Raw genomic sequence first — 55888 nt, forward strand, 5'->3', positions numbered from 1 at the left:
ATCCGAGGGCCCGCAAATGATCGACTGGCTTCTCGACGATAGCCCCGCCTCGCGCCTGCAGGCCAATCTTGGCCGCGCCTGGCGTGTCTTTGCAGCGCTCCTGCGCAATCCGCTTGCCGTGGTGGGCGGCTTCATCATCCTGGTCCTGATCGTGATGGCGATCTTCGCTCCGCTGATCGCCCCTTATTCTCCCATCGGCCAGGATCTCGCAAACCGCCTGATGCCGCCGTCCGCGGCCCACTGGATGGGAACCGACGAGCTTGGCCGGGACATCTACTCCCGCGTTGTCTACGGTGCGCGCATCACGCTGATGATCGTTACCATGGTGGCCGTCATCGCCGCTCCAATCGGCCTCATCGTCGGTGCAGTCTCCGGATATTTCGGCGGCTGGACCGATCGGGTGCTGATGGGCGTGACGGATATCTTCCTGTCCATGCCGAAGCTGATCCTCGCGCTTGCCTTTGTGGCGGCCCTCGGTCCCGGCATCGAGAACGCCATCATCGCCATTGCGATCACCGCCTGGCCCGCCTATGCGCGTATCGCCCGTGCGGAAACGATTACCTTCCGCGATGCCGAGTTTATCGCGGCAGTGCGCCTGCAGGGTGCGTCTTCCACCCGCGTTATTCTCCGTCACGTTCTGCCGCTTTGCGCTTCTTCCACGATCATTCGCGTGACGCTGGATATGGCCGGCATCATCCTGACGGCCGCCGGTCTCGGCTTTCTCGGTCTCGGCGCCCAGCCGCCTCTGCCGGAATGGGGGGCGATGATCTCGCGTGGACGAAATTTCATCCTCGACCAGTGGTGGGTCGCCACCATGCCGGGCTTTGCCATCATCCTGGTGAGCCTCGGTTTCTGTTTCCTCGGTGACGGCCTGCGCGACGTGCTCGATCCCAAGCAGGGAGACAAGCAATGAGCGCCCCGCTTCTTCTCGAGGTTGACGGCCTCACCGTCACCTTCCCGACGGCCCGTGGCCCGGTCGATGTCGTCAAGGGTATTTCGTTCACGCTTGGGCGGGAACGGCTCGGAATTGTCGGCGAATCCGGTTCCGGCAAATCCATGACCGGCCGGTCGATTCTGCGCCTGATCCGGAAACCCGGCAAGGTCACCGCCCGGCGCATGGCCTTTGACGGCATAGACCTCCTCAGCCGAAGTGAACGCCAGATGCGCGATCTGCGCGGCGCCCGCATTTCCATGGTCATGCAGGACCCCAAATTCTCGCTCAACCCGGTGATGACCGTAGGCGAGCAGATTGCCGAAGCCCTCGTCACCCACAAGAAGCTGCCACGCCGGGAACTGAAGGAACGGGTGCTTGCCATGCTGGAAGCTGTGCGCATCAACGATCCGGCACGGGTTGCGGGTCTTTATCCTCACGAGGTTTCCGGCGGCATGGGCCAGCGTATCATGATCGCCATGATGCTGATCCCGGAACCTGATCTCCTGATCGCAGACGAACCAACCTCCGCGCTTGATGTTTCCGTGCAGGCACAGGTTCTGGACATTATCGACGATCTGGTCACCGGCAAGGGCATGGGTCTGATCCTGATCAGTCATGACCTCAATCTGGTGTCCCGCTATTGCGACCGCATCCTGGTGATGAATAGCGGCGAGATCGTTGAGCAGTGCAAGGCGAGCGATCTGCACAACGCGCAGCATCCCTACACCCGTGGCCTGATTGCCGCGATGCCGCGCATGAATGAAGACCGTGATGAGCTGCCCGTTCTCGACCGCAGTACCTGGACCACGGGAGCCGGAACATGACCGACGCCGCCATCCATCTTGAAAACCTCACCATCAGCTATGGCGACACGGCTGTCGTTCACGACGTCACCTTCGATGTTGCTGAAGGGGAAAGTTTTGCGCTCGTCGGGGAATCCGGCTCCGGCAAATCGACAATCCTGAAGGCAATCTCCGGACTGGCGCCGGACTGGACCGGCACCATCGCCGTTGAAGGAAAGCCTCGCGGACATTCACCGGACAGGACCTTTGCGGAAACCTGCCAGATGGTGTTTCAGGACCCTTACGGCTCGCTTCACCCACGCAAGACCATCGATACCTGCCTTGCAGAGCCGCTCGCCATTCATGGTATTGGCGGTCGGGACGGCCGCGTGAAAGACATGCTTGCCGCCGTCGGTCTGGACCAGCGATTCCGCTTCCGCTTTCCGCATCAGCTTTCCGGTGGTCAGCGCCAGAGGGTCGCGATCGCCCGCGCGTTGATGCTGGAACCGCGCGTTCTACTGCTGGACGAGCCAACGTCCGCACTGGACGTTTCGGTACAGGCGGAAATCCTGAACCTTCTGAAAAAGCTGCGGCGGGAACAGGGGCTGACCTATCTGATGGTCACACATAACCTTCCGGTTGTCTCCTTCCTATGCGAGCGCCTGGCCGTCATGCGCTATGGCCGCGTGGTTGAAATTGCCGGTGTCGACGCTCTCAAGTCGGGCCAGCTCTCAGATCCTTATTCCCGCGAACTCTATGCCGCCAGCGGCGGCATCTTGCACCCTGCCTAACGTCAACCAGAATTGCTCGAGATTTCGATACATGACCGATTTCACCGGCCCTTTGGCCACGTTTGACCTTGCCCTTTCCACCGCGACCACACCGGATGCGCCTTTTGATGCCCTTCTGAAGCTGACGCAGGAAACCATTGGCGTGAAGCTGTTCACCTTCATGACAGCCGACATGAAAACCGAGCTTGCGCAGCGCTCCTACACTTCGCATCCGGAAGACTACCCGGTCTCCGGAACCAAACCGATCACTTTTGACCGCTGGTTTGAAACCGTACACAAGGACCGGAAAAGCTTTATCGCAAACACGCTTGCCGATATTGCGACCGTCTTTCCCGATTACGAGCTGATAGGCCGGCTTGGCTGCGGCTCAGTCATCAACCTGCCCGTTGTTCTCGGCGATACGCTGGTTGGTACCGTCAACATGCTTCACGAAGAACATCACTACACGCCGGAACGCGTCGCTCAGGCGCAGGCCTGGCTTTCGGTTCCGGCCAAGGCCGCCTATCTGGCAAGCCAGTCACTGTCGACCGCCCTCTAGGACGGAATAGCACACGCAGTCTCTCGTAACCCCGCCGCTCTGGCGGGGTTTGTTTTTGCCTGACATGTCAGTCCTCCCTCACGGTATCGACAGAAGGAGCTACATCGATCGTTTCCGTGGCAAGATCCAGAAGCCAGGCAATGCGTGTCTGGTATCTGACGACCACCTTGTAATCCTCTCCCAGAACTTCACGGGCGGCCTCTCTGAACGGATGTTCCTTCATGGCGACCGGCAGAAAATCGTCGAGTGAGCCGATCTTGTACTGCGCGTCCGATGGCAGATCGAGAAGTACCCAGATTTCCGCAATCCTGGTGCGGGCGTGAACGTCGACCCTTATGATCTCGACAGGCGTGTCGCCCGCCCACTCCTTGGTGCGCTGTGCCAGAACGGCCTCTGTCCCGGTTTCTATGTAGCGCAGGTAGGTTGCCGCCAGAAGCTGGACCAGAACGACCGACAGGAAGGCAAGCGTGACCGTCATGCCGAGCGTGAACTTGACGCCCCGATGCGCTTTGCGGAAGAGCCGCTCCCGTGGGCCCAGGATGATGTAGACCAGGCTTGCAGAGAAGATGATCGCCCCGAAATTGGTGGCAAAGAGCAATGTGGCCTCATAAGCCGCCTCCTGTTCTCCGAAGTACAACAGGATCCCTGCTGCCGCGAGCGGCGGAACCAGGGACACGCCGATGGCTGCTCCAGGCAAAAGGCTGATTTCCGATTTCCTGATCTGCACATAGGCACCGGCAATGCCCGCGGCGAGCGCAACGACCATATCTTCCGCCCCGGGATTGCTCCGGCTGAGGACTTCATCCGGCAGCAGCAGCGTTGAAGGCGCATCCGCTATCCAGACAATCAGCCACGAGATCACGATGCTGCAGCCGGCGGCGATCCAGACAGTCAGCATCAGGACGAGCGCTCTTCCAACCCACCCCATGACGATCGATGAGGCGATGCCCAGGATGGGGGTCATAAGCGGGGCCACCAGCATGGCCGCAATCACGACAGCACCCGAGTTTCGCAGCAGGCCCATCGTCGCGATGATCACGGCAAGCGACAGCAGCAAAGCGAACTTGCGCCAATAGGCAGCCTTGTCGGCGCCCTCGAACCTCAGAATTTCCTTGGTGGTGGAGAACTGACTGATGGACATGATACAGCTGCTCCGGACGTTATATCGTCCGAGTATGCTTCACCTCGCGGCGTTCGTCATCTCAATTGCAACGACTTGGCTCACAATCGTCGATAGGCACGACACCAAATTCCAGGGAAACATTTCTTCCGCCAGAAATGACGTAATCCAGTCAAAAGCTTACCGTCAGGCCGCAGCCTTTTTCGCGCGCTCGATCTTGCCGATGAACTCGGAAAGCCAGGCAATTTCCTTCAGGTAGACTTCCATGGAGAGCGAGGCAAGTTCCATGAGGAGGGCTTGCGGATTGGGGTTGTCCAAGCCCGTCTCCCGCAAGAAGGTCCGGTACTCGTCACTGAAAGCCTTTGGCACACGCATTTCGGCCTCACGCACTCACGGTTCTGCTGGTCTGTGCAAGCAGGCCTCCCAGCCCGCGTTTAGGAATTGTTAAGATTTCCAAACCTCTGCCGATATCGTCAGAAATGTCATTTCCTCACAATCCCCAAGAGCTGAAGGCCTGGCTTGGGATAACTCGCCCAAACACGTCAAAAATGGCCCATAGCTCCCGCTTTTCGCTTGCACTTGGCCAGCCAAATCTTCGACCCTGCCAAGAATCACAATTCTACCCCATCCAACCCGACCTCAAGAGCCCTTCATGAGCCCGTCCACAGACCTTTCCTTCGCGCCTTTGTCCGATGCCTTTGCACAAGACCCCTACCCGTTCTACGCCGCACTGCGTGAACGCAAGGGTCTGACTTACTTCGAGGATTTCGATATCTGGCTGGCAGCGAAGTTCGATGACGTTTCGGAAATCGTGCAGAACGGCAAGATGGTGCGATCCATGGACCACATCGCGAGCGCGGAAGAAATCGCGGACATGAAACGTGCCCAGAACTGGCACGACATGCCGCATCATTCCCGGTTCGTGCAGTTCTCGCTGCTGGACAGCGACGGGGACATTCACGACCGGCTGCGCAAGCAGGTGTTCAGACTGTTCACGCCGGTGATGGTCGGCAAGCTGCGCGATGACATACAGGCCTATGTCGACCGCCTTTTCGACAGTCTGTCAGACCGCACCGAAATCGACTTTATCGAAGATCTGGCCGCCCATGTTCCAGGTCACATCATCGGCCGCGTTCTCGGCGTTCCCGATGAGGACTGCCCGCAGCTGCGCATCTGGTCGGAAAACGTTGTTCAGTACTTCGACATCGACCGGACGGATGAGCGCAAGGAACTGGCCGAACGCAACACGACCGAATTCTATCACTATCTGCAAACGCTGAAGGCAGAGCGCGAACGCGCACCACAGGACGACCTTCTGTCGCTCATGATCGAAGCTGAACGGGCCGGCCAGATGAACGAGGACGAATTCATCTCGACCGCCATGCTGATCCTGATGGCCGGTCACGGTTCAACCATCGACGTTCTCGGCAGCGGCATGCATGCGCTGCTGAAGTTTCCGAAAGAGCTGCAGCGTCTGCGTGAAGATCCGTCGCTGATGAAAACGGCCGTGCAGGAAATGTTCCGCTATGAATCTCCCTTGCCGTTCTTCCACCGCTATTCCACCGAGGACATGACGGTTTGCGGCGACACGTATCCGCGCGGGACGAAGTTCGGCGTCCTCTATGGAGCAGCCAACCGCGACCCGGGCCAATTCCCCGACGCTGACCGCTTCGATGTTGGCCGAACGCCGAATTGGCACATTGCCTTTGGCCGGGGCGCACATTTCTGCCTGGGCAATCATCTTGCACGTCTGGACATGGACATCATCTTTTCAACACTGCTGAAAAGGTTCAGCACGATTGAGCTGGTTGACGACAACGTCACCTACAAGCGTGGCCTGTCCGTGAGAGGCCCGGAAGCACTCAGACTTGCCTGGCAACCTGCCTAGTTGCAGCTATTGCACTTGCTCCCGGCATGCGTGCCGCTAATTATTGCCCTTCTTGCCACGAAAGCCATTGGATACCTCATGCACCTCAAACAAGTTGTTCTTTGCCTGACCGGGCTGTGTGCCGTCTTGCCTGCACAAGCAGGCACTGTCGAGCTTGGGCCCCGCCCCGCCTACCTTGTGTCCCAGATGGTTGACGGCCAGCTGAAGGAGACCTTGGAAGCCTGCATCGGCAAGCCGGCAAAACGCACCCTGTTTTCCATCAGCCATCGTGGTGCCCCCTTGCAGTTTCCAGAGCACACGGAGGAAGGCTACCGGGCCGCGGCACTCATGGGAGCGGGCATCCTGGAATGCGACGTCACCTTTACCAAGGACAAGGAACTGGTATGCCGGCATTCCCAGAACGATCTGCACACGACCACGAACATTCTGACGACCGATCTCGCCGACAAATGCACCACGGGCTTCACTCCGGCCTCGGGTGAGACCCCGGCTGCGGCCGAATGCCGGACGAGTGATCTGACCCTGGCTGAGTTCTCGTCCTTGCAGGGCAAGATGGACAGTGCAGACAAAACGGCAACAACGCCTGAAGCTTACCAGAATGGAACCGCGCCCTGGCGCACGGATCTTTACGCGGGCACGGGAACGCTGCTGACACACGACGCCTCGATCCGCCTCTTCAAGGACCTCGGCGTGAAATTCACTCCGGAGTTGAAGGCCCCTGAAGTCGAAATGCCTTTTGATGGCTTTACCCAGGCCGACTACGCCCAGAAACTGATTGACGAATACAAGGCGGCAGGCATTCCGGCAGAAGACGTGTACCCGCAATCCTTCAACCTTGATGACGTTCTCTACTGGATCGAAAACGAACCGGACTTCGGCAAGCAGGCAGTCTTCCTTGAAAGCCGCCGCGATGTTGATCCCATGGATCCGGAAACATTCTCCCCTTCCATGACCGAACTGAAGGACATGGGCGTCAACTACCTCGCACCGCCGCTGTTTGTCCTTCTTGCTGAGGAAGACGGCAAGATCGTTCCCTCAGCTTATGCGGTTGCAGCAAAGGAAGCCGGTATCGAACTGATTGCCTGGACGCTTGAAAGGTCGGGACCGCTGTCGTCCGGCGGCGGCTGGTACTATCAGACCGTCAACGATGCCATCGACGGCGACGGCAAGCTTTATGAGGTTGTGGATGTTCTGGCGCGCCAGGTTGGCGTCAAGGGCATCTTTTCGGACTGGCCGGCAACCACGAGCTTTTACGCCTCCTGCCTCGGACTGGAGTGACGTGCAGGAGCCGGTTTGGCAACCAAGGTGAGAGGCGATAAGGCCTTTTTCACCAAAGTTGCCTAACCTCCCGCATCATTCCGCAAATCAGGTGTGGTCTTACCGTTGAAAACGCATCCGCTTCCAAGCGTCGATTCCCAGATCCTCTACAAGCGCTATCAGCCGCTTGACGGAGACGCGATCATGGCTGTCATTGTAGCTGTTGTGGAAAAGGCGGGCGTTCCGCGCAGCGCCTGCCAGCTGTTGAACACGTCCGACGAGATCAACAAGCGTTTTCTGTGCGGCAAGTTCCATGTTCTTGTCACACAATCAGGCCTCTTCGAACACACGCCATTGATAGATGCTGCGCTTGAAACGATCTATGCCCGGACCGCTTTTCCGGAAGCGGCCGACCTTTTGAACGAGATTGCGGCCTGCACGCAGATTTCAGTCAGAAAAAGCCTCATCCCCACGGATTCGCTGCCAGAGAACCTTAAGACACTTTCCGGAGTGGAAAGTCTGGCTTTCTGCGAGGCTGAGGAAACCTTGCAAGCCATGGAGATCGCAAGGTTGATCACGGCGATCATCGTGGAAAGATCCCAGCCGGACGCCGTCTTTTGGGCTCCAAGCAGCTTCCTGCTGAAGCCGGATGCCTTCTCGGCGCTGGCTCGCGCCTCAAACCACGACGACCTGTACCTCTTGCCCAATCCTTACGGACAACAGGATCCCGAAACCGGCGAGCAATTGATCGGCATGATGGGTATCGGCTCCCAGTGGCTAACCGGGTACAGGGTGGAAGTGCTGCCCTGCAGGTTGCCGCTAGAGTACCTTGCCGAGATCCTCGTCGCGTTTTCAAAGTTCATGAACGAGAGTAATCGCCTGATCGATGATGGAGACGTTTTTGGCCGTGATGAAAACGAAAAGATCCAGGTGATCTACCATGAGGAAGACGATGACGGGTTGGGTACGATTGAACTCAAGGTCGTCCACAATCCCAAATTCGGCATCCTCCGTGAAGATGTGCCGACAAAATACGTTCGCTACGATGAAGACCTGAATGAATCCGGGAGCTATACAGACGGGAGCGAGGACACAGAACTGGACCCGCACGACCCCGTGGACGCAGCCATCCTGGAACGTTTACAGGAGCTGAAAGGCGAGCCTTCCTCTCAAGAGCCTTCAGACGTTCGGAGCGAGGAGGCATTCGAGCAGGAGATGTCGGCACTGGACCGGCCAGACCAGCCAGTTAAACCAGCTTACCCTGAAACTGCTAAACCCGTTTCACCGCCAACCGCATCGCAAGTTCATCAGACGATCGCCACCGCAGCCGGGCAGCTGGATGACACCCGCATTGCTGGAAAGACTTCCCCGTCATCAAAAAGGATGTCGGTTGCCGAATTGCGAGACTTCGTCAAGCAGGCTCAGGTTTCGAACGAAACTTCGGAAAAGGCCGGCAAAAAACCTGGCTTCCTGGCGAAACTTTTCAAACGCAAGGCAGACCAGTAAGGCGAGGTATGAAGGTCAGCGCGCCTGATCCAGCGTTCGCTTGCATTCCAGCAACTCAAAGAGGGTTGCCTGCAGGCGGCGGATATCCTCCTTCGTCACAGACGAATGGGACCCTGTGCCCTGAGCCGGTTTCTCACCGCGCAGGCGACCAAGAATACTGAAATGCCCGTGACCCTGGGCTGGTGCCGGTTCCGGTGCATTGTCCGCCAGAACGCCGCTTGGCAACGGGCCGTTATGGATTTCATGCTGGCCATTTTGGGAAATCATCGCAGGGGCAGGCGCAGGCTCCGCCTGTGCAGGTTCTGCAGTGGCAACGGCCTGCAGGGCCGACATGTCTTCATGCCGGATCTGCATGACGAAGCGTGGCCCCTGCTCTTTCAGGATCCGCTGTACACCCTTGATCGTGTAGCCTTCACCGTAGAGCAGATGACGGATGCCCTTCAGAAGCTCGACATCGTCCGGTCGGTAGTACCGGCGGCCTCCCCCACGCTTCAGCGGCTTGATCTGCGAGAAGCGTGTTTCCCAGAACCGCAGCACGTGCTGCGGCAGGTCAAGATCTTCTGCGACTTCGCTGATAGTACGAAAGGCGTCGGGGCTTTTTTCCTGCGAGCTCATCCGGTCTTATAATTTTCTGGCTATTTGCTGGCCTGTCCTGTCAGCGCATCATTGATCCGCTGTTTCAATACGTTAGACGGTTTGAACACCATCACCCGGCGCGGTGAAATAGGTACTTCCTCGCCGGTCTTCGGATTGCGGCCGATGCGCTCCCCCTTGGAGCGGACCACGAAAGACCCGAAGCTTGATAATTTTACTGATTCTCCGGTCACAAGACAGTCGGAAATTTCAGAAAGTACGCGTTCGACCAATTCAGAAGACTCGGTCCGGGACAGACCAACTTTCTGATAAACGGCCTCACACAGATCAGCGCGGGTAATAGTCCGATTGCCCATAACCCCTCCTCAACGACGCCATCATCTGGCTGATTTTGCACAAGAACTCCGATGCAAGGCCATACGGTACGGCCTTGCGGCGAGCCGGTCAACCGGAACTCTTGGTGGAAATCAGATTTGTCGTAGGAAGTTAGACAGGACTTACCAGCGCAGCAGAACGGAGCCCCAGGTGAATCCGCCGCCCATTGCTTCCAGCATCACGAGATCGTTCTTTTTGACACGTCCGTCCCTGACGGCCGTATCCAGCGCAAGCGGAATGGACGCGGCAGAGGTGTTGCCGTGATGCTGGACCGTGGTCACGACCTTCTCAGGTGCGATACCGAGTTTCTTGGCGCTGGCATCGATGATGCGCTTGTTGGCCTGATGCGGAATGAACCAGTCGAGATCTTCCGATGTGGTGCCCGTTGCCTTGTAGGCATCTTCAATCACGTCGGTGATCATGCCGACCGCATGCTTGTAGACTTCACGGCCTTCCATCCGGAGATGCCCAACGGTCCCGGTCGAGGACGGTCCACCGTCGACGAAGAGCTTTTCCTTGTGTCGGCCGTCGGAGCGAAGGTGCGATGTAAGGACACCCCGGTCGGCCGTCGTGCCTTCGCCTTCCGCTGCTTCCACCACGACAGCACCAGCGCCGTCGCCGAAGAGAACGCAGGTCGTCCGGTCGGTCCAGTCCAGAATGCGTGAGAACGTCTCTGCACCGATAACCAGGCAACGCTTCGCCAAGCCTGCCCGAATATAGGCATCGGCCGTCGTAAGGGCATAGACAAAGCCCGAGCAAACGGCGTGCACATCGAATGCGGCACCGTGATAGATGCCCAGGTTGGCCTGGACGGTGACAGCCGTTGCCGGAAAGGTGTTGTCCGGTGTGGCGGTTGCCAGAATGATTGTGTCGATCTCCTGAGCATCCCGGCCGGCGCTTTGCAGCGCCCGCTTGGCAGCTTCCAGAGCAAGATCCGAGGTCATCTGGCCTTCGGCAGCAACATGGCGCTGCTGGATGCCGGTGCGCTGAACGATCCATTCGTCAGACGTGTCGACCATCTTGGAGAGATCGTCGTTGGTCAGGATTTTTTCCGGCAGGAAACTTCCGCAGCCGGTTACGGTCGAACGGATTACGCTCACAAATCACCTTCCGATGTCGGCGCGGCTTCAGCGAAGCGGCCACGATGATAATGCACAAGATCCTGGGCGATCTTGTGTGTCAGTTCGTTTTTGACCATGTCGTAGGCAAGGTCGACCGCCGAGGCATAACCCTCGGCATCCGTCCCGCCGTGACTTTTGATCACAATGCCATTCAGTCCCAGGAACACGCCGCCGTTGACCTTGCGCGGATCCATTTTCTCGCGCAGCAGATCAAAGGCGCCTTTGGCGAAGAGATAGCCGATTTTGGACATAAAGGTCCGATTCATGGCCGAACGCAAGTAACTGCCGATCTGCTTGGCTGTGCCTTCCGCGGTTTTGAGCGCGATGTTACCGGCAAAGCCTTCGGTCACGACGACATCGACAGTGCCTTTTCCAAGGTCGTCACCCTCGACGAAACCGGCGTAATGCAGCGAGCGCAGCGGCGTTTCGCGCAGAAGCCGGCCGGCGGTGCGAACCTCTTCCAGTCCCTTGACCTCTTCCACGCCGATGTTCAGCAGGCCGACGCTCGGCTTCTGGACACCGAACAGGGCCCGCGCCATGGCGCCACCGAGAATGGCGAAATCGATAAGCTGCTGTGCGTCGGCGCCAATCGTTGCACCGACATCAAGCACCACGGACTCGCCGCGCATGGTCGGCCAGATGGCCGCGATCGCCGGACGTTCGATATTGGCCATTGTCCGCAGGCAGAACTTGGACATGGCCATGAGCGCGCCCGTGTTGCCGGCAGAGACCGCAACGGATGCATCGCCTGTCTTTACCGCCTCGATGGACCGCCACATGGACGAGCGCCAGCGACCCTGACGCAGGGCCTGACTGGGCTTGGTGTCCATCGCAATGGAGACGTCGCAATGATGGAACGTCGAAGCATCGCGAACCCTTGGATACTTTTCCAGGAGTGGCAGCACGACCTTTTCATTGCCGAACAGCAGGAAACGGATGTCAGGATGGCGGACAAGCGCAATTTCCGCCCCGGGAATGACGACGTCAGCCCCATGATCGCCGCCCATGGCATCCAGAGAAATCGGAATAGTTTTCGCCATCTAGAAGGTCTTTTGACGTTTCGCTACCAAGAACAGCACCGAGTGGTGCTTCCAGACAAAGTCCTGCAGGTCCGGCAAGGGCCTAGAACGGGCGCGAACATAACGGTTTTGGCAAGACTGACAACCGTTTTCCTGATCGCGGAGAGTTCTGACGTTGAAAACCTGCATGAAGACCCAGTCCAAATCGTTCCGGCACCTGTGAATACAATGGATATCAGTTATCCGGCTGTTCCTTGAGTGCCTTCAAGGCGGCGAAGGGGGACGGTTTAGCCTCAGGCTCTTCATCGGCGCTGTCGTCGTCGCCATCGCCACCCTCGAACTCCACTCCCGGCTTGCGGGGGAACGGGTCGAGCGTAAGTGCAAGTTCCTCGCAGATCACGGCACCAAGGTCGAGAACACCGTCCAGAATGACATCGGGCGGGTCGAGCGTTTCCAGGTCGATTTCAATCTCGCCGTCCTCATTGAGATCGCTGACCTTGCGCGGCCGGCTGGACTGGGGCTCGAAGGTGCGATCGACATCGATCTTCAGCTGGCTTTCGAATGGTTCCAGTGAAACCACACAGGTCTGTTCCAGCGTTGCCGTCAGCGGACCGACCACGCGCAGTCCCGCCTTGCGATACGGTTTCAGAAGGAAATCCGCCTTGAGGTCGCGAATGCCATCGAGCTCATAGGTCTTGGCTATGGCCTTGAGCGCGGCTTCGTCCGGACTGACAGTGACGCGTTCGTCCTTGTCGACAACGCGGGCGGCGTTGAACTTGTACGAATAGGGGAAAGTTTCTTTTGTCATTTTTGTTTTTACCTTGGCACCTTTGTCGCGGTCTCTTGCACCGCCGGCTTGGCTCTCAGACCGGCAATGCCTTGAATTTTTCAGGGTCGGACCAGACGATGCTCCCGTTCATCAGTGCTTCCACCGTCTGCCCCTCGAGGCTTTCGGCAACTTCCAGCATATAGTACGCCAAACGCTTCTGTGCGACCGGCTCCGGTGCATCCGGATAGATGTTGCGGCCGAGCGCCTCTGCCAGCTCCTCAACGTTTTTTGTTTCAATCGCCGGAATATAGGCATCGGCACGACCATAAAAGGCTTCGCCCATGACTTTCACCTTCTTGGGCACGCGCGTGTCGCTGACACCCATTTCACGCAGCGATGCATCCATGTCCAGAAAGAACAGGTCAAAGACGTTCTGCGTAAACTCCGAGACCGACTTCCCCTCCCCGCGCATTCGGCGGAAATACAGCACTGCATGGGCCACGATCATGTCAAAACGGCCGTCGACACTATCGGGCACGTGAAAGTCGGTGTAAAAGACTGGCTGCCGTGCTTGAGCCACGATTTCACAATAGACCTTGTGCTCGGCATCGCGGGTCCGACGGCGGAACAGGCCAAACAGCATGGCATCTCCTTTTAAGTCAGGTGTTGCCTTGTGCCCTATCCCACGATAGTGACTTTGCCAAGCAACGAAATTCAAGAGCAGCCAGACCGGTCTGGCGAAACGGGAATTCTTAGATGAACTTCAAGGCAAGCGCCCTGATCCTTCCGCTTCTGGTCACCTTACCGCTCGGCGGCTGTTTTACCTCCACCTATACGCACGGGCACGTGATCACCAGCGACATGCTGAACCAGGTTCAGGTCGGCTCCAGCCGCGAACAGGTTGAGCTGGTCCTGGGAACCCCGTCGACAACGTCCAGCCTCAACGGCGATGCCTACTATTACATTTCGCAGAAAACCGCCACGACCGCCTTCATGGCTCCGGATATCGTCGAGCAGCGCGTCGTCGCGGTTTACTTCGATAAGGACGGCTACGTCCAGGACCTCGGCAACTACTCGCTTGAAGACGGCAAAATCGTCGACATCGTCACCCGCAAGACCCGTACGGGCGGTGCCGACTATGGCTTCCTGACGCAGATCCTGCGCGGTGCGACCAACCCGAGCCTTGGTCTCTGAGGCAAAAGTCTCAACCCTATGCAAAAAGCCCCGGCCATCGGCCGGGGCTTTCTTTTTCCGGGGCGTCAGTGCGCCAGGATCGCCAACAGCAGCAAGGCCACGATGTTGGTGATCTTGATCATCGGGTTCACGGCCGGACCGGCGGTATCCTTGTAGGGATCTCCAACCGTATCGCCTGTCACCGAGGCCTTGTGCGCCTCGCTGCCTTTCTGGTGGGTCACACCGTCCTTGTCGGTGAAACCGTCCTCGAAGGACTTCTTGGCGTTATCCCAGGCACCGCCACCGGCGGTCATGGAAATGGCCACGAAGAGCCCAGTCACGATCACGCCCAGCAGCATCGCACCAAGCGCTGCGAAGGCGTCGGCCGGAGTTGCCACGGCCTTGACCAGAAAGAACACCACGATGGGCGACAGCACCGGCAGCAGCGAGGGGATGATCATCTCCCGGATCGCCGCCTTTGTTAGCATGTCCACCGCACGGCCGTAATCCGGCCGTTCCGTGCCCTGCATGATGCCCGGCTTTTCCTTGAACTGGCGGCGGACTTCCTCCACCACCGCACCGGCAGCCCTGCCGACGGCGGTCATTGAAATGCCGCCGAAGAGATAGGGCAACAGACCGCCGAACAGGAGACCTGCAACCACATAGGGATTGGACAATGTGAACAGGGTGCCGACGTCGATGCCATAGAAGATCGACCCTTCCGCAGCATTGCTGGAGAAGAACTTCAGGTCTTCCGTATAGGCAGCAAAGAGCACCAGCGCACCTAGCCCTGCGGAGCCGATGGCATAGCCCTTGGTGACCGCCTTGGTGGTGTTCCCCACCGCATCGAGGGCGTCCGTCGTGGTACGCACTTCCGCCGGAAGATCCGCCATTTCGGCAATCCCCCCGGCGTTATCGGTCACCGGACCAAAGGCGTCGAGCGCTACCACCATGCCTGCGAGCGCCAGCATGGTCGTTACGGCAATCGCAATCCCGAAGAGGCCCGCGAAAGCGTAGGTGACCAGAATGCCCGCGATGATGATCAGCGCCGGCAGGGCCGTTGCTTCCAGTGACACGGCCAGACCCTGGATCACGTTGGTGCCATGACCGGTCACCGACGCCTGGGCGATGGATCTCACCGGACGATACTCCGTGCCGGTGTAATATTCGGTCACCCAGATGATCAGCCCGGTCACCACGAGACCTACGAGACCACAGACGAACAGATCGAACCCGGTAAAGGTCGTGCCGCCCGATGTAGTGAACTCGGTGCCGGCACCGATCCAGCCGAAGATGATGATCGCGAGGGCAACCGCGGACAGAACTGCCGTGGCAATGAAGCCCTTGTAGAGCGCCCCCATGATCGAGTTGTTGCTGCCGAGCTTGACGAAGAACGTGCCGATGATGGACGTCACCACGCAGCTAGCTCCGATCAGCAACGGCAGGTGCATCAGGTCGATGGCCTGGCTGCTCGTGAAGAAGATCGAGGCCAGAACCATCGTGGCAACGACCGTCACCGCGTAGGTTTCGAACAAATCGGCCGCCATGCCCGCACAGTCGCCGACATTGTCGCCGACGTTGTCGGCGATAGTCGCCGGGTTGCGTGGATCATCCTCCGGAATTCCGGCTTCAACCTTGCCGACCAGATCACCGCCGACGTCAGCCCCCTTGGTGAAGATACCGCCGCCGAGACGGGCGAAGATAGATATCAGGGAGGCACCGAAGCCGAGCGCGACCAGCGCGTCGATCACTGTACGGTCCGTCGGGTCGTACCCCATCATTCCGGTGAGGATGGCGAAATAGACTGCCACGCCAAGCAACGCGAGCCCGGCAACCAAAAGGCCGGTGACGGCACCGGCCTTGAACGCGATTTCCAGCCCTGCCCCGAGGCTTTGGCTGGCCGCCTGGGCGGTGCGCACATTGGCCCGGACGGAAACCATCATGCCGATGTAACCGGCAGCTCCCGAGAGGACGGCGCCGATGGCAAATCCGATTGCCGCGGTGCCGGAAAGCAATAGCCAGGCGAGCACGAAAACAACGGCCCCCACAATGGCAATAGTCGTATATTGACGATTGAGATAAGCGCTAGCCCCTTCCTGGATCGCCTCGGCGATCTCCTGCATGCGCGCGTTCCCTGCATCCGCTGCCATAACGGACTGGATGGCCCACGCCCCATAGGCAATGGACAAGAGGCCACAAATGATGACGACAAGCTCGATCATACTTCCTCCCAAAGCTGCGGCGGACTGATTTTCTTGTCGTTTTTTGCCGCCTGACGGCCCTTCACATCAATTCCTCGACGTGAGGGAGGGTAACGATAGCAGCAAAGCGGCGCGCCTCGTCAAGCTCTCACATTGTTTAATTCAAAACTTCCGTTACGGTATTGTTTGATGCAGCGCAGTAATTATGCTGCGCTGACGAAATGGAATTTCGAAGGTACTTTAAGCGGTTGTATCCGCTCTTCTTTCCGCAACTGCAAGCCAGATAAGCAAGCCGATGCAGAGCACCACAAACGGAAACACCAGAAGGGTGACCGTGTTCCAGCCGTAGACATTCAGCAAAGCACCGGACGAGAACGATGCGGCAGCAACAAAGCCGAACACCAGGAAATCGTTGACCGCCTGCACCAGGTTCCGTTCTTCGGGCCGGTAGGTATCCGTCAGCATGGCGGTGGCTCCGATGAAGCCGAAGTTCCAGCCAAGGCCGAGCAGGATCAGCGCGATCCAGAAGTTGGCAAGGTCGACCCCCATCAACGCGACCACGGAACATCCGGCCAGCAGCAGCAGGCCAATCGAGACGATCCGCTCCTTGCCGAAGCGACCGATGAGATTACCCGTGAAGAAACTCGGACCGAACATGGCAAGCACATGCCACTGAATGCCAAGCGTGGCGTCATTCTGCGACAGGCCGCAGCCGATCATGGCCAGCGGCGTGGCCGTCATCACCATGCTCATGAGTGCATAGGAGCAGATACCGCAGGCTGCCGCGACGATGAAACGGCGTTGCGACATGATCTGGCGCAGTGGACGTCCACCCGCCTGGGTATGGCTGTGCCGCTGCGGCTTTGGAATTCGGAGAAAAGCCACGAGGAAAAAGGCAATCAGGGACAAGCCCGCCTGCGCCAGATAGGTTCCGGCGAACAGGATTGGCGAGAACAGGTCCTTGGTGGCGATAACCGTTTGCGGACCAACCACCCCTGCCAGAACACCACCGGCAAGCACCCATGAGATGGCCTTCGGCTTAAAGGCGTCACTTGCCGTGTCTGCTGCAGCAAAGCGATATTGCTGCACGAATGCGCCTGCAAAACCGCTGATGCAGCACCCGAGGGCAAACATCAGAAACTCGTCCTGGAAAACCGCGAATGCCGCCAGCAGCCCGGCGATGGCCCCAAGCAAAGCTGCCCCCATGAAACCGGTCCTGCGGCCGTATCGGCGCATGATCATGCCGGCGGGAATGGTCCCGAAAGCTGTTCCCAGGACCATCGCCGACACGGGCAAGGTCGCCAGAGACTTGTCCGTATCCAGCATCGAATACCCGACCAGCGGCGCCGTTGCGATCACGATCGACGCCGAAGCCCCACCAATTGCCTGAGCCAGAGCCAATAGCAGCGCGTTTCGTTTTGCCAGACTGTCGTCGACAAAGCTATCGGGGGTCGTCACGGTCATTTGGATACTTTCAGGAAGGCAGAAGTTTGCATGGCACATAACACGCCAACAGCCGACCGCGAAAGACCAGAAGTTTCATTTGCAACTGGAGACCAGCCGAGAGCTGTAACGTGCGACACGTCACGGCCAAGCGGCAAGAAAGCGCAACACCATCGGAGGCGGGCATTCGGGCGATGGATCCGGCCTGGTAAAATTCCGGCACCTGCCCTTTGCGACAGCTAGAAGTGACTGAAGCCCGCAAAGCGACCGTAGTCGACAGGTTGCCCGGCTTCCTCAAGCCGAATTCGGCCCTCACCTGCCCGGGCATGACCGATTTGCGTGACGGCACAGCCGGCAAGATGAGCAACCCGGCAGAAGGTACCAGAAACGTCTTCCGGCACCGCCATCAGGATTTCGTAATCGTCGCCACCGTTCAGGCACCGGGCAAAGTCCTCTGGTGACTTGATCTTGAGATGGGCGAGCGCCTGTGAAAGCGGCACCTGATCCAGGTCAATCGTGAGGTCCAACGCCGAAGCGCTGGCCATATGCGCGCAGTCGGCAAACAGGCCATCTGACACGTCCATGGCAGCCGAAGCATAATCGGTCACTGCCCCGGCAAGCCTCGTGCGCGGCCTCGGCAGCAGGTAACGGTCGAGAATATGGGCTTCTTCGCTCTCTGTCAGATCATGATCGCGGCAGAAGTCGGGATTGAGGCGCGCCTGAAGACCGGCAGCGGCGTCGCCAATGGTTCCGGTAACAAACAGAAGATCGCCCGGCCGTGCCCCGGACCGCCGAACTGCGCTGCCGGTTTCAACCTCGCCTATTGCCGTAATCGACACCTGCAGACCATTGCCGGAACGAACCGTGTCACCGCCCAGAAGATGGAAATCATAGGCCGCTTGGTCAGCCGCCAGGCCGTTGCAGAACCGCTCAAGCCAGTCGACCGTCCAGTCGGACGGCAACGACAGGCCCATCAGATAGCCACGCGGACGTGCGCCCTTCGCCGCAAGGTCGGAGAGGTTGACCCTCAGTGCCTTGGCGGCTATCGCTTCCGGTGCATCTTCAGCAAAGAAATGTATATCGGCCGCCAGCACGTCCTTGGTCAGAACGAGGTCATGGCCTTCCCGTGGTGTCAGCACCGCGGCATCGTCGGTCAGACCGAGGCTGCCCGGGTCTTTTGCCAAAGGGGCAAAGAAACGCCGGATCAGCTCGAATTCGCCTGGCCGGTCAGCGCCCATGATCAGGAGGCGCCGTCCGTTTTCTTTTCCTCGAGTTCGCCGCTGCGCAGTTCATGCGCAAGACGGTCGAGCACGCCGTTGACAAGGCCGGGCTCATCATCATCGAAGAAGGCCTTGGTGACGTCGATATACTCGGAAATGATCACCTTGGCCGGAACATCCTTGCGGCGCAGCAGCTCATAGGAGCCGGAGCGGAGGATAGCCCGCAGCAGGCTGTCGATACGCTTCAGGGGCCAGTCTTCGGCCAACGCAGTGTGAATGTAGGGATCCAGAAACTTCTGGTCCTCCACAACGCCGGCAAGGATCTGCTTGAACCATTGTTCGTCGGCTTCGCGGTACTGCGCACCGTCGATTTCCTTGCCGAGGCGAAAGGCAGTGAATTCGCTGACGACACTGGTCAGCGGCGCACCGCCGACGTCCATCTGATAAAGGGCCTGAACAGCAGCAAGGCGAGCCACGCCGCGTTTGTTTGCAGGGCGCACAGTTTTTCCAGCCGGTTTTTCCGGGTCGGCCTTTCCGGTCATTCTTCTTATACTCCAAGCCGCTCGCGCAGGGCGATCATGTCGAGGGCAGCACGGGCAGCCGCGCCGCCTTTGTCCTTGTCGTCCACCTTCGCGCGGGCCCATGCCTGCTCACCGTTTTCAACGGTCAGGATACCATTTCCGACAGCCAGATCCGCATCGACGATCAAATCCATGATCACCCGGTTCGATTCATTGGCAACAATATCGTAATGGGTGGTCTCGCCGCGAATGACGACACCCAGCAGAACGAAGCCGTCGTAAAGCTCGCCGTCGTTTTCCATTGCCGTCAGAGCCATGGACAGGGCAGCCGGAATTTCCAGGACACCCGGAACAGCGATCCGGTCATAGCTTGCGCCGGCAGCCTCAATGGTCTTGATCGCGCCTTCTGCGAGAGCATCGGCCAGATCTTCGTAGAAACGGGCTTCGATGATCAGAAGTTTCGGTGCAGCGCTCATGGGTTTTCGTTCCTATGTAAGGCCGCGACAGGAACCACGTCTGCCCCGGTTTGTCCAGTCTCATTCGTAAAGGACCACGATATCCCGGTGACGAGTTCGTCCCGTGGTTAAGGCGGTAAATGATATTAGCTCTTTTCGAAGGTGTTGGGACCGTCCCCTACCCGGTCTTGGAGAATTCCGCAAGACGGGCGGCGTAGCGGGCCATCATATCCACTTCCAGGTTGATCTTGTCACCGACCTGCCGATCAGACCAGGTCGTGACTTCGAGCGTATGCGGGATCAGGAAGACGGAGAAGAGCAACCCGTCGACCTCGTTCACCGTCAGGGACGTGCCATCGAGCGCAACCGAACCTTTCTTGGCAATAAAGGGGGCTGCTTCCGCCGGTGCTTCGAACTGGAAATAGACCGAATCCGGATGGTCTTCACGCTTTGTCACCGTTGCAAGTCCATCGACATGGCCAAGCACCAGGTGCCCGCCCAGCTCCGCACCCATCGTCAGCGAGCGTTCCAGATTGAGTTTCTGCCCCACTTTCCAGGATGCGACGTTGGTCAGCGCCAGGGTTTCGGCGGCCGATTCCACTTCAAACCAGTTGCCATTGGAGCCGTTGTCCTTGGCTGTCACCGTGTGGCAGACGCCAGAACAGGAAATCGAAGCCCCGATGTCGAAGCCATTCGTATCGTAGGCGGTGCGGATCCGCGTCCGCATTCCGGCAGGGATCTTGTCGATAGCGAGGATCTCGCCGAGGTCGGTCACAATTCCGGTGAACATGTCAGGCTCCGCGCCGTCTGAGATAAACAAAACTGTCCGGACCGAAACGGCCCGCATCGACCCGCTCGAATTTGGGGTCTTTGAGAACATCTGCAAGGTCAAGACCGTGCAGAGCAGGTATGCCGCCTTCGCCGATTACGATATCCCCGGTAACGACACAAAGATCATCCACAAGGTCCGCCGCCAGGAAAGACGACGCCAGACGGGAACCACCTTCAACCATCACCCGCGTTATGCCGCGTGTTGCCAGCGCACTCAGGATGACAGAGGGCTTGATGCCGGTTTCTTCAGCGGGCACCCGGATGACATTGACACCAGCAGCCGCCAGGTCCGCCAGCTTGTCAGCATCCGCCGCATTGCCACACACAAGCCAGACAGGCACGTCAACGCAGGTTTGCACCAGTTTGGAAGTCAATGGCAGCCGGGCACACCGGTCGATGATGACCCGCACAGGAGAGCGACCAGCGAGGCCTGGAAGTCTGCAGGTCAGTTGCGGGTCATCGGCAAGCGCCGTACCTGAACCGACCAGGATGGCGTCGCATTCGGCGCGAAACCCATGGACCTTGCGCATCGACAGGGCACCGGAGATCTTGACCTGACCTTCGCCTACCCGGCCGATAAATCCATCCCTGGAAACAGCTAGCTTCAGGAACACCACCGGACGCTGTTTCAGTTGCCTGTAGGTGAACCCTCGGTACAGCGCATGCATGGCCTTTTCGCGCACACCCACTTCCACCTCGATGCCCGCATCGCGCAGCATGGCGACACCACGACCAGCGACACGCGGGTTCGGGTCCAGCATGCCGACGACCACGCGTTTCACGCCCGCCTCGATCAGAGCCTTGGCGCAAGGCGGGGTTCGGCCGTAGTGAGAACATGGCTCCAGGGTGACGTAACAGGTCGCCCCTTTCGCCCTGTCCCCTGCCTGGTTCAAGGCATTGACTTCCGCATGCGCCATGCCGGGACGGGACGTGACGCCTCTGCCCACGAGAACAGCGGCACCTGCGTCGAAACGGACGATGAGCGCAGCCACGGAAGGATTGGGCCACACACGGCCGAGACCACGACGGGCAAGGCGTTCGGCGGCCGCCATGAAACGGGCATCAAGATTGGAAAGCTCGGACATCAAGAACCGGATACTGCAGGTCAGGAGTTTTTGAGCGGCTGTCCGTCCGGATCGCTCAGCTCATCCAGAAGGGCTTCGAAATCCTTTGCCTCGCGGAAGTTCTTGTAAACGGAGGCAAAGCGGACATAGGCAACGTCATCGATGCCCTTCAGGCCTTCCATGACGTGGTTGCCGATGGTTTCCGCGGTGATTTCGGTTTCGCCCGAACTTTCGAGCTGGCGAACGATGCCGGAGACCATGCGTTCGATCTTGTCAGGATCCACGGGACGCTTGCGCACCGCGATCTGCACGGACCGCATCAGTTTTTCCCTGTCGAAGGGAACGCGGCGCCCGGAGCGTTTGAGCACCAGGAGTTCGCGAAGCTGCACGCGCTCGAAGGTGGTGAACCGGCCGCCGCAGGTATTGCAGATCCTGCGGCGGCGGATGGCTGTATTGTCCTCGGTCGGGCGGGAATCCTTGACCTGGGTTTCCTCACCCCCGCAAAACGGACATCTCATGTCTTAAAGCTCCTGAGCGAGCCCGCGATTAGCCCCCGTAGATCGGGAACCGGGCCGTCAGTGCTTCTACCTTGGCTTTGACCGCCGCTTCAACTGCCGCGTTGCCCTCTTCACTGTTTGCGGCCTTCAAACCGTCCAACACTTCCGTGATCAGCAGACCGACTTCGCGGAATTCCGCAACACCGAAGCCGCGTGTGGTCGCTGCCGGGGTGCCGAGACGAACGCCAGACGTGACAAACGGCTTTTCCGGGTCGAACGGGATACCGTTCTTGTTGCAGGTGATGTTGGCGCGGCCGAGAGATTTTTCAGCCACCTTGCCGGTGGCGTTTTTCGGACGCAGATCCACCAGCATCAGGTGGTTGTCGGTGCCGCCGGAAACGATATCCAGACCCTGCTCCTTCAGGACTTCAGCCAGAACCTTGGCATTTTCCTGAACGGCGCGGGCATAAGCCTTGAATTCCGGCTGCAGTGCTTCCTTGAAGGCAACGGCCTTGGCAGCAATGACGTGCATCAGCGGGCCACCCTGAAGACCCGGGAAGACGGCCGAATTGATCTTCTTGGCGATCGCTTCGTCGTTGCTCAGGATCATGCCGCCGCGCGGACCGCGCAGGGACTTGTGGGTGGTGGTGGTGACGACATGGGCGTGCGGAACCGGCGACGGGTGGACCCCACCTGCAACCAGACCGGCGATATGCGCCATGTCGACCATGAGATAGGCACCAATGCTGTCGGCGATTTCGCGGAACCGCTTCCAGTCCCAGATACGGGAATAGGCGGTGCCGCCGGCCAGGATCAGCTTGGGCTTGTGTTCGTTGGCAAGGCGCTCGACCTCATCCATGTCGAGAAGATGGTCGTCCTCACGCACGCCATAGGAGACGACGTTGAACCACTTGCCGGACATGTTCACCGGAGAACCGTGGGTCAGGTGACCACCGGAGTTGAGATCCAGGCCCATGAAGGTGTCACCAGGCTGCAGAAGAGCCAGGAACACTGCCTGGTTCATCTGGCTGCCGGAGTTCGGCTGAACGTTGGCAAACTGGCAGCCGAACAGTTCCTTCGCGCGCTCGATTGCCAGCGTTTCGGCAATGTCGGCGAACTCACAACCGCCATAGTAGCGCTTGCCCGGATAACCTTCGGCATATTTGTTGGTGAAGATCGAGCCCTGTGCTTCCAGCACTGCGCGGGAAACGATGTTTTCCGAAGCAATCAGCTCGATTTCATGCTGCTGACGGCCGAGTTCCTTGCCGATCGTGTCGAAGATATCCGGATCGGCTTCAGCAAGGCTGCGGGTGAAGAAACCGGACTGCAGGGACTGATCGGAGCTTTCCATCAAAGACATAGCGCCATCCTTGTGTTCTTTTGATAGATCAGGAGCATCGGCGGCCAATGTCCGGAAGGACGCTTTCGACCGTCATGCCTGTGTGAGGCGAGGAATTAACACACCCCCCGACCAGAACCAAGGGGCATACCGACGCGTCCAGTTTGGAAAACGACACAGCTGCCAAATCTTGAACGAAACAAGTTTTCGCAACCTTGGGCCAAATCTAAACTGACAACCCAACAAGTTACACTTGCAACAGATCCGACCTTCAGCGCCGATCATTTGACCGGCACCAAAACAATACCCGGGCACAATTCAAATCTGCTCTCGCAAACCGATCTGGTGCGCCGTTCTTCTCAAAACGATTTAAATTGCTTGTTGTTTTATCGAAACCTGTTGCGGAAGCAGAGACTTAAGACAAACCATCAATAAAGGGTCGGGTCAGGTCTGTTCTGCGCAGCCAAGCCTTCCTGTTCAAGGCGGCGGCGAAGTTTTCGAACGGCAATCCGCTTCAGATCTTCCTGAGCTGCAGAAGCTGGCCCGAAGACCGACACTTCAAAACCGGTCGCCGCGTCAATGGCAGTGACCTTGACCTGCTGACCGATCGGCCGAAACTCAAGATAAATTTCACCAGGCCGCTCTTCGCGACTCATTGCCGTTCTCCTGATCCAGCACCCCGTTGTCGAACAAGCATGCGAATGGAGCTAGAATCCATGAAACGCCGGCCTGATCAAGGCCGACGTTTCTGGACAGGAAACAATTGTTTGACGCTTGGCGACACCTACAGGCGTGCTTGCTCACCCGTTCCGTAGAGATCGTCGCGGTCGTAGATATCATCGCGGAAATGCACCACACCGTCGGCATTTGCCCAGGCGGTGATGTAGGTGAGATAAAGCGGAATCTGCGACTTCAGTTTCACGTCTTCACGATCACCGGTGCGGATGACACCATCGACGCGCCCCCGATCCCAGTCAGGAGTTGTCGACTGCAACAGCCAGGTCACCAGCTCTCGCACATTCTGTACGCGCACGCAGCCCGAAGAATGGAACCGGTTGGCTTCGCCAAACAGGGTCTTGGACGGCGTATCGTGCAGATAGACCTGGTGTTTGTTGTGGAAGTTGATGCGCACCGACCCGAGCGAGTTTTCCGAGCCCGGATCCTGGGTGAAGCGATACTGGGTCGCCTCATCCGTGTTCCAGTCGATCTGTTGCCAGTTCAGCTCGTTGTTGCTCCAGTCGAAGATGCGGATATTGTTTTTCGCAAGATACTGCGGATCCTCTTTCATCTTCGGGATCAGGTCCTTGCGGATGATCGACTTCGGCACCGTCCAGTACGGATTGAAGTTCAACTCGTAGATCTTGCTGTTGAGAATCGGCGTCTGGCGGTCGATCTTGCCCACAACGGCCGTGTGGCGCGAACGGACCATGCCGTTTTCAACAGCCTCGATCTCTGCTGCCGGAATGTTGACCATCACATAGCGGTCGCCTAGGAAACCGGACATGGACCGCATACGGATCATGTTGGTTTCGAGCTGGCGCAGACGTACGTCGGCCGAAATGTTCAGCGCAGTCACGGTGCCGTCGCCCATCACACCGTCCGGAATAAGACCGTGACGAAGCTGAAAACGACGCAGACCTGCATCCACGTAAGAATCGAAGGTGTCGGAGAGGCCTGCCTGCTGTTCAAGATCGCCGGAAACGATCAAGCGGCGGCGAAGTTCCACGACGCGCGGATCCTTGGCACCGATGCGAAGCGCCTTGCCACCAGCAGACACTGTTCCCCAGCCACCGGCCTGGACAATGCGCTGATAACGATCGATCGCTGCTGCGATATAGTCGGCCGTCTGCGGTGACAACGTCGGAGCAGAGGATTTCACTTCCGTGATGTGATCCGTCGCGATGTCAAAGTTATCCGCCCATTCAACCTGCTGGTTCTGTGCGAATGTCATCGGGGCCGTCTGTGCCTGCGCACCGGATGCGATCATGACTGGAGTCACCACGCCCAGCATCATCATGCTCTTGAGCGTTTTTCCAGCAGTCCACTTCCAGTGACGCTTTATCCCGAACGGTCCGGATAAAAGGTTCATCGCCGACCCCATGTTGCAGCGCCATTCGGCGCAAATGTTCTTCAAATACGCGGGGTTGAGACCAACAAAACAGGCCACCCCGGCGGTTCCTGCTCCCAGTCCTAACGGAAGGGAGTTAACAAATCGCTTGATTTTTTAACCATCTCGGATTCAGGAGCACTGCACAAAGCCATTCCAATGTGACCACAAGATGTCAACTTTGCCTCAGCAGTTAAAACTGCCTGCACCATAGCTTTGTTTCTCCGCCGTTCGAGAATTCTGGCTGTGCAAATTTGCGTGAGGTCGGCAACTTGAGGCTGAAAAACAGAAAGCACCGCCCAATGGGCGGTGCCTTGTCATCTGAATGTTCTGCGAATGTCTTACAGGCGGTAAAGGATCTGGTCGGTCCAGAACCGCTCCAGACGGCGCAGGGACTTGTTCAGTGCCACAAAGTCCTGCGGACCGATTTCGCCGACCTGTTCCACGGACAGCATGTGACGCTCGTAAAGATCGTTCACGATCTTGGCCACTTCCCGTCCCTTTTCCGTCAGGCTGACACGGACAGACCTGCGGTCCATACGCGAACGCTGATGGTGGATGTAACCGGTCTCGACCAGCTTCTTCAGGTTGTAGGAGACATTCGACCCCAGGTAGTAACCGCGTGTCCGCAGTTCACCGGCGGTCAGTTCGCTGTCGCCGATGTTGAACAGCAGCAGTGCCTGCACGCTGTTTACGTCGGACCGGCCCATGCGGTCGAATTCGTCCTTGATGACGTCGAGCAGACGCCGATGCAGTCGCTCAACGAGCGTAAGAGCCTCTAGGTAAAGCGGCTTGATCTCAAGCTCTTCCCCTTCACTCTGTGCAACAGCGTCGACTGCCCTACTTGCGGTGATCATGTGATTGCGCCTCTTTTAGTACCTGTCGTTGGACGGATATTTTTCCCGCCTTGTTTCGCAATCTAACCGAGCGATTCTAAAATCCGCTTAAGAGACACGCTGAATCATCCGTTAACTTCCAAGGGGCGTTTTAGACTTCCCTTTAACAAGTTGTTTACGATGTTCCGCGGAGGAACTTCACAATCCCTGAGAAATCCTGGGCTTCGCCACCTGAATTGCAGAACAGCGAGTAGAGAGCTGCCGCTTCCGCGCCCAACGGCGTTGCCGCGCCGGCCGAATTTGCTGCTTCCTGAGCAAGTTTCAGATCCTTGAGCATCATCGCGGCTGCAAACCCAGGTTGATAATCCCGGTTCGCAGGAGACGACGGCAGCGGTCCCGGCACCGGGCAGTAGGATGTCAGGGACCAGCACTGACCAGACGCCGTCGAGGAGATGTCAAACAACTTCTGCTTGTCCAGACCAAGCTTCTCGGCGAGCACAAATGCCTCCGATACGGCGATCATGGAAATGCCGAGGATCATGTTGTTGCAGATCTTCGCCGCCTGACCGGTTCCGGCGTCGCCTGCATGCACGATGGTCTTGCCCATGATGTCGAGATAGGTTTTCGCCGCTTCGAATGCCTCGGCGGATCCACCGACCATGAAGGTCAGCGTTCCACCCGCTGCGCCGGCAACACCGCCGGAGACCGGCGCGTCGACCATTTTCATGCCCCTGGCCTCTGCCGCAGCGCTGACCGCACGGGCGCTGTCGACGTCGATAGTCGAGGAATCGATCATGAGAGTGCCGGGCTTGGCGTTGTCGAGAATACCGCCCTCGCCTTCATAGATCTGGCGGACATGCTTTCCGGCGGGCAGCATGGTGACGATCACGTCGGCAGCAGCAGCCAGGTCAGCGACACTAGCTGCCTTTTCACCACCCTCCGCTTCGTGTGCTGCCATGGCCGCATCGGACAGATCAAAGCCGAGTACCTTGTGCCCTGCCTTGACGAGATTGATCGCCATCGGTCCGCCCATGTTGCCAAGACCGATAAATCCGATAGTGCTCATGATGGTTTCCTCCCAAAGAGATTTCATGTTGATTTTGAATCTGTTGGCTGGCCGTCTTGAACTGCCTTTCCAGGCACTTCAAAAACTGATTCAACCGCTGTCAGCCGGCATTGGCCTTATTTTCCCTGTCCATCAGGAAGGCTAGTCCGGCATAAATTGCGATTGTCAGCAGGTAGAAGGCGATTTCATATGGCCGGCGGCCGTAGAGATCGGAAAAGGCTGTGTGCATGACGATCTGGCAGAAGCAGCGGAAAATCCACATCACCGTGCCCCAGGACACGGTCAGCCAGAGGCCGGTCGCGGCCACCAAATCCAGGACGGCAAAAAAGACGATGGCTCCCTGCAGCGCCACGGGCATGTCCCAGAACCATAATCCACGCCATTCGACGATGCCGATAATGCGGGCCCAGTAGATGACGCCGCCGCCGATGAGAATGATCGCAATGCCGCGCAGATACCAGATCAGCAGCGTGCTCCAGGGTGGGCGGGAATCGATCAGGTCCTGAAAGCTGGTAATCATGTGCTGTCCGGGTCAGGTTGAGCTCAGCTGAGCGGCAGATCTCCGTCAGCAGGTTCCTCGAAATACGACGCCAGCTCGGCGCTGTCCACTTGGCCAAACTGGGCAGGCGACCATTTTGGCGCCTGATCCTTGTCGACCAGCACAGCACGAATGCCTTCGTAGAACTCCGTCCCCTTCAAAATGCGCGAGACGATGCGATATTCAAGCTTCATGCATTCATTGAAGGAAAGCTTGCGGCCTCGCTTCATTTGCTCGAAAGCAACCAGAACGCTTGTTGGTGATTTTTGCCGGATGGCGGCCGCGGCCTTCCCCGCAAATTCACTCTGCGAGGCATCCAGGCGCGACAGAATGTCTTCCACCGATGCAGCCGAAAAGATCTCGTCGATAACGTCAAGACTTTCGCAGACGGGCCCCTTCTCCGGCGTCATCAGATACGGCGCAAGCACTGCGCCGATATCGTCTGCTGTTTCAAGGTCCTGTTCCAGGTCAGCAAGGCTTTCTTCCAAAACGGCGTGGGTCAGAACGCCGGTAGCCAGAGCATCGCCCTGTTTCAGCCTGCCGGAGCTAAGTGCACAGTAGACGCCGCTGTTCCTGGGCATGCGCGGCAGGAAGAATGTCCCGCCGACATCCGGAAAGAAGCCAATTCCGGTCTCAGGCATCGCAAACAACGTCTTTTCCGTGCCGATGCGATAGCTGCCATGAACCGACACCCCGACACCGCCGCCCATGACAATCCCGTTGACGAGAGCGATGTATGGCTTCGGATAGGCCTTGATCTGTGCATTGAGCATGTACTCGTCACGGAAGAAGGCGCTCAGGCCGTCTGTCCGCCCGCTCATTCGGGCATCATAGATGCTGCGAATGTCGCCACCTGCGCAGAACGCCTTGTCGCCAGCACCCGTAACGACGATGTGTGCGATTTCCGGATCTTCCGCCCAGCGCGACAATTGCTCGGCCATTGCCAGAACCATTGCGTGGTTGATCGCGTTCAGTGCCTTCGGCCGGTTCAAGATGACAAACCCGGCCTTGCCGCGCTTCTGGAAAAGAATCTCGTCGCTCACTGGCGCCTCGCAAAAAGAAGAGTCGTTTCAACGGAATGGGACGGAAAACTCGATCAGTCCTTTAGCAGCTGCCGCGCAATGATCAGCCGCATGATCTCGTTGGTGCCTTCCAGGATCTGATGCACCCGCACATCGCGGAAATAACGCTCGATAGGATAGTCGCGCAGATAGCCGTAGCCGCCGTGAAGCTGCAGTGCTTCGTTGACCACCTTGAAGCCGGTGTCGGTAGCAAGCCGCTTGGCCATGGCCGCAAGCTTGGTGGCGTCATGCGATTTCGCATCCACCGCCGAAGCGGCCTTGTGCAAGAGCAGCCGGGCTGCTTCCAATTCGGTTGCCATATCCGCCAGGCGGAACTGAAGTGCCTGGAAGTCGGCAATCGGTCGACCAAACTGCTTGCGTTCCTGCACATAGGCCAGGGCATGATCGAGACAGGCCTGTGCAGCCCCCATCGAGCAGGCGCCGATGTTAAGCCGACCGCCATCGAGCGCCGCCATCGCGATCTTGAAGCCCTGCCCTTCCGATCCGATCAGATTCGACTTCGGCACCCGGCAATCCTGAAAATTGACCTGGGCCGTCGGCTGGCTCTTCCAGCCGAGCTTCACCTCGTTGGCACCGAAGCTGAGACCAGGAGTCCCTTTTTCGACCAGGATACAGGAAACGCCGGAAGGTCCCTCACCACCTGTGCGGACCATTACCGCATACAGATCGCTTACGCCGCCGCCGGAGATGAATGCCTTGGAGCCGTTGAGGACATAATGGTCACCATCATCCTTGGCGCTGGTACGCAGGCTCGCTGCATCAGAACCCGAGCCCGGTTCGGTGAGACAGTAGCTGGTGAGCAGGTCCATGGTGCAGAGCCTGGGCAGATACTTCTGGCGTAGGTCCTCCGAGCCATATGTATCGATGATCCAGGCGACCATGTTGTGAATGGATATATAGGCCGCCGTCGACGTACAGCCCTTGGACAGTTCCTCGAAGATCAGCGTTGCATCCAGCCGGGTGAGCGCGGAACCACCGACATCTTCCTTCACGTAGATGCCACCGAACCCAAGCTCGGCTGCCTTGCGCAGGGTGGGAATCGGGAAGTGGCTTTCCTCGTCCCATTCCTTGGCAAATGGCGCCAGTTCATCCCGCGAGAAACTTGCCGCCATGTCCTGAAAGGCGCGCTGATCTTCGTTCAGTGAAAAGTCCACGGGTTATCCTCCCTCAAGCGGTGGCGGCGCACTTCCTCCTCCGGAAAGGTCTGCGCCCTGTCTTCGCGGCAGCACTAAAGCACATTTGACGCGAACGTCAAACAATCTCTTTTTCTTTATTAAATTCAGTTATTTTACAGAATGTTGGATTGCGTCAATCTGCGTGATAGATTGGCGGCTCACTTCGATCAGAATACGCTTTCCAACATCTCCTAGCGAACAGTCAGGGCCGATGCCGTCAAATTCTCCCCTCCCGCCGATAACCTCCGACCACATGGACACACTGCTGGCCGGCACGCGCATGCGCCGCAACCGCCAGAGCGACTGGTCGCGCCGCCTGGTGCGCGAAAACAATCTCACGGTCGATGACCTGATCTGGCCGATTTTTCTGGTGGACGGCGAGAATATCCGTCAGTCCGTTCCTTCCATGCCGGATGTTGTGCGCCTGTCCGTGGATGAAGCCGTCCGCGACGCCGAGAAGGCGGCGAAGTTGAACATTCCGGCACTGGCACTGTTTCCCTACACCGATCCCGGTCTTCGCGATGAAACAGGTTCCGAGGCTCTCAATCCTGAAAACCTGACCTGTCGCGCCTTGCGCGCCATCAAGGCGGAGGGCCTGAACCTGGGCCTGATGACGGACGTCGCCCTTGATCCCTACACCAGCCACGGTCATGACGGATTGATGGAAGGCGAGACGATCCTGAACGACGAAACCGTAGATCAGCTCTGCCGGCAGGCCCTGGTGCAGGCGGAAGCCGGATCAGACGTGATCGCCCCGTCCGACATGATGGACGGACGTATCGGCGCCATTCGACAGGCACTCGATTCTCAAGGTCATCGCGGAACCCAGATCATGGCCTATTCGGCGAAATACGCCTCCGCCTTCTATGGTCCGTTCCGGGACGCCGTCGGCTCATCGGGGACCCTGGTTGGCGACAAGCGCACTTACCAGATGGATCCGGCCAATACGGACGAAGCCCTGCGGGAAGCCGAACTGGACATTGCTGAAGGCGCCGACATGGTGATGGTCAAGCCGGGCATGCCCTACCTCGACATTGTCCGGCGGATTAAGGACGAGTTCCAGGTTCCGACCTACGCGTATCAGGTGTCAGGCGAATACGCGATGATCAAGGCCGCGGCCGGAAACGGCTGGCTGGACGGTGACAAGGCGATGCTGGAAAGTCTGCTCGCCTTCAAGCGCGCCGGCGCCGACGGCATCCTGACCTATTTCGCACCGAAGGTGGCCGAAATGCTGGCAGCCGGGAAATGACCTCCGCCGGGGCCACCACCGCTGACAACGTCACATTCGACAAGGTTCAGGAAGCGGCTGCACTTTTGAAGGGCGCCGTAATCGAGACCCCGTGCCTGCCCGCTCCGCGGCTTTCGCAGCTCACAGGGGCGGATGTCTTTGTAAAATACGAAAACATGCAGGTCACCGGCGCCTTCAAGGAACGTGGCGCACTGGTGAAGCTCTCCAGCCTGACGGCGGATGAAAAGAAGCGCGGCGTGATTGCGGTTTCGGCCGGCAACCATGCCCAGGGCGTTGCCTATCATGCCGGACGGCTTGGCATACCGGCAACCATCGTCATGCCGGTTCTGACGCCATTCGTGAAGATCTCCGCGACCCGCAACCATGGTGCAGAGGTGATCCTGGCGGGAAACACGCTGGCCGAGGCGAAGGAAGAAGCCGACAGGCTGGCCGAACAGAACAATCTCGTCTGGGTGCATCCCTATGACGATGCCCATGTCATTCACGGTCAGGGTACCATCGGCATCGAGATGCTGGCTCAGCAGCCGGATCTCGATGTGCTCGTCGTGCCGATCGGCGGCGGTGGCCTTATCGCCGGCATCGCCACGGCGGCAAAGGCTCTCAAGCCTTCCGTCGAAGTGATTGGCGTTGAAACGACGCTTTACCCCGGCATGTGGGGCGCCTTCTATGGCAAGGACGTGCGCTGCGAAGGCGCGACCATCGCAGAAGGTATCGCTGTGCGCGACATCGGCGTCCTGACGACCGAAGTCGTCAAAAAGGTCGTCGATGACATCCTGCTTGTTTCGGAAAGCAGCATCGAGCGGGCGATAAACGCCTATCTGACCTTGCAACGGACCATTGCGGAAGGCGCAGGCGCTGCCGGTCTCGCGGCCTTGCTGACCGAACCTGAGCGATTTGCCGGCAAGAGGGTTGGCCTGGTTCTTTGCGGTGGCAATATCGATCCGAGACTGCTCTCCAAGATCGTGGTCCGCGAACTTGCACGCGATGGCAAACTGGTCTCGATCCGGATCGACACGCCTGACCGCCCCGGCGTTCTGGGTGAAATCGCAACCGTGATCGGTGACATGCAGGGCAACGTGGTCGACGTCGAACACCATCGCCTGTTCCTCAATGTTCCCGCAAAAGGCGCAACGCTGGACGTCACCTTCGAGGCCTTTGACCGCCCGCATGGCGAGCGTATCGTCGCCGCTCTGCGCGAACGTGCCTTCGTGGTGCGTTACCTGGAAATCGGCGAGCGGATGGACTGAAGGGCTGCCACCTCAGTCCTTCATTACACGGCTATTGATGCGGACACTTCACACACCGACCTCATCCTAGGGAGGACCGGGGGACCGTCTCGAAGGATGGGCTCCTTGCTCCGGAGTATGCCGCCCATCCTTCGAGACAGCGCTCCGCGCTTCCTCAGGATGAGGGGTTGGTGTGGATTACCCGCGGAACGGTTCGGTTTCACCCGGCAAATGATTTGCGAAACCCGGCCTCAATCCCCACATCAGGGGCATCGAACCCAAGGGAGCCGAACCATGTCAGCTGAAACCACCTCCGATTATGCCCGTCAGGACGTTTTCGATCCTGTGAGCAATCCGGAGCTGTTTTCCGGCGTGCGCAGCCGGCGCATCTTTGCCTTCTTCATCGATCTGATCGTGATCACGTTGTTCACCTTCGGTGCCGGTATCGTGGTGTTTTTCCTGGGTGTCTTTACGCTGGGTCTCGGCTTCCTGCTTTACGGCATCCTGCCGACGGCGGTTGCGCTGCTCTATGTCGCCTTCACCCTTGGCGGACCGCAGGCGTCAACCCTGGGCATGCGTGCGATGGGACTGGAAATGCGCCTCTGGTATGGCGCAAAGCCCTACCCGCTTCTGGCAGCCGTCCATGTCATCCTGTTCTGGTTTTCGGTCTCTTTGCTGACGCCGCTTGTTTTGCTCGTGTCACTGTTTTCCGACCGTAAACGCCTGCTGCACGACCTCGTACTGGGAACGGTAGTGATCAACTCGGCCTCCCATCAAGGCTATGTGCGCGGCCAGGCGTAAGGTCAGTTCAAGAGAGCCAGCGACAGGTTCAATACTCCAGCAAAGCAGGTCCAGAGCGCATAGGGAATGAACAGCTGCGCGGACAAACGATCGGTTTGCCAGCTTCCACCGATAAAGTTCAGGATCAGGTAGAGCATCGCCGCGATCACGGCAAAAGCCGTCCACATGAAGTGGAGCGTGAAGAAGAGTGGCGACCAGATCCAGTTGAGAACCATCTGCCCGTACCAGATTTTCATCACGCGGCTATCGGGTGCCCGAAGGAATGTCCGCCAGCCGGCAATCGCTATCAGAATGTAAAGAATGGTCCAGGCAGGCGCGAACACCCAGTTGGGTGGATTGAACGGCGGCTTCTGCAAGCCCTCGTACCAGGCACCAGGGGTGTTCAAAACGCCGATCGTGATGCCGACACCCAAAACAACTGCCAGAAACAAGACGAGCGAGGGCAGGTCTTTCGGGAACGAAGGCGAAATTGGGTTATCTGATTTCATGACTTCTTCAACGCGGATCGCCAGTCCGGGTTCCCATTAATCGGATCAAATCGCGGTAACGGCACATGAACTTTGACAGTGTCATTGCCTCAAAGGAATATATCAACGGCAATATTATCTTAAGGCTCTTCCATTGCCGGGACCGCCTGCTTTAAAGTGCAGGTTCGTGAAATTGGCCAAGGTGGCTTTGGGCAGGTGAATGGACTCAGTTGATATTGCAATGGCGCTGACCTTCGTGGTGATCGCGTCCACTGTCGTCCTGTACGCCGTCGAGCGGTACGCGATTGAAACAATAGCTCTCGGGTCCGTTTCCGCCTTCATTGTCATCTTTTCGGTTTTTCCGGTCGAGAGGCCGGACGGTTCGCTTATCACCACCGGCGACTTCCTGTCCGGCTTCTCAAATCCGGCGCTGATAACAGTCATCTGCCTCCTGATCATTGGTCAGGGACTGTTCCAGACCGATGCGCTGGAAGCACCGGCAAAGGCGATCGTCAAGATGACGCGCGGCCGGTCGCTGCGGGCTGCGATCCCTGTTCTCCTGACTGTCGCGGCGCTCAGCGCATTCTTGAACAACACCCCTGTTGTGGTGATGTTTCTGCCGATCCTGACAGCTGTTGCCGCCACGGTCGGCCAGTCGCCGGCCCGTGTTCTGATGCCCCTGTCTTTCCTCGCGATCCTTGGCGGCATGACGACGTTGATCGGCTCGTCAACCAACCTGCTGGTAGCAAATTTCGCGGCGCAAAGTTCCGATCTCAAACTGACCTTTTTCAGCTTCACCCCAATCGGACTGATCATCGCCGGTGTCGGCTCGATCTATGTGCTGTTCATCATGCCGAAGCTGCTTCCGGTGCGCAAAACCATGGCGGAAGAGTTCCAGAGTTCCTCCGGCAAGCAGTTCATCGCCCAGATCGAAATCACCTATGGTCATCCGCTGGTGGGCGTGGAATCCGTATCCGGCATGTTCCCGCAATTGAAGGACATGACGGTAAGACTGGTTCAACGAGGCCAGAAGCCAATCCTGCCCCCGTTTGAAAACGTGGTGCTCTCTCCCGGCGATACGGTGATCGTGGCGGCAACGCGTGCAGCCCTTGCCAATGCTCTGGCTCGCCGGCAGCCACTGATGGAAGCTGATTCAGATACCAGCAACTCCGGCCGCGAGGCTCAGGCACCTGCTGGTACGATCAGCCTGGCGGAAGTGGTGGTGGCCCCTGCGTCCCGCCTGATGGGACGCACCTTGCCCCAGTCGGGCTTTTACACCGACACCGGCTGTCTTGTGATGGGCATCCAGCGCCGCAGCCGCATGCCGCGCATGGCGATGAACGACATTCGCCTGGAAGCGGGTGACGTGCTCCTTGTGGCCGGCAGCGAAGAGGCGATCGCGCGCCTGCGCGGTAATCGCGACGTGCTGCTGCTGGACTGGTCAATGGCCGAAGTGCCGCGCAAACGCTACGCACCACGGGCGCTTGTCATCTTCGCTCTTGTTGTCGCGCTGGCTGCCAGCGGTCTTATTCCCATTGTCACCACCGCCGTGGCCGGGACCTTCGCCATGATTGTGTCGGGATGTCTCAACATCCGCCAGGCCATGCGCGCCATCGACAGCCGCATCTTCATGCTGGTGGGCGCCTCGCTTGCGGCTGCCGTTGCACTGGAGGGAACCGGCGGTGCGAATGCGATTGCCACCGGACTGGTTCATTTGCTCGCCGGGGCTTCACCGACCGTGATGCTGTCGGCCCTGTTCTTCATCGTGATGATCCTGACGAACTTCCTGTCGAACAACGCGGCGGCTGTCCTGTTCACACCGATTGCGATCAATCTGGCAAATCAGATCGGTGCGAGCCCCGAAGCCTTCGTCGTCTGCCTGATTATCGCGGCCAACTCGTCGTTTGCGACGCCGATCGGCTATCAGACCAACCTGATCGTGATGGGTCCGGGTCACTACAAGTTCAACGACTTTGTGCGGGCTGGCACACCGCTTGCGCTCATTTTATGGTTGACCTTCTCTCTGGTCGCGCCATGGTATTACGGACTATAGGACCGGGAATAGAGAACAAATCTAAAGGTTTCGCGGGACAAAACGGTGACACGGCACCCCACAGATCATCCGCAGTTCTACCTTACGGCGCCAGCGCCTTGCCCTTATCTTGAGGGAAAACAAGAGCGCAAGGTCTTTACCCATCTTGTCGGCCATGGCGCTCCCGCTCTCAACGAGGTGCTGACGCAGGGCGGTTTCCGGCGCAGTCAGAATATCGCCTACCGCCCGGCCTGCGAACGGTGCCAGGCCTGCATCTCGGTTCGCGTCCGCGTCGACGATTTCAAGTGGAGCAAGTCGTTCAAGCGGGTCTGGAAATCCGGATCAGACATCGTCGGCGCCCGTCTGCCGCCCAGCCCGTCTGCCGAACAATACGATCTCTTCCGCGATTATCTTCAGGCCCGACACGAGAACGGCGGCATGACGGAAATGAGTGTCCTCGACTACGCAATGATGGTCGAAGACACACATGTCGAAACGATTGTCCTGGAGTATCGCCAACGCGGTCCGAACAGCTTCATCACCGGAGCCGGCGAAGGCCCGTTGTTGGGCGTTGCCCTTTCCGACCAGCTCTCGGACGGGCTGTCGATGGTTTATTCCTTCTACGACCCCGACTACACCAAGACCCCGCTCGGCACCTACATGATCCTGGATCACATAGAGCGGGCCCGGAAAATGAATCTGCCCTACGTTTATCTTGGCTATTGGGTCAACGGCTCCCAGAAGATGGCCTACAAGGCCCGCTTCAAACCGCAGGAACATCTTGGCCCCAACGGCTGGCTCGTTGTCGACGCTGAGGCCTATCAAACGGAACCGCACTCGGAGGAATGACCGTGTGGAAGGCGGCGCACGCCTGCCCTCTCCTCTAGATTGCGGCAGCTCCCACCCCAACACCACATCCTGAGGAAGCGCGTCAGCGCTTTCTCGAAGGATGGGCGACACACTCTTGAGCAAGTGGCCCATCCTTCGAGACGGACCTGACGGTCCTCCTCAGGATGAGGTTGGAAGGGGGTGCTGCGCTCGGGAAACGGCTTATAATTTTATCGACATCACCGAACTGCGACGAGAGCGTTAAACCGTCGTGTTCCTAAGGAATAAACGAGCGGATCTGCCTGAAGACCGAGTGGAACATTTCCTCGGTGAGGCGGCCTGTGTTGGTGTTGTAGCGAGAGCAGTGATAACTGTCGAAAAGCGTCAGTCCAGTTCCGGGAAGCTCATGCCTTGCGCCGTGGGCAAAGGCGAAAGATGCCCGACGCTGATCCAGGGCCGACAGAAATGTCTCATGCGCGATCCGGCCGAGAGCAAGCACAGCCTTGATCGACGGATTGGCATCCAGCGTCGACAAAAGATACGGGCGGCAGGTCTTGATTTCCGCGCCGGTTGGCTTGTTCTGCGGCGGCAGGCAGCGCACCGCGTTGGTGATCATCGCATCCTTCAACTGCAGACCGTCGTCCGGCCGGGCCTTATAGGTCCCTTCGGCAAAACCGAATTCGATCATGGTCTGGTAGAGGAGATCTCCCGCATAGTCCCCTGTAAAGGGGCGGCCCGTGCAGTTGGCCCCTTTCATGCCCGGGGCCAGGCCGATGATCAGAAGACGCGGCGCGTCGGCTCCGAATGACGGAACCGGCGCGTTGTGCCAGTCGGGATAGGCAGCTTTCAGCTCTTCACGCAGGGCAACAAGGCGGGGACAGGCCGGACAATCTGATGGGGGATCGACTGGCCCATGGTCTGCGATATAATCGGACATTGCCCGATCAAGCCTCAGTAGTCGTCGTCCTCGTCGTCTTCATCGACTTGCGCGGGGGTCTGCGGACGGGCAGGACGTTCGGACGGATCGCGGCCGATCTTGTTGGCAAGGCTGGCCAGATCGATGAAATGGTCGGCTTGGCGACGCAGGTCGTCAGCGATCATCGGCGGCTGGGTCTTCAAGGTCGAAACCACGCTCACCTTGCGGCCCTTGCGCTGCAGCGCCTCAACCAGGGAGCGGAAATCGCCGTCGCCCGAGAACAGCACCACGTGATCAACGGACTCGACCAGTTCCATGGCATCGACGGCAAGTTCAATGTCCATGTTGCCTTTCACCTTGCGGCGGCCGGCACTGTCGACAAATTCCTTCACCGGTTTGGTGATGACCTTGTAGCCGTTATAGTCAAGCCAATCGATCAGCGGACGGATGGAGGAATACTCCTGATCTTCGATCAGCGCGGTGTAATAGTACGCCCGCAGGAGATACGCCTGTCCCTGGAACTCTTTCAGCAAACGTTTGTAGTCGATGTCAAAACCAATTGCCTTGGCCGTTGAGTACAAGTTCGCTCCATCAATGAACAAAGCAACTTTTTCTCGAGCGTCAAACATCTTATTTGAAACCTTTCCGAGTCATACACGTCGCTCTTGCAATTTGGCGTAGAAGGAACCGGCTTCCCGCGACCAATTCCAGGCGCACTCTATAAGGCGACGCATATTTTGCTGTAAGTTTACCGCGTATTCCGTGGCGTCACACAGCTTATCGTTTTGTTTTGTCAACGGCCTTCTGATTCTGAAAAGGGCCGTTACTAGTGGCCTACACCATAATATTGGAGTGCCGCAATGCAAAAGCGAGTAGCGTGCGCCAAATCAGGCAAAAAAACCGCGGATTCTTTGCCTATGCGTTCCGGTATCTGACCTCCTCCTCTCAAATTTGACAAGGGGTTGCTTTTTGGAAACGTGAACACTATACGCTGTTTCTTCAAGTTCCTTAAGCCTATGGAGACGTCGAATGGCGCGCGTGACCGTCGAGGACTGCATCGACAAGGTCGAAAACCGGTTTGAGCTGGTGCTGCTTGCTGCGCATCGCGCTCGCATGATCTCGAGCGGCTCGCCGCTGACCATTGACCGTGACAACGACAAAAACCCCGTTGTTGCGCTTCGCGAGATTGCCGAGCAGACCGTCAGCCCGGAAGACATGAAAGAGGACCTGATCCACTCGCTGCAGAAATATGTGGAAGTGGATGAGCCCGAGGCCGAAGCCGTGCCGATGGTTCCGTCCTCGAACCAGCATCAGATGACGCAGGTCAACAACGTTGACGACAGCGCGGTCGAATTCGACCGCATGTCGGAAGAAGACCTTCTGCGCGGCCTCGAAGGCCTCGTTCCGCCGGAGCGGACCGACGACGTCTGATTTGAGTTCACAAGTTCGTCTGAAGCGCGACGGGGTTTCCCCGGCGCTTCGGGCGATTTTTGTCTGTCCCGCTGATGTCTCAGCCGTTTGCCAGGGTCGGTTGCGGCCATGATGCGTCAATACGAACTCGTTGAACGAGTTACGCGCTACAATCCGGACGCCGACGAAGCCTTGCTCAACAAGGCTTACGTCTATGCCATGCAAAAGCATGGTACCCAGACGCGTGCGTCTGGCGACCCCTACTTCTCCCATCCGCTTGAAGTTGCCGCGATCCTCACGGACCTGCGCCTGGACGACGCCACCATTGCCGTTGCCTTGCTGCATGACACGATCGAGGACACCGACGCGACCCGGGCCGAGATCGACTCCCTGTTCGGCGAGGAAATCGGCAAGCTGGTCGAAGGCCTGACAAAGATCAAGCGCCTGGACCTGGTTTCACAGAAGGCCAAGCAGGCAGAAAACTTCCGCAAGCTTCTGCTTGCGATTGCCGATGACGTCCGCGTGCTTCTGGTCAAGCTGGCTGACCGTCTGCACAACATGCGCACGCTCCACCACATGCCGGAGCACAAGCGTGGGCGGATCGCGGAAGAAACGATGGAAATCTATGCGCCGCTCGCCGGACGCATGGGCATGCACGACATGCGCGAAGAGCTGGAAGACATTGCCTTCCATACGCTCAACCCCGAAGCTTATGAAACCATCACCGACCGTCTGGTCGATCTGCGCGAACGCAACCGCGATCTGATCCTGGACATCGAGACAACGCTGACCGAACGCCTTAGCGAACGGGGAATGGCCGCCCTCGTGAAGGGCCGTGAAAAACGTCCCTACTCCATCTTTCGCAAGATGCAGCGAAAGGCTATCGGCTTCGAACAGCTGTCCGATATCTACGGGTTCCGCGTCACTGTCGGCACCGTGGAAGCCTGCTACCGCGTGCTGGGTGTCATTCACACGACCTGGCCGACCGTTCCCGGCCGGTTCAAGGACTATATCTCCACGCCCAAGCAGAACGACTACAAGTCGATCCACACCACGATTGTCGGACCGTCCCGCCAGCGTGTGGAACTGCAGATCCGGACCATTTCCATGGACCGGGTGGCGGAATACGGTATCGCCGCACACGCGCTTTACAAGGACGGCGAATTCGGCGGACGCAATATCGCCCGGCATACGGAAGACTGCCGCGCCTTCGAATGGCTGCGCCGCACGACCGAACTGCTGGCTCAGGGCGACACGCCGGAAGAATTCCTGGAAAACACCAAGCTGGAACTTTTCCATGACCAGGTCTTCTGCTTCAGCCCAAAGGGCCGTCTGATCGCCCTCCCCCGAGGTGCGACGCCGATCGATTTCGCCTATGCGGTTCATACCGGTATCGGCAACACATGTGTCGGCTGCAAGATCAACGGCAAGATCATGCCGCTGGTGACCGAGCTGCATAACGGCGACGAGGTCGAAATCATCCGTTCGCCCGCGCAGACCCCGCCACCGGCCTGGGAAGCGATTGCCGTTACCGGCAAGGCCCGCGCCGCGATCCGCCGCGCCACCAGGGAATCCGTGCGCAAGCAATATGGAGCCCTTGGCGAACATATTCTGAAGCGTGCATTCGCCAGAGCTGAAAAAGCCTATTCGGAAGACCTGCTGGAAGCGATCCTCGATCTCCTGCACCAGGCCAGCGTCGCCGACTTGCTGGCGGCCGTCGGACGCGGGGATCTTTCCGCCCAACTGGTTCTGAAATCGGCTCACCCGGACTATCAGGACGAGCGCGTTGCCATTTCCGGCCCGCCACTGGAAGAAGGCTGGTTCGGCCTGAAACAGGGCCACGGACTGAAGTTCCGCATTCCGCCCGGCGAACTGGATGCAGACAAGGCAGCTGCCGGCGAGAGTGGCGAGCCTGAAGAAGGTCCTGCCCTTCCCATTCGTGGTCTGTCCGGCGACATCCCGGTTACTTTTGCTCCCGATGGCGGTGCTGTTCCCGGCGACCGTATCGTCGGCATCTTGACCCCGTCCGAAGGACTGACCATCTATCCAATACAATCGCCGTCCCTGAAGGAATTCGACGACCAGACGGAGCGCTGGGTCGACGTTCGCTGGGACATCGACGTCAACAATCCGGAACGGTTCCCAGCACGTCTGGACATTTCGGCTGCAAACGAACCTGGTTCCCTGGCAACCATCGCGCAGGTGATCGGCGAAAACAGCGGCAACATCGACAACGTCAAGATGATGCAGCGAGCCTCGGACTTCCATCAGATGATCATCGATCTTGAAGTCTGGGACCTGAAACACCTGAACAGGATCATAAATCAGCTGCGAACCAAGCCTAATGTTTCCAGCGTCAGCCGTGTGAACGGCTAGATTACAAACGGTAGCAGGCACATAAGGACAAGGCGGCTTGCCGGTGAGTGACACAGCCGCTTGACCATGGAAGACCCGCCGCCGCCAAAGAATTTGAGGGGATCTGATAATGACACGCGATGAAGTTCTGGCCGTATTCCGCGAGGCCGGCGCCTTTCTGGAGGGGCACTTCATTCTGACCTCCGGTCTGCGCAGCCCGGTATTTCTGCAGAAGGCCCGCGTGTTCATGTATCCGGACAAGACGGAAAAGCTCTGCAAGGCACTCGCCGACAAGATCCGCGCCTCCGGCCTGGGCCAGATCGACTACATCGTATCTCCGGCGCTCGGTGGTCTTATTCCGGGCTACGAAACCGCCCGCCATCTTGGCGTTCCCGCCATGTGGGTGGAGCGCGAGGACGGGGAGTTTCGGCTGCGCCGCTTCGAAATGCCGCAAGGCGCCCGTGTCATTGTTGTAGAGGATATTGTCACGACCGGCCTATCGAGTCGGGAAACGGTAACCTCGTTGAAAGCTCTTGGTGCTGAAGTCCTCGGTGTTGCCTGCCTGATCGACCGCTCCGGCGGCGAGGCTGACGCCTCGGTTCCGGTGATTGCTCTGGCAGAATACAAGGTTCCGGCCTATGAACCTGACAACCTGCCGCCGGAACTTGCCGCCTTGCCAGCTGTCAAACCTGGCAGCCGCGGACTGAGCTGAACGATAAAAGACGGGAACGAACCTTAGACCATGCTGTTTCGCCGGAGAAATAGGCCAACACGGATTGAGCGACTGCGCGTTGCCGTCTGGCCCCGGAACAGCTGGGCGCGGTCGACCCGCTATTTCGGCAAGCGCGTCTTGCGCCTCACGGCGACACCCCACGCGATTGCCCTTGGCTTTGCCGCGGGCGCCTTCGCTTCATGCACACCTCTTGTCGGCTTCCATTTCCTGACCGCTTTCGCACTTGCCTACCTGGTGCGCGGCAACATGATAGCAGCAGCGCTTGGAACTTCCGTCGGCAATCCACTGACGTTCCCGTTCATTTGGGCCTTCACCTTCAAAATCGGACAGTGGATCATCCACGGGCGCGCTCCAAAGGCGGACCCGCATCAGGTTCACCAGCAGTTTCAGCAAGGTCTTTTCGAAAAATCTCTCGACGCGCTCTGGCCAATGCTCAAACCGATGTTCATCGGTGCGGTTCCTCTTGGATTGATCGTTGGAACGGTCTCCTATGTGGTCGTTTACAAGAGCGTCGAGGTCTACCAGCGCCGCCGCAGAAACAAGCTGGCCGACAAGGGCGCCGGCAAACATGGCCGTTTGTTCCCTGCCCCGGGCAACACTGTCGAAGAAGACGGCAGCGCTTGATTTTCGAGGACCACCTGTCCAACTAAGACCGGGACCAAGAACCCATCCCGCCGCAACCTGGAAAGCAAGGCCATGATCCTTGGAATTGGCAGCGATCTGATCGATATCCGCCGGATCGAGAAAACACTCGAAAGATTCGGCGAGCGCTTTACCAACCGGGTCTTCACCGAAATCGAGCGGACAAAATCTGACAAGCGCGCCGAGCGCGCTGCATCCTATGCAAAACGGTTTGCGGCCAAGGAAGCCTGCTCGAAGGCACTTGGCAGCGGCATTCGCATGGGAGTCGCCTGGCGGGAAATGGGCGTGGTGAACCTTCCTTCCGGCAAACCCACCATTGCCCTGACCGGTGGCGCTGCCGAACGATTGCAGGCAATGGCGCCTGCCGGTTTCAGGACCACCATTGATCTGACCATTACGGATGATTATCCGCTTGCGCAGGCATTTGTCGTGATTTCGGCGTGGCCGACCGACTGGCCCGAGCCGCAAAAGGCGGATTCCCCCTGAAAGCCCTGCCTTAAGGGCCTTCCTCTCATTGCGTCGGCAGGCGCTAGCGGATAAGAGTCCGGCTGTGAAAGGCGCTGCCGAACAGAACGCCGGACGATTTTGATCAAGGGACAAGATGAGCGTGACGGAAAACAAGAAGGATAAGGACAGCGGCCTCGCCGAAACCATCAAGGTTATTGTCCAGGCGCTGTTGCTTGCCCTGATCGTGCGAACATTCCTGTTCCAGCCGTTCAACATTCCGTCCGGCTCGATGAAGGACACCTTGCTGGTTGGCGACTATCTGTTCGTCTCCAAATACAGCTACGGATATTCCCGCTTTTCCTTCCCTTTCGGCCTGGGCCCGTTCAGCGGCCGGATCTGGTCCGCCGAGCCAGAGCGGGGAGATGTCGCCGTTTTCAAGCTGCCGACCGATACGTCCATTGACTACATCAAGCGCGTGATCGGCCTGCCGGGCGATACCATCCAGGTCATCGAGGGCGTGGTGCATATCAACGGCGAACCGGTCAAACGCGAGCGGATCGACGACTACATCGAACAATCGCCCTCTGGTCTCGTACGTCGGGTGCCGCGCTATCGGGAAACCCTGCCAAACGGCGTTTCTTATGAAACCCTGGACCTGACCACGCGCGGAGAGGTGGACAACACCCGCGAGTACAAGGTGCCCGAAGGCCATTACTTCATGATGGGCGACAACCGCGACAACTCCATCGACAGCCGTTATCTGAACAGGGTCGGCTACGTTCCGTTCGAAAACTTCATGGGCCGTGCCGAAATCCTGTTCTTCTCCGTCAAGGACGGAACTCCTGCCTGGCATATCTGGTCCTGGCCGTGGAGCGTTCGATGGGAACGGATTGGCCGGACACTCTAACCGGGGCTTTGGCGGAACGCCGCCGAAGCAGGCTGCATGAAAAGACAACTGCATCAACCAGGTCCGATTTCGGCCCTGAAAACGGCACTGCAATACGAGTTTCGGGACCTGGAACTCCTGCGGGTCGCGCTGACCCATGCCAGTGCCCTTGCACCGTCTGAAACAGTAGCGGGCAGTTATCAGCGTCTGGAGTTCCTTGGCGACCGGGTTCTCGGCCTCGTGATAGCTTCCATGCTGCACAAGCATTTTCCCAAGGCTGACGAAGGTGAGTTGGCGCGGCGCTTCAACCATATGGTCAAGCGCGAAACCTGCGCGGAAATCGCCCAGGAACTTGGTGTCGGCGATGCGATGCGCATCGGGCTTGCAGAAGCACAGACCGGGGGCAGGAAGAAAACTGCCCTGCTCGCCGATATTTGCGAGTCGGTCATTGCCGCGATTTACCTGGACGGCGGGTTTGAGGCGGCCGAAAGCTTCATTACGCGCCTTTGGGAGCCGCGTATGCTATCCTGGTCGGGTCCACTGCGCGACGCCAAGACAACGCTGCAGGAATGGGCACAATCGAAGAGCCTGCCGACACCGCGATATGATGTAACAGGCCGGGACGGACCGGACCACGCACCGAATTTCACCGTGTCGGTGACCGTTCAGGGACTGCCGCCAGGCGAAGGCAAGGGTGGCTCCAAACGGATTGCGGAACAGAATGCGGCAGAGGCCGTATTGCGCCGGGAAGGCGTCTGGAAGGAATAAGACAGCTTGAACGATAACACGACCAACGATGGTCCGATGGACGAAGATGACGACAACGGCTTTCAGGCCCCCACCGGCCGATTTGACATGCCGCTGCCTGAGCCGCTGCCGGAGATGCCCGCTGATACCAAGGCGGGTTTCATTGCCCTGATAGGCGCGCCCAATGCCGGCAAATCGACGCTGATCAATCAGCTTGTCGGCACCAAGGTCTCCATCGTTACGCACAAGGTGCAGACAACACGCACCATTGTGCGCGGCGTGGCCATGCACGGCGCGGCACAGCTGGTGTTCATCGACACGCCGGGCATTTTCAAGCCCAAGCGCCGGCTCGATCGCGCCATGGTCGACACCGCCTGGGGCGGTGCGCGCGATGCCGACCTGATCGCGCTTCTGGTCGATGCCCGCAAAGGCCTGACCGAGGAAGTGGAGAACATCCTCAAGCGCCTGTCCAGCCAGCAGGCACCGAAGGTTCTGATCCTCAACAAGACCGATGTCGCCAAGCGTGAAAAACTTCTTCAGCTGGCGCAGAAGATCAACGAATTCGTCTCTTTTGAAGAAACCTTCATGGTATCGGCTCTGACCGGCGACGGCACCGAGACCATCCTGGACTATTTCGCGTCCAAGGTTCCGGACGGCCCCTGGCTCTTTCCGGAAGACCAGCCGTCGGACCTGCCCCTGCGCATTCTTGCGGCCGAAATCACCCGCGAAAAGCTGTTCGAGCGCCTGCATGAGGAACTGCCCTATATCTCCACCGTGGAGACGGAACAGTGGCAGGCCCGCAAGGACGGGTCGGCCCGGATCGAACAGACCATCTACGTGGAGCGGGACAGCCAGAAGTCCATCGTGCTCGGTAAACGCGGACAGACGATCAAGGCGATTTCACAGTCAGCGCGCAAAGAGCTCTCGGAAATCATCGAAGCTCCCGTTCATCTGTTCCTGTTCGTGAAGGTTCGGGAGAACTGGGCGGACGATCCGGAGCGTTACCGGGAAATGGGACTGGAATTTCCGAAATAATTTGCGCGGATCGCCGAATCCGTCAAACTCCCGGCCTGACATGAAACGGGAAACGGCCCTTGGAATGGAGCGGACGCGGCGTGGTGCTGACCACCCGCAAACACGGCGAAAACGATGTCATTCTGGAGACCATGACGCTGGATCATGGCCGCCACCTCGGCCTTGTGCGTGGTGGTCGTTCCCGGCGGCACCGGCCTGTCCTGCAGCCCGGCAACGAGCTAACCCTCACCTGGAAGGCGCGCCTTTCCGACCATCTTGGTCAGTATCACATAGAGCCGGAAACCCTGCGAGCGGGTGACCTCATGACCAGCAGTCTCGGTCTGGCCGCGCTTCAGCATCTGGCCTTTCTGCTTCGCCTCCTGCCCGAAAGACATGCCTACCCGAGACTGTTCAATGCGCTGACCGTGGTTCTGGACCATCTGGAGGCTTCGGACGCGGCAGCCGCGCTTCTGATCCGTTTCGAGCTTGAGGTGTTGCGCGACCTCGGCATCGGTCTCGATCTTTCGTCCTGCGCCGCCACCGGCAGCAACGAAGACCTTGCCTATGTCTCACCAAAATCCGCCCGTGCGGTCTGCCGGGAAGCCGGCACGCCCTACCATGACCGCCTGCTGCCCCTGCCCGGCTTTCTTCTTGAGGGGCAACGACAGGCCGGCAGTGAGCTAACCTGGGCCGATGTTACCCAGGGGTTCGACCTGACAAGCTTTTTTCTGAACAGATACCTGCAGGAACATGGCACCAGGGACGGCGGCACGCGAAGCCAGGTACTCTCCGCCCTTGAGAAGCGTTACCGAACCGAATTTCCCTGGAATTTCTGAAACTCCAGAAACACGCCCTAATTTGCTTCCGGCTGCTGCGGCTGCCACAGCGAACTGCCCTCGCCTTTCGGAAGAAGGATCATCTCAACGACACCGAAGACCCCACTCAGCGGTACATACCCGATGTAGTCTGTAAAACGACTATCGACGGAGTTGTCTCGATTGTCGCCCATTACAAACAGATGACCGTCGGGCACGACATATTCTCTTGTCGTGTCCATTTCTCCTTGCGGATCGAGATCCAGAACTTCGTAACTTCTGCCGTTCGGCAAAGTTTCCCTAAATCGCGGAGCAGAGATCTCTGAGCCGTCTCGATGCTCGTAGCGATAGTCTGCAAGGGCCTGACGTGGAACAGGCACATCATTGATCAGCACCACGCCGTCCTGAAGCCGTATGCGCTCGCCAGGCAAGCCGATGACCCTTTTCATATAATCGTTCGCTCTTTTGGCGGCGATAGTGAAAACGATTACGTCTCCGCGGACTGGCTCATAGTGCTCGCCCATTGAGGGGAAGATTTTTGTCGCAAGAACAACTTCATCGACCTCCAGGGTCGGACGCATGTTGCTTGAAAGATTGGAATAGGTTTTCAGGCGCAGCAGGTAAAAATCGTTCCAGGACACCGCGACCGCGACCAGAACCAGCGCTACCAAACCGACCAAGAGCCAGCGAAAAGATTTGCGTTTGGAAGCCATGCCCCCCCCCAGCAAAGGAACCACACGATTGGCAGTGCGGCTGAATAAACCTTTCAACGGCCTAAGGGACGGTGCTGATTCCTACAATCCTTTCCTGCAACCAAAGGTATTTAGACGACGCGCCTTCATCCTGCCTGGGCAGCCTCCAAAGCAACCGGAGGGTCGTCCGATTGCATTGTGCCGCTGGAAAGGGTCATGCCTTTGGTAAACAGGCGTCCAAGATCCGCTTCGGAAAGCGGCCTGGAAAACAGGTAGCCCTGCACTTCGCTTGTGCCGAGACTTTTTAGAACGGACAGTTCTTCTTCCGTTTCAACGCCTTCGACAACGCAGGCAATGCCCATGTCGCGGCTGAGGGCCAACAGCGACTTGACGATGCCATATCCGGCTGTATCCGGCCGAATACCGTGGACGAAACTTCGATCGACCTTGATGCAGTCGAGGGGCAGCTTGTGAACATGGGAAAGGCTCGAATAACCGGTGCCGAAATCGTCGAGTGACAGACGGATCCCGGTTTCCTTCAAGGCGAGGATCGCCCGGCTAGCTTCCTTGAAATCCCACATCACGGAAGTTTCCGTCACTTCGCAATGCAGTCGCCCTGGCTCAAATCCGAAGCTCTCCAACAGGTCGAGTATCTCCTGCACGAAACCACGGGACGACAGGTTGCTTGCCGACAGGTTGAAAGACAGCTTCAGATCGGCTGGCCAGTGACGAGCGGCTTCAAGCGCCTTGCGCAACAAGACCAGCGTCAGCCTGTTGATCACTCCGCAACGTTCGGCAATGGGGATGAACTCACCTGGCGGCACATTGCCCAGCAACGGACTGTTCCAACGGGCAAGACATTCCACACCCGTAATCCGGTTGTGTGCCACATCCACGATCGGTTGAAAGGCAACCGACAATTCGGCTTCAATGTCCGCCGACTGCAGCGCCTGGGTAACTCTGGCGTGGGACAGCATCTGTTCGCTGTGGCGCGGTCCGAACACGGCAACCGGCTCGTTCCGATTAAGCTTTGCTTCCTGGAGAACGTAGACGGCGTGTTCCAGCAGGTCCGTCGGTGACAGAACGCTTTCATCCAGATGAGCTATGCCGGCGGCATAGTTCAGCTTCATGCTGGCTTCCGGCAGTTGGCAACTCTCCGCAAACAATTCGTCAAAGAAACTGCTGACATCCGAAAAGGCTGCTTCGTCCCCAACGGCTAATAATGCGAACTCGTCACCGGCAATCCGGGCCACGAACATTTGCGGTGCGAGCTTGGATTTCAGCCGCCGCACGACCTCAAGAAGGATCTGATCTCCGGTATTGAGCCCATAGATGTTGTTGATGGCCCTGAGGCCTCCCAGATCGAATACACATAACGACAGCGGTTCTCCCGACTGGCGAGCCGACCTGAAGCTTTGGTCCAGTTCCAGAAGAAAGCAACGCCGGTTGGGCAGACCGGTCATGTGATCGTGGTTCGCGATGTAGTAGTTCAGATCACTCAGTTTCTGGGTTTCATCCTGCTTGTGTTCCAGTTCCTCGGAATGACGTTTCAGATCCCTACCCGTGCGGATCAGTTTGATGAAGCCGCGATAGTGGTTGTTCAGGATGAAGAAGGCCCCCATGGAAGCCGCTATTCCATAGAGCGCGAAATAGGTGAAGACATGCTCGCCTGCGATGGCAAAGTATATAAAATACAAGGTGTTGGCGCAGAAGGCGTTGATGAGGGCAACCGCGCGAAAATGGATCAGGCAGAAAAGCAGCACCAGATTGGCGACGGCAATCGTGAAGACCACCTGAACCTGCAGGTATGGCCCGCCATAGGGAAAAAGCGACAGAACCCAGATCGAGAAAATCGCAGGCGAAACCACCGCCAGGACCTTGGCCTGCTTCTGCCAGGCAAGAATTTCAGCGTGGCTCGGCGTTTCTTTCTGGCGCCTGCGAACCGTCACGATCCGCTGCACGGCGAAGGCGGTCACGAGTAGCGGCACCACAAGCGTCAGAGCGATCGGAGCAACCGACCAGTGCGTCACCGACAAACCCCAACCGCCAGCCAGGCTCATCATGTAGAGGAACGGTGTCTGGCGCTGGATGAACTGATATTGCGCAAGGGCAACGTCCGGGTCGCCACTATCACCAGCAACCCACGTTTTGAAAGCCGTCACGGCCGACGTCAACCAGTTTGAACCCATTCAGGCATGTTCCAAAGTTTAACCCGGCATCGGTAAAATCCGCAGCCTTTCTTGGATTAATACCGCTCTCTCCTTGACATGACATTAAGGAAGCTTCGCAGTTTTCGATATTTTACTTCGAGTTTTTCTTTGAATGGACTTCTTGCTCGCACGCCTTCCGTACTCTCCTGCCCTCGCCTGTAGCGGATAGAAATTCACCCACAGACGTGTGAAATCCGTTGAAAATCCGCTGTTCCCGGCCATTCGAGGCAGTTAGCGAATTGCACCTCGTGCCTGAAACAGCTAGCAAGCAAGTATGGGAAAAGAGACGACACCGCCGCCAAGCGGCATTGAGAGCATCAATCTCAAGAATGCGCTGGAAGAGCGCTATCTTGCCTATGCACTGTCGACCATCATGCACCGGGCCTTGCCGGATGTGCGCGACGGTTTGAAACCGGTGCACAGGCGCCTGCTTTACGCAATGCGCCTTTTGAAACTGGACCCTGGGTCCGGCTTCAAGAAATGTGCCCGTGTTGTTGGTGACGTGATCGGTAAATACCACCCGCACGGCGACCAGGCAGTTTACGATGCCCTCGTTCGTCTCGCCCAGGACTTCGCGCAGCGCTATCCGCTGATCGACGGACAGGGCAACTTCGGCAACGTTGACGGCGATAACGCGGCTGCCATGCGTTACACCGAAGCGCGCATGACCGACACCGCCAAACGACTGCTGGACGGCCTGGACGAGAATGCCGTCGATTTTCGCGAGACCTATGACGGTGAGGACAAGGAGCCGATCGTTCTGCCGGGCGGTTTCCCGAACCTTCTCGGCAACGGTTCGTCGGGCATTGCCGTTGGCATGGCGACCTCCATTCCGCCGCACAATGCGTTCGAGCTCTGTGAAGCCTGCCAACACCTGATCAAGAACCCGAATGCGGAAACCGGCGAGCTGCTGGAGTACATCAAGGGCCCGGATTTCCCGACCGGCGGCCTTCTGGTGTCGGACCAGGGGTCCATTCGCGAGGCCTATGAAACCGGACGCGGCAGTTTCCGCGTTCGTGCCCGCTGGGAAGTGGAAGATCTCGGCCGCGGGCAATGGGCGATCGTCGTCACCGAGATCCCCTACCAGGTGCAGAAGTCGCGCCTGATCGAAAAGATCGCCGAACTGCTGACGGCGCGTAAGCTGCCGCTTCTGGACGATATCCGCGATGAATCTGCCGAAGATATCCGCATCGTCCTGGTACCGCGTTCGCGCAATGTCGACGCAAATATCCTCATGGAATCCCTGTTCAAGCTGACGGACCTGGAAAACCGGTTCTCCTTGAACATGAACGTCCTTTCCATGGGCAAGGTGCCGATGGTCATGGGCCTGAAACAGGTCCTGCGCGAATGGCTGGATCACCGCAAGGAAGTGCTGATCCGCCGTTCCGAGTACCGTCTCGGCCAGATCAACCACCGTCTGGAAGTTCTGGAAGGCTATCTTGTTGCCTATCTGAACCTGGACGAGGTCATCCGCATCATCCGCGAAGAGGACGAACCCAAAGCCGAACTGATGCAGACTTTCGAGCTGTCGGACGTTCAGGCGGAAGCCATCCTCAACATGCGCCTGCGCTCCTTGCGCAAGCTTGAAGAAATGGAAATCCGCAAGGAACACGACAAGCTGTCGGCCGAGAAGGACGACCTGACCAAACTGCTCGGTTCCGATGCGCGTCAGTGGACCAAGATCTCCAAGGAAATTGCGGAAATCTCCAAGGTCTATGGCCCTGAAACCGAAATCGGCAAGCGGCGAACCGACAAGTCCGAAGCTCCGGAAACGGACCTGATCGACATCCAGCAGGCGATGATCGAAAAGGAACCGATCACCGTCATCATTTCCGAAAAGGGCTGGATCCGGGCGATGAAAGGTCACCAGACGGACCTTTCCGGTGTTGCGTTCAAGCAAGGCGACAAACTGAAACTGTCACTCCACGCCGAGACGACGGACAAGATCCTGCTGTTCTCCACCGGAGGCAAGTTCTTCACGCTTGGTGCCGACCGCCTGCCTGGCGGACGCGGCCATGGCGAGCCGATACGTCTGATGGTGGAAATGGACGAAGCACAGGACGTGGTCAACGCCTTCGTTCACAAACCTGGCCGAAACCTGCTCCTGGCAACCACCGAAGCGCGTGGTTTTGTCGTCAGCGAGGACGACGTCGTTGCCAACACGCGCAAGGGCAAGCAGGTTCTCAACCTCAGCGCTCCGGCGGAAGCCTCGATCTGTGTCGAGGCATCGGGTGACCAGGTGGCCATCATCGGTGAAAACCGGAAACTGCTGGTATTCCCGATGGCACAGATCCCGCAAATGGGTCGCGGCCGCGGCGTCCGCCTGCAGCGCTACCGGGACGGCAACATCTCGGACATTCGGGTCTTCAAGGGCGAAGACGGCCTGACCTGGACCGACAGTTCCGGCCGCAGTTTTACCCGGACAATGGAAGAGCTTGCGGACTGGCGCGGCGAACGCGGTCAGGCCGGTCGCCTGCCGCCCACGGGCTTCCCCCGGTCGAACAAGTTCGGGCCGAGCAAGCTTTAAGGCAAAGCCCCCGGTCGTTTTCCGATCGGGCTAAACCATACTGGCGGCGCAAAGCTGCCGCCAGTGACCAGGTGTCATCCCGAATGTGCGCTTGAAGTGACGTGTCAGATGACTTTGATCCGCAAAGCCGCTGGCAAAGGCCGCGTCGGCAAGTGACGCTCCCTGATGCAGCTCGGTCTTGGCCTTCTCAAGACGCCGCATGACGAGATACCGGTGCGGGCTCGTTCCAAAGACCTTTCGAAACTGCCGCGACAAGGAAAACCTGTCCATCTGCGCCAGGTCCTCCAGTTCCTCCATGGCTATACGGTCTGCACAGCCCTCCCTCAGGTACTCGGCGCAGGCCTTGAGGGACGGCCAGTTCAATGAGGAGACACCCGCCATGCGGTCATCGGCATGACGAGCCAGGCAAGCTGCCAGATCCGCAATCAGGCAGTCGCGCCGGAAAGGACCCATTTCGTGATCGATATCGGTCAGGGCGTCCGCCAGATCTTTCCTGAAGCCTGCGTCGGAGATGACGGGTGAGCCGATAAACGGCAGGCGCGCGTTGCCCGAGGCAGCCAGGGCTTCACAAATCAGCTCCGGCGGAATGTAGATCATGCGGTAGCGGAGCCCGCGTTCAGTCCCTGCACCACCATCATGCAGCTCGTCCGGATGAATGACGATCACCTGCCCCGGCAGCGAAGCACGTCTCTCACCGCGATAACTGAAGGTCTGTACGCCACTCATGGTCAAACCGATGGCGTAGGTGTCGTGCCGGTGAGGTGTAAAGCCGTTGCCGTGAAACCGGGCGTCAATGCGCTCGATCCCTTCTTCCGGTGGCGCTACCTGGATCCTGTCCGCTTCCACTTCGCACAAACGTTCAAGACGACTCGGCTTCGGCTCCGCTAGTTCCTTGCTTTCGCCTTCAAGATGAAATCCCCGCGTGGAGTTGAAAGTCATGTTCGAAACCAAGTTCGTCGTTGTTGTCCGAGAAGATCTCGCTGTCTGGCAGAAGCTGAATGTGACTGCTTTCCTGTCAACCGGCGTTGCTGCTGCAAAGCCCGGCATAATCGGCGAACCCTATAGCGATGCGGCGACCAATGTCTATCACCCGATGAGTGTCCAGCCGATCATCGTCCTGAGTGCCGACGCAGAAACACTCGGCAAGATCCACAAGCGGACGCTGGACCGTTCGGTTCCGGCAAGTCTTTACATCGAGGAAATGTTCACCACGGGCCATGACAGTGCGAACCGGGAGGTCTTTTCGCGCTTTGGCCCGGATGATGCGAAAGTGGTCGGCATTGCCTTTCATGCGGACAAGAAGGTCGCAGACAAAATTTCCAAGGGCGCGAAGATGCATGCCTGAACAACTCCAGACTTTACTGGCCTCGAAAATTACCCCCCTCCCGCCTTCTTCAAAAGTCGGATCAATCTTCACTCGACTGCGCATGTCTTTTCCGGGCACTGTGGGGCAAAGAAAACCCGGGAGGACTTATGATAGGGGCGTTCACGTTCAACACCAGTCAGCGCATCGTCTTCGAAAATGGAGCCGCTGCGAACCTGGCAAACCACGCGGCTTCCTTTCTGGGGCCGCGCCCCTTTCTGGTAACGGATCCCGGCATTGTTTCCCTCGGCCTGCAGGCGTCCTGCGAGGCATCCCTGGTCGGAGCGGGGCATGACATCGCCCGGTTCAGTGACGTCGTCGCCGATCCGCCGCGGTCCCTGGTCGATGCCGCCGTGGACGCGGCTCGCTCGCACGGCGCAACGTCGATCATCGGATACGGCGGAGGTTCCTCCCTGGATGTCGCAAAGCTTGTCGCGCTGCTGCTGGGCAGCAACGAGGACCTGGACGAAGCCTGGGGCATAGGAAACGCCAAGGGGCCACGGCTGCCGCTCATCCTCGTTCCGACCACAGCAGGAACCGGCTCCGAGGTCACTCCGATCTCGATCATTACAGTGGGGGATGAGGAAAAGCGCGGCGTCGTGTCTCCCTTCCTTCTTCCCGATCTTGCGATCCTCGACCCGCTGCTCACACTTGGCCTGCCAGGCCCTGTCACTGCGGCAACGGGGATAGATGCCATGGTCCACGCGATCGAGGGATACGCCTCGAAATCCGTGAACAACAACCCCGTCTCCCGAACGCTTGCCGTTGAAGCCTTGAAACTGCTTGGCGCCAACATTGAAAAGGCCGTGTTCACACCGGACGACAGGGACGCACGTGGCGCGATGTTGCTCGGCTCCATGCTTGCCGGCATGGCCTTTGCCAATTCACCGGTGGCCGCGGTTCATGCGCTTGCCTATCCCATCGGCGGCACGTTTCACGTCCCTCACGGGCTATCCAACGCGCTGGTTCTGCCACATGTCCTGAAGTTCAATAACGCTGTTGCTTCAGAAACCTATGCCGAGATTGCGCCAATTGTTTTCCCAGGACTTGCCGAGGTAAACGATGCCAGGGCGCGCTCTGACCTGTTTGCAGATAACCTGGCAGACCTGGCTGCAAAACTGGGCCTTCAAACACGCCTGCGCGATGTCGGAATCAGCGAGACTGATCTGCCCAAAATGGCGAGCGACGCCATGAAGCAAACCCGCCTGCTGGTCAACAACCCGCGGGAGCTTGGCGAAACGGACGCGCTTGAAATCTACAGGGCGGCGCTATGAACATCACAGCTCATCCACAAGCGGCGAGGCCGGAACCTTTAAACAGGTTCGAATTCAAAGCTTTTCAACATATCCCCACAAGGTGGATGGATGTGGACATCTACGGGCACGTCAACAACGTTCAGTATTTGAGCTTTTTCGATACGGCTGTTAACAGCTGGTACGTTGATAAGAAACTGCTCGACCCGCTAAAGAGCCCCGAGATCTTTCTGGTGGTGGAAACCGGCTGCCATTACTTCGCCGAACTAACCTTTCCCGCCATCATATCCGCAGGACTGAAGGTTGAAAAACTTGGCTCAACTTCTGTAATTTTCAGGGTTGGATTGTTTGCCGGCGAAAGCGAGACGACAGCAGCTCACGGCCGCTTTGTCCATGTCCACGTGGCCCGTGAAACTCGCAGACCCTGCCCTATTCCCGACTGGAAACGGGGAATCCTGGAAGGTTTGACGGCTTAGATACCGGACAAGTCCGTCGAGACGGTTACACTGCGAATGCTCACAGGCAATCCACGGGAAAAGTCCGGGATGGGCGTTTCCACTACCCACAGGCACTGCACAGCTCTTCCACACGTTATGCGCAAGCTTTCAACAGGTTACGCACAGTCATGGAATTGTCACGCAGCGACGCTGTGGATAGCGAAAATCAGCTGAAGTTCTTCATCAAGCGGGACTTTTCGCGCTGCCAATCGCGTTTCTTCTCAGTCTCGCGCTTGTCATGCAGCTTTTTACCCCGGGCAAGGGCCAATTCCAGCTTTGCCCGGCCCTGCTCATTGAAATAGAGCTTGAGTGGGACAATCGTCTTGCCGTCCTTCTGGACGGCACCAGCCAACTTGCCGATCTCGCGCTTGTGCAACAGCAATTTTCGCGGACGGCGGGGTTCGTGATTGAACCGATTGGCCTGCAGGTATTCCGGAATATAGACGTTGTAGATCCAGATCTCGCCCTTATGTTCGGCGGCGTAGGATTCTGCAATATTCGCCTTGCCGTTGCGCAGCGATTTGACCTCGGTGCCC

59 protein-coding genes (2 of these 59 cut by a window edge) are annotated in these 55888 nt (G+C 58.4%); 27 read left to right on the forward strand and 32 right to left on the reverse strand.

The features are described 5' to 3' along the window. The 5 genes in view from B0E33_RS01685 to B0E33_RS01705 are tightly spaced (at most 31 nt apart) and all read left to right on the forward strand, a layout consistent with a single transcriptional unit that may run on beyond the window. Positions 1-20, forward strand: partial view of an ABC transporter permease gene (locus B0E33_RS01685; RefSeq protein WP_077290251.1) — the final stretch only. Its footprint begins 1057 nt before the window's first position; only the last 20 of its 1077 coding nucleotides appear in the window; the start codon falls outside the window, past its left edge; the stop codon is at positions 18-20. Beyond that, entirely contained in the window at positions 17-913 is an 897-nt protein-coding gene (locus tag B0E33_RS01690) for an ABC transporter permease (RefSeq protein WP_077290252.1), read from the forward strand. The genes B0E33_RS01685 and B0E33_RS01690 overlap by 4 nt, the downstream gene beginning before the upstream one ends. Then, entirely contained in the window at positions 910-1758 is an 849-nt protein-coding gene (locus tag B0E33_RS01695; protein ID WP_077290253.1) for an ABC transporter ATP-binding protein, read from the forward strand. The genes B0E33_RS01690 and B0E33_RS01695 overlap by 4 nt, the downstream gene beginning before the upstream one ends. After that, entirely contained in the window at positions 1755-2507 is a 753-nt protein-coding gene (locus tag B0E33_RS01700; RefSeq protein ID WP_077290254.1) for an ABC transporter ATP-binding protein, read from the forward strand. Before B0E33_RS01695 ends, B0E33_RS01700 begins: the two co-directional genes overlap by 4 nt. A gap of 31 nt (positions 2508-2538) precedes the next feature. Then, on the forward strand, positions 2539-3045 hold the full coding sequence (locus B0E33_RS01705; RefSeq protein WP_077290255.1) for a GAF domain-containing protein: 507 nt from the start codon (positions 2539-2541) through the stop codon (positions 3043-3045). 67 nt (positions 3046-3112) lie between these two features. On the opposite strand, the gene B0E33_RS01710 is transcribed toward B0E33_RS01705, so the two are convergent. Together B0E33_RS01710 and B0E33_RS01715 are read right to left on the reverse strand one after the other, a co-directional pair. Continuing rightward, positions 3113-4186 carry a DUF389 domain-containing protein gene (locus tag B0E33_RS01710; protein WP_077290256.1) on the reverse strand — a complete coding sequence of 358 codons (1074 nt, stop codon included), beginning with the start codon at positions 4184-4186 and terminating at the stop codon, positions 3113-3115. 165 nt (positions 4187-4351) lie between these two features. Continuing rightward, positions 4352-4540, reverse strand: coding sequence for a hypothetical protein (locus tag B0E33_RS01715; protein WP_077293103.1), 189 nt, complete (start codon positions 4538-4540; stop codon positions 4352-4354). Between the two features lie 277 nt (positions 4541-4817). Here B0E33_RS01715 and B0E33_RS01720 point away from each other — a divergent pair, with 277 nt between their 5' ends. Both B0E33_RS01720 and B0E33_RS01725 read left to right on the forward strand, forming a co-directional pair. Next, on the forward strand, positions 4818-6053 hold the full coding sequence (locus B0E33_RS01720; RefSeq protein WP_077290257.1) for a cytochrome P450: 1236 nt from the start codon (positions 4818-4820) through the stop codon (positions 6051-6053). 78 nt (positions 6054-6131) lie between these two features. Next, complete coding sequence (locus B0E33_RS01725) at positions 6132-7331, forward strand: glycerophosphodiester phosphodiesterase family protein (protein ID WP_077290258.1); 1200 nt, start codon at positions 6132-6134, stop codon at positions 7329-7331. 99 nt (positions 7332-7430) lie between these two features. Here B0E33_RS01725 and B0E33_RS30800 read toward each other — a convergent pair whose 3' ends face one another. Beyond that, positions 7431-7640: a hypothetical protein gene (locus B0E33_RS30800; protein ID WP_156912323.1), complete on the reverse strand. Its 210-nt coding sequence runs from the start codon at positions 7638-7640 to the stop codon at positions 7431-7433. Positions 7641-7727: 87 nt separating this feature from the next. Between B0E33_RS30800 and B0E33_RS01730 the strand changes: the two genes are divergently transcribed. Next, positions 7728-8816, forward strand: a complete 1089-nt coding sequence (locus tag B0E33_RS01730) for a hypothetical protein (protein WP_156912324.1) — start codon at positions 7728-7730, stop codon at positions 8814-8816. 15 nt (positions 8817-8831) lie between these two features. Here the strand turns inward: B0E33_RS01730 and B0E33_RS01735 are convergent, their stop codons facing one another. The 6 genes from B0E33_RS01735 to B0E33_RS01760 all read right to left on the reverse strand — a co-directional run bounded on the left by B0E33_RS01735 (position 8832) and on the right by B0E33_RS01760 (position 13337). Then, positions 8832-9431 carry a MerR family transcriptional regulator gene (locus B0E33_RS01735; RefSeq protein WP_023003820.1) on the reverse strand — a complete coding sequence of 200 codons (600 nt, stop codon included), beginning with the start codon at positions 9429-9431 and terminating at the stop codon, positions 8832-8834. 20 nt (positions 9432-9451) lie between these two features. Continuing rightward, the gene (locus B0E33_RS01740; protein ID WP_023003819.1) at positions 9452-9766 is read right to left on the reverse strand and encodes an integration host factor subunit alpha; all 315 of its coding nucleotides are present in this window, start codon (positions 9764-9766) and stop codon (positions 9452-9454) included. 141 nt (positions 9767-9907) lie between these two features. Then, on the reverse strand, positions 9908-10885 hold the full coding sequence (locus tag B0E33_RS01745; RefSeq protein WP_062489136.1) for a beta-ketoacyl-ACP synthase III: 978 nt from the start codon (positions 10883-10885) through the stop codon (positions 9908-9910). Continuing rightward, the gene (gene plsX / locus B0E33_RS01750; protein WP_062489137.1) at positions 10882-11946 is read right to left on the reverse strand and encodes a phosphate acyltransferase PlsX; all 1065 of its coding nucleotides are present in this window, start codon (positions 11944-11946) and stop codon (positions 10882-10884) included. The genes B0E33_RS01745 and plsX overlap by 4 nt, the downstream gene beginning before the upstream one ends. Positions 11947-12160: 214 nt before the next feature. Continuing rightward, positions 12161-12733: a YceD family protein gene (locus tag B0E33_RS01755; protein ID WP_077290260.1), complete on the reverse strand. Its 573-nt coding sequence runs from the start codon at positions 12731-12733 to the stop codon at positions 12161-12163. A gap of 55 nt (positions 12734-12788) precedes the next feature. Then, entirely contained in the window at positions 12789-13337 is a 549-nt protein-coding gene (locus B0E33_RS01760) for a ubiquinol-cytochrome C chaperone family protein (RefSeq protein ID WP_077290261.1), read from the reverse strand. A 113-nt stretch (positions 13338-13450) separates the two neighbouring features. On the opposite strand from B0E33_RS01760, the gene B0E33_RS01765 reads away from it, so the two are divergent. Continuing rightward, on the forward strand, positions 13451-13888 hold the full coding sequence (locus B0E33_RS01765) for an outer membrane protein assembly factor BamE (RefSeq protein WP_006931570.1): 438 nt from the start codon (positions 13451-13453) through the stop codon (positions 13886-13888). 65 nt (positions 13889-13953) lie between these two features. On the opposite strand, the gene B0E33_RS01770 is transcribed toward B0E33_RS01765, so the two are convergent. The 16 genes from B0E33_RS01770 to B0E33_RS01845 all read right to left on the reverse strand — a co-directional run bounded on the left by B0E33_RS01770 (position 13954) and on the right by B0E33_RS01845 (position 30221). Next, positions 13954-16089 (reverse strand): sodium-translocating pyrophosphatase, encoded by a 2136-nt coding sequence (locus B0E33_RS01770; protein ID WP_023003813.1) that lies wholly within the window; start codon positions 16087-16089, stop codon positions 13954-13956. 219 nt (positions 16090-16308) lie between these two features. Then, on the reverse strand, positions 16309-17532 hold the full coding sequence (locus tag B0E33_RS01775) for an MFS transporter (protein ID WP_031270647.1): 1224 nt from the start codon (positions 17530-17532) through the stop codon (positions 16309-16311). A 218-nt stretch (positions 17533-17750) separates the two neighbouring features. Further along, a complete protein-coding gene (gene thiL, locus B0E33_RS01780; RefSeq protein WP_077290262.1) occupies positions 17751-18749 on the reverse strand; it encodes a thiamine-phosphate kinase in 999 nt (332 codons plus the stop codon). Between the two features lie 2 nt (positions 18750-18751). Beyond that, positions 18752-19273, reverse strand: a complete 522-nt coding sequence (gene nusB, locus B0E33_RS01785; protein ID WP_023003810.1) for a transcription antitermination factor NusB — start codon at positions 19271-19273, stop codon at positions 18752-18754. Positions 19274-19278: 5 nt separating this feature from the next. After that, on the reverse strand, positions 19279-19728 hold the full coding sequence (gene ribH, locus B0E33_RS01790; protein WP_023003809.1) for a 6,7-dimethyl-8-ribityllumazine synthase: 450 nt from the start codon (positions 19726-19728) through the stop codon (positions 19279-19281). A gap of 157 nt (positions 19729-19885) precedes the next feature. Beyond that, on the reverse strand, positions 19886-20497 hold the full coding sequence (locus B0E33_RS01795) for a riboflavin synthase (protein WP_055653455.1): 612 nt from the start codon (positions 20495-20497) through the stop codon (positions 19886-19888). Position 20498: 1 nt separating this feature from the next. Continuing rightward, positions 20499-21623: a bifunctional diaminohydroxyphosphoribosylaminopyrimidine deaminase/5-amino-6-(5-phosphoribosylamino)uracil reductase RibD gene (ribD, locus tag B0E33_RS01800; RefSeq protein ID WP_077290263.1), complete on the reverse strand. Its 1125-nt coding sequence runs from the start codon at positions 21621-21623 to the stop codon at positions 20499-20501. A gap of 20 nt (positions 21624-21643) precedes the next feature. Further along, complete coding sequence (gene nrdR / locus B0E33_RS01805) at positions 21644-22120, reverse strand: transcriptional regulator NrdR (RefSeq protein WP_023003806.1); 477 nt, start codon at positions 22118-22120, stop codon at positions 21644-21646. A 28-nt stretch (positions 22121-22148) separates the two neighbouring features. Then, positions 22149-23459 (reverse strand): serine hydroxymethyltransferase, encoded by a 1311-nt coding sequence (gene glyA / locus B0E33_RS01810; RefSeq protein ID WP_031270645.1) that lies wholly within the window; start codon positions 23457-23459, stop codon positions 22149-22151. Between the two features lie 407 nt (positions 23460-23866). Beyond that, on the reverse strand, positions 23867-24094 hold the full coding sequence (locus B0E33_RS01815; RefSeq protein WP_062489145.1) for a DUF6898 family protein: 228 nt from the start codon (positions 24092-24094) through the stop codon (positions 23867-23869). 128 nt (positions 24095-24222) lie between these two features. Beyond that, the gene (locus B0E33_RS01820; RefSeq protein ID WP_156912325.1) at positions 24223-25527 is read right to left on the reverse strand and encodes a L,D-transpeptidase family protein; all 1305 of its coding nucleotides are present in this window, start codon (positions 25525-25527) and stop codon (positions 24223-24225) included. Positions 25528-25886: 359 nt separating this feature from the next. Next, on the reverse strand, positions 25887-26402 hold the full coding sequence (gene ldtR / locus B0E33_RS01825; protein ID WP_023003802.1) for a transcriptional regulator LdtR: 516 nt from the start codon (positions 26400-26402) through the stop codon (positions 25887-25889). A 154-nt stretch (positions 26403-26556) separates the two neighbouring features. Continuing rightward, positions 26557-27447, reverse strand: a complete 891-nt coding sequence (mmsB, locus tag B0E33_RS01830; RefSeq protein WP_077293105.1) for a 3-hydroxyisobutyrate dehydrogenase — start codon at positions 27445-27447, stop codon at positions 26557-26559. 100 nt (positions 27448-27547) lie between these two features. Then, a complete protein-coding gene (locus B0E33_RS01835; RefSeq protein WP_023003800.1) occupies positions 27548-27967 on the reverse strand; it encodes a DUF6163 family protein in 420 nt (139 codons plus the stop codon). A 23-nt stretch (positions 27968-27990) separates the two neighbouring features. After that, positions 27991-29028 carry an enoyl-CoA hydratase/isomerase family protein gene (locus B0E33_RS01840; protein WP_077290264.1) on the reverse strand — a complete coding sequence of 346 codons (1038 nt, stop codon included), beginning with the start codon at positions 29026-29028 and terminating at the stop codon, positions 27991-27993. Between the two features lie 53 nt (positions 29029-29081). Next, positions 29082-30221: an isobutyryl-CoA dehydrogenase gene (locus B0E33_RS01845; protein ID WP_077290265.1), complete on the reverse strand. Its 1140-nt coding sequence runs from the start codon at positions 30219-30221 to the stop codon at positions 29082-29084. Positions 30222-30495: 274 nt separating this feature from the next. On the opposite strand from B0E33_RS01845, the gene hemB reads away from it, so the two are divergent. From hemB to B0E33_RS01860, 3 genes are all read left to right on the forward strand, one after another. Next, positions 30496-31491 carry a porphobilinogen synthase gene (hemB, locus tag B0E33_RS01850; protein WP_023003797.1) on the forward strand — a complete coding sequence of 332 codons (996 nt, stop codon included), beginning with the start codon at positions 30496-30498 and terminating at the stop codon, positions 31489-31491. Next, positions 31488-32738, forward strand: a complete 1251-nt coding sequence (locus B0E33_RS01855) for a threonine ammonia-lyase (RefSeq protein WP_077290267.1) — start codon at positions 31488-31490, stop codon at positions 32736-32738. The genes hemB and B0E33_RS01855 overlap by 4 nt, the downstream gene beginning before the upstream one ends. 273 nt (positions 32739-33011) lie before the next feature. Next, complete coding sequence (locus B0E33_RS01860) at positions 33012-33518, forward strand: RDD family protein (protein ID WP_077290268.1); 507 nt, start codon at positions 33012-33014, stop codon at positions 33516-33518. A gap of 2 nt (positions 33519-33520) precedes the next feature. Here B0E33_RS01860 and B0E33_RS01865 read toward each other — a convergent pair whose 3' ends face one another. Further along, entirely contained in the window at positions 33521-34006 is a 486-nt protein-coding gene (locus B0E33_RS01865; RefSeq protein WP_077290269.1) for a TspO/MBR family protein, read from the reverse strand. 199 nt (positions 34007-34205) lie between these two features. On the opposite strand from B0E33_RS01865, the gene B0E33_RS01870 reads away from it, so the two are divergent. Together B0E33_RS01870 and B0E33_RS01875 are read left to right on the forward strand one after the other, a co-directional pair. Next, positions 34206-36038, forward strand: a complete 1833-nt coding sequence (locus B0E33_RS01870) for an SLC13 family permease (RefSeq protein ID WP_077290270.1) — start codon at positions 34206-34208, stop codon at positions 36036-36038. Positions 36039-36083: 45 nt separating this feature from the next. Beyond that, positions 36084-36866, forward strand: a complete 783-nt coding sequence (locus tag B0E33_RS01875) for an arginyltransferase (RefSeq protein ID WP_023014479.1) — start codon at positions 36084-36086, stop codon at positions 36864-36866. Positions 36867-37122: 256 nt separating this feature from the next. Here B0E33_RS01875 and B0E33_RS01880 read toward each other — a convergent pair whose 3' ends face one another. Together B0E33_RS01880 and B0E33_RS01885 are read right to left on the reverse strand one after the other, a co-directional pair. Beyond that, positions 37123-37782, reverse strand: coding sequence for a uracil-DNA glycosylase (locus B0E33_RS01880; RefSeq protein WP_023003791.1), 660 nt, complete (start codon positions 37780-37782; stop codon positions 37123-37125). 14 nt (positions 37783-37796) lie between these two features. Further along, on the reverse strand, positions 37797-38390 hold the full coding sequence (locus B0E33_RS01885) for a LabA-like NYN domain-containing protein (protein WP_023003790.1): 594 nt from the start codon (positions 38388-38390) through the stop codon (positions 37797-37799). Positions 38391-38790: 400 nt separating this feature from the next. On the opposite strand from B0E33_RS01885, the gene rpoZ reads away from it, so the two are divergent. From rpoZ to recO, 9 genes are all read left to right on the forward strand, one after another. Next, complete coding sequence (gene rpoZ, locus B0E33_RS01890; protein ID WP_023003789.1) at positions 38791-39192, forward strand: DNA-directed RNA polymerase subunit omega; 402 nt, start codon at positions 38791-38793, stop codon at positions 39190-39192. A 108-nt stretch (positions 39193-39300) separates the two neighbouring features. Next, the gene (locus tag B0E33_RS01895; protein ID WP_023003788.1) at positions 39301-41547 is read left to right on the forward strand and encodes a RelA/SpoT family protein; all 2247 of its coding nucleotides are present in this window, start codon (positions 39301-39303) and stop codon (positions 41545-41547) included. 109 nt (positions 41548-41656) lie between these two features. Next, a complete protein-coding gene (pyrE, locus tag B0E33_RS01900; RefSeq protein ID WP_023003787.1) occupies positions 41657-42238 on the forward strand; it encodes an orotate phosphoribosyltransferase in 582 nt (193 codons plus the stop codon). A gap of 30 nt (positions 42239-42268) precedes the next feature. Continuing rightward, positions 42269-42883 (forward strand): DUF2062 domain-containing protein, encoded by a 615-nt coding sequence (locus B0E33_RS01905; RefSeq protein ID WP_031270631.1) that lies wholly within the window; start codon positions 42269-42271, stop codon positions 42881-42883. A gap of 72 nt (positions 42884-42955) precedes the next feature. Then, a complete protein-coding gene (gene acpS, locus B0E33_RS01910) occupies positions 42956-43387 on the forward strand; it encodes a holo-ACP synthase (protein WP_062489162.1) in 432 nt (143 codons plus the stop codon). A gap of 115 nt (positions 43388-43502) precedes the next feature. Next, positions 43503-44255, forward strand: coding sequence for a signal peptidase I (gene lepB / locus B0E33_RS01915; RefSeq protein WP_062489164.1), 753 nt, complete (start codon positions 43503-43505; stop codon positions 44253-44255). A gap of 36 nt (positions 44256-44291) precedes the next feature. Beyond that, entirely contained in the window at positions 44292-45002 is a 711-nt protein-coding gene (gene rnc / locus B0E33_RS01920; RefSeq protein WP_077290271.1) for a ribonuclease III, read from the forward strand. Positions 45003-45089: 87 nt separating this feature from the next. Further along, positions 45090-46016: a GTPase Era gene (gene era, locus B0E33_RS01925; RefSeq protein WP_206051447.1), complete on the forward strand. Its 927-nt coding sequence runs from the start codon at positions 45090-45092 to the stop codon at positions 46014-46016. A gap of 59 nt (positions 46017-46075) precedes the next feature. After that, positions 46076-46831: a DNA repair protein RecO gene (recO, locus tag B0E33_RS01930; protein ID WP_077290272.1), complete on the forward strand. Its 756-nt coding sequence runs from the start codon at positions 46076-46078 to the stop codon at positions 46829-46831. Between the two features lie 17 nt (positions 46832-46848). On the opposite strand, the gene lepB (B0E33_RS01935) is transcribed toward recO, so the two are convergent. Continuing rightward, a complete protein-coding gene (lepB, locus tag B0E33_RS01935; RefSeq protein ID WP_077290273.1) occupies positions 46849-47523 on the reverse strand; it encodes a signal peptidase I in 675 nt (224 codons plus the stop codon). Between the two features lie 125 nt (positions 47524-47648). Then, on the reverse strand, positions 47649-49664 hold the full coding sequence (locus tag B0E33_RS01940) for a putative bifunctional diguanylate cyclase/phosphodiesterase (RefSeq protein WP_167579478.1): 2016 nt from the start codon (positions 49662-49664) through the stop codon (positions 47649-47651). Positions 49665-49986: 322 nt separating this feature from the next. Between B0E33_RS01940 and parC the strand changes: the two genes are divergently transcribed. Further along, entirely contained in the window at positions 49987-52239 is a 2253-nt protein-coding gene (gene parC, locus B0E33_RS01945; protein ID WP_055653428.1) for a DNA topoisomerase IV subunit A, read from the forward strand. Positions 52240-52269: 30 nt separating this feature from the next. Here the strand turns inward: parC and B0E33_RS01950 are convergent, their stop codons facing one another. Next, positions 52270-53178, reverse strand: a complete 909-nt coding sequence (locus B0E33_RS01950; protein WP_077290275.1) for an AraC family transcriptional regulator — start codon at positions 53176-53178, stop codon at positions 52270-52272. On the opposite strand from B0E33_RS01950, the gene B0E33_RS01955 reads away from it, so the two are divergent. The 3 genes from B0E33_RS01955 (at position 53177) to B0E33_RS01965 (ending at position 55331) form a co-directional block, all read left to right on the forward strand. Beyond that, positions 53177-53584, forward strand: a complete 408-nt coding sequence (locus B0E33_RS01955; protein WP_077290276.1) for a DUF2000 family protein — start codon at positions 53177-53179, stop codon at positions 53582-53584. The genes B0E33_RS01950 and B0E33_RS01955 overlap by 2 nt on opposite strands. 128 nt (positions 53585-53712) lie before the next feature. Next, entirely contained in the window at positions 53713-54876 is a 1164-nt protein-coding gene (locus B0E33_RS01960; protein WP_077290277.1) for an iron-containing alcohol dehydrogenase, read from the forward strand. Then, a complete protein-coding gene (locus tag B0E33_RS01965) occupies positions 54873-55331 on the forward strand; it encodes an acyl-CoA thioesterase (RefSeq protein WP_077290278.1) in 459 nt (152 codons plus the stop codon). The genes B0E33_RS01960 and B0E33_RS01965 overlap by 4 nt, the downstream gene beginning before the upstream one ends. Positions 55332-55518: 187 nt before the next feature. Here B0E33_RS01965 and smpB read toward each other — a convergent pair whose 3' ends face one another. Continuing rightward, positions 55519-55888, reverse strand: partial view of an SsrA-binding protein SmpB gene (gene smpB, locus B0E33_RS01970; protein ID WP_023003773.1) — the 3' portion only. It continues 110 nt past the right edge of the window; only the last 370 of its 480 coding nucleotides appear in the window; the start codon falls outside the window, past its right edge; it ends in the stop codon at positions 55519-55521.

The sequence above is a fragment of the Roseibium algicola genome (genome assembly GCF_001999245.1).
GTDB classification, from domain to species: domain Bacteria; phylum Pseudomonadota; class Alphaproteobacteria; order Rhizobiales; family Stappiaceae; genus Roseibium; species Roseibium algicola.

Coding starts and splice junctions, on each gene's coding strand:
- ribD (WP_077290263.1), bottom strand. CDS start 21,623: ATGTCCGAGCTTTCCAATCTTGATGCCCGTTTCATGGCGGCCGCCGAA.
- ldtR (WP_023003802.1), bottom strand. CDS start 26,402: ATGATCACCGCAAGTAGGGCAGTCGACGCTGTTGCACAGAGTGAAGGG.
- B0E33_RS01720 (WP_077290257.1), top strand. CDS start 4,818: ATGAGCCCGTCCACAGACCTTTCCTTCGCGCCTTTGTCCGATGCCTTT.
- B0E33_RS01870 (WP_077290270.1), top strand. CDS start 34,206: ATGGACTCAGTTGATATTGCAATGGCGCTGACCTTCGTGGTGATCGCG.
- B0E33_RS01955 (WP_077290276.1), top strand. CDS start 53,177: ATGTTCGAAACCAAGTTCGTCGTTGTTGTCCGAGAAGATCTCGCTGTC.
- B0E33_RS01700 (WP_077290254.1), top strand. CDS start 1,755: ATGACCGACGCCGCCATCCATCTTGAAAACCTCACCATCAGCTATGGC.
- B0E33_RS01710 (WP_077290256.1), bottom strand. CDS start 4,186: ATGTCCATCAGTCAGTTCTCCACCACCAAGGAAATTCTGAGGTTCGAG.
- nrdR (WP_023003806.1), bottom strand. CDS start 22,120: ATGAGATGTCCGTTTTGCGGGGGTGAGGAAACCCAGGTCAAGGATTCC.
- B0E33_RS01885 (WP_023003790.1), bottom strand. CDS start 38,390: ATGTTTGACGCTCGAGAAAAAGTTGCTTTGTTCATTGATGGAGCGAAC.
- B0E33_RS01705 (WP_077290255.1), top strand. CDS start 2,539: ATGACCGATTTCACCGGCCCTTTGGCCACGTTTGACCTTGCCCTTTCC.
- B0E33_RS01795 (WP_055653455.1), bottom strand. CDS start 20,497: ATGTTCACCGGAATTGTGACCGACCTCGGCGAGATCCTCGCTATCGAC.
- parC (WP_055653428.1), top strand. CDS start 49,987: ATGGGAAAAGAGACGACACCGCCGCCAAGCGGCATTGAGAGCATCAAT.
- B0E33_RS01820 (WP_156912325.1), bottom strand. CDS start 25,527: ATGAACCTTTTATCCGGACCGTTCGGGATAAAGCGTCACTGGAAGTGG.
- lepB (WP_062489164.1), top strand. CDS start 43,503: ATGAGCGTGACGGAAAACAAGAAGGATAAGGACAGCGGCCTCGCCGAA.
- plsX (WP_062489137.1), bottom strand. CDS start 11,946: ATGGCGAAAACTATTCCGATTTCTCTGGATGCCATGGGCGGCGATCAT.
- B0E33_RS01860 (WP_077290268.1), top strand. CDS start 33,012: ATGTCAGCTGAAACCACCTCCGATTATGCCCGTCAGGACGTTTTCGAT.
- B0E33_RS01905 (WP_031270631.1), top strand. CDS start 42,269: ATGCTGTTTCGCCGGAGAAATAGGCCAACACGGATTGAGCGACTGCGC.
- B0E33_RS01740 (WP_023003819.1), bottom strand. CDS start 9,766: ATGGGCAATCGGACTATTACCCGCGCTGATCTGTGTGAGGCCGTTTAT.
- nusB (WP_023003810.1), bottom strand. CDS start 19,273: ATGACCGGAAAGGCCGACCCGGAAAAACCGGCTGGAAAAACTGTGCGC.
- B0E33_RS01735 (WP_023003820.1), bottom strand. CDS start 9,431: ATGAGCTCGCAGGAAAAAAGCCCCGACGCCTTTCGTACTATCAGCGAA.
- B0E33_RS01965 (WP_077290278.1), top strand. CDS start 54,873: ATGAACATCACAGCTCATCCACAAGCGGCGAGGCCGGAACCTTTAAAC.
- mmsB (WP_077293105.1), bottom strand. CDS start 27,447: ATGAGCACTATCGGATTTATCGGTCTTGGCAACATGGGCGGACCGATG.
- glyA (WP_031270645.1), bottom strand. CDS start 23,459: ATGTCTTTGATGGAAAGCTCCGATCAGTCCCTGCAGTCCGGTTTCTTC.
- B0E33_RS01835 (WP_023003800.1), bottom strand. CDS start 27,967: ATGATTACCAGCTTTCAGGACCTGATCGATTCCCGCCCACCCTGGAGC.
- acpS (WP_062489162.1), top strand. CDS start 42,956: ATGATCCTTGGAATTGGCAGCGATCTGATCGATATCCGCCGGATCGAG.
- B0E33_RS01950 (WP_077290275.1), bottom strand. CDS start 53,178: ATGACTTTCAACTCCACGCGGGGATTTCATCTTGAAGGCGAAAGCAAG.
- B0E33_RS01880 (WP_023003791.1), bottom strand. CDS start 37,782: ATGTCCGATTATATCGCAGACCATGGGCCAGTCGATCCCCCATCAGAT.
- B0E33_RS01760 (WP_077290261.1), bottom strand. CDS start 13,337: ATGCTGTTTGGCCTGTTCCGCCGTCGGACCCGCGATGCCGAGCACAAG.
- B0E33_RS01895 (WP_023003788.1), top strand. CDS start 39,301: ATGATGCGTCAATACGAACTCGTTGAACGAGTTACGCGCTACAATCCG.
- B0E33_RS01815 (WP_062489145.1), bottom strand. CDS start 24,094: ATGAGTCGCGAAGAGCGGCCTGGTGAAATTTATCTTGAGTTTCGGCCG.
- B0E33_RS01690 (WP_077290252.1), top strand. CDS start 17: ATGATCGACTGGCTTCTCGACGATAGCCCCGCCTCGCGCCTGCAGGCC.
- lepB (WP_077290273.1), bottom strand. CDS start 47,523: ATGGCTTCCAAACGCAAATCTTTTCGCTGGCTCTTGGTCGGTTTGGTA.
- ribH (WP_023003809.1), bottom strand. CDS start 19,728: ATGAGCGCTGCACCGAAACTTCTGATCATCGAAGCCCGTTTCTACGAA.
- B0E33_RS01695 (WP_077290253.1), top strand. CDS start 910: ATGAGCGCCCCGCTTCTTCTCGAGGTTGACGGCCTCACCGTCACCTTC.
- B0E33_RS01775 (WP_031270647.1), bottom strand. CDS start 17,532: ATGACCGTGACGACCCCCGATAGCTTTGTCGACGACAGTCTGGCAAAA.
- B0E33_RS01755 (WP_077290260.1), bottom strand. CDS start 12,733: ATGACAAAAGAAACTTTCCCCTATTCGTACAAGTTCAACGCCGCCCGC.
- thiL (WP_077290262.1), bottom strand. CDS start 18,749: ATGGGCGCTGACCGGCCAGGCGAATTCGAGCTGATCCGGCGTTTCTTT.
- B0E33_RS01725 (WP_077290258.1), top strand. CDS start 6,132: ATGCACCTCAAACAAGTTGTTCTTTGCCTGACCGGGCTGTGTGCCGTC.
- B0E33_RS01770 (WP_023003813.1), bottom strand. CDS start 16,089: ATGATCGAGCTTGTCGTCATCATTTGTGGCCTCTTGTCCATTGCCTAT.
- hemB (WP_023003797.1), top strand. CDS start 30,496: ATGGACACACTGCTGGCCGGCACGCGCATGCGCCGCAACCGCCAGAGC.
- era (WP_206051447.1), top strand. CDS start 45,090: ATGCCGCTGCCTGAGCCGCTGCCGGAGATGCCCGCTGATACCAAGGCG.
- B0E33_RS01865 (WP_077290269.1), bottom strand. CDS start 34,006: ATGAAATCAGATAACCCAATTTCGCCTTCGTTCCCGAAAGACCTGCCC.
- B0E33_RS01715 (WP_077293103.1), bottom strand. CDS start 4,540: ATGCGTGTGCCAAAGGCTTTCAGTGACGAGTACCGGACCTTCTTGCGG.
- B0E33_RS01960 (WP_077290277.1), top strand. CDS start 53,713: ATGATAGGGGCGTTCACGTTCAACACCAGTCAGCGCATCGTCTTCGAA.
- rpoZ (WP_023003789.1), top strand. CDS start 38,791: ATGGCGCGCGTGACCGTCGAGGACTGCATCGACAAGGTCGAAAACCGG.
- B0E33_RS01765 (WP_006931570.1), top strand. CDS start 13,451: ATGAACTTCAAGGCAAGCGCCCTGATCCTTCCGCTTCTGGTCACCTTA.
- pyrE (WP_023003787.1), top strand. CDS start 41,657: ATGACACGCGATGAAGTTCTGGCCGTATTCCGCGAGGCCGGCGCCTTT.
- B0E33_RS01855 (WP_077290267.1), top strand. CDS start 31,488: ATGACCTCCGCCGGGGCCACCACCGCTGACAACGTCACATTCGACAAG.
- rnc (WP_077290271.1), top strand. CDS start 44,292: ATGAAAAGACAACTGCATCAACCAGGTCCGATTTCGGCCCTGAAAACG.